General features: G+C 69.4%; 51 protein-coding genes and 2 tRNA genes (1 of these 53 running past the window's edge). 35 read left to right on the top strand and 18 right to left on the bottom strand.

Going from position 1 to position 55,847, the window contains the following annotated elements; all coding sequences use genetic code 11:
* Positions 1-234: the beginning of a Maf-like protein gene (locus tag WYO_RS27015; protein WP_007568742.1), read on the bottom strand. Its footprint begins 420 nt before the window's first position; only the first 234 of its 654 coding nucleotides appear in the window; its start codon is at positions 232-234; its stop codon lies off the left edge, out of view.
* A 391-nt stretch (positions 235-625) separates the two neighbouring features.
* Here WYO_RS27015 and WYO_RS27010 point away from each other — a divergent pair, with 391 nt between their 5' ends.
* From WYO_RS27010 to WYO_RS26960, 11 genes are all read left to right on the top strand, one after another.
* The gene (locus WYO_RS27010) at positions 626-835 is read left to right on the top strand and encodes a hypothetical protein (RefSeq protein WP_007568740.1); all 210 of its coding nucleotides are present in this window, start codon (positions 626-628) and stop codon (positions 833-835) included.
* A gap of 162 nt (positions 836-997) precedes the next feature.
* Positions 998-1,243 (top strand): hypothetical protein, encoded by a 246-nt coding sequence (locus tag WYO_RS27005; protein ID WP_007568738.1) that lies wholly within the window; start codon positions 998-1,000, stop codon positions 1,241-1,243.
* 77 nt (positions 1,244-1,320) lie between these two features.
* Positions 1,321-2,823 carry a phosphomannomutase/phosphoglucomutase gene (locus WYO_RS27000; protein ID WP_007568736.1) on the top strand — a complete coding sequence of 501 codons (1,503 nt, stop codon included), beginning with the start codon at positions 1,321-1,323 and terminating at the stop codon, positions 2,821-2,823.
* Between the two features lie 248 nt (positions 2,824-3,071).
* Complete coding sequence (phaZ, locus tag WYO_RS26995; protein WP_039904440.1) at positions 3,072-4,280, top strand: polyhydroxyalkanoate depolymerase; 1,209 nt, start codon at positions 3,072-3,074, stop codon at positions 4,278-4,280.
* Between the two features lie 136 nt (positions 4,281-4,416).
* A complete protein-coding gene (locus WYO_RS26990) occupies positions 4,417-7,086 on the top strand; it encodes a TIGR02302 family protein (protein ID WP_007568732.1) in 2,670 nt (889 codons plus the stop codon).
* Positions 7,087-7,223: 137 nt separating this feature from the next.
* A complete protein-coding gene (locus WYO_RS26985) occupies positions 7,224-7,409 on the top strand; it encodes a twin transmembrane helix small protein (protein ID WP_007568730.1) in 186 nt (61 codons plus the stop codon).
* A gap of 177 nt (positions 7,410-7,586) precedes the next feature.
* On the top strand, positions 7,587-8,213 hold the full coding sequence (locus WYO_RS26980; protein WP_007568728.1) for an acyloxyacyl hydrolase: 627 nt from the start codon (positions 7,587-7,589) through the stop codon (positions 8,211-8,213).
* 92 nt (positions 8,214-8,305) lie between these two features.
* Positions 8,306-8,878, top strand: a complete 573-nt coding sequence (locus WYO_RS26975) for a cob(I)yrinic acid a,c-diamide adenosyltransferase (RefSeq protein ID WP_007568726.1) — start codon at positions 8,306-8,308, stop codon at positions 8,876-8,878.
* Positions 8,879-9,083: 205 nt separating this feature from the next.
* Positions 9,084-9,833, top strand: coding sequence for an electron transfer flavoprotein subunit beta/FixA family protein (locus WYO_RS26970; RefSeq protein ID WP_007568723.1), 750 nt, complete (start codon positions 9,084-9,086; stop codon positions 9,831-9,833).
* Between the two features lie 74 nt (positions 9,834-9,907).
* Positions 9,908-10,861, top strand: a complete 954-nt coding sequence (locus tag WYO_RS26965) for an FAD-binding protein (protein ID WP_007568720.1) — start codon at positions 9,908-9,910, stop codon at positions 10,859-10,861.
* A gap of 191 nt (positions 10,862-11,052) precedes the next feature.
* A complete protein-coding gene (locus tag WYO_RS26960; RefSeq protein ID WP_007568718.1) occupies positions 11,053-11,934 on the top strand; it encodes a 3-hydroxybutyryl-CoA dehydrogenase in 882 nt (293 codons plus the stop codon).
* Between the two features lie 57 nt (positions 11,935-11,991).
* Here WYO_RS26960 and WYO_RS26955 read toward each other — a convergent pair whose 3' ends face one another.
* The 4 genes from WYO_RS26955 to upp all read right to left on the bottom strand — a co-directional run bounded on the left by WYO_RS26955 (position 11,992) and on the right by upp (position 15,558).
* On the bottom strand, positions 11,992-12,297 hold the full coding sequence (locus tag WYO_RS26955) for a hypothetical protein (protein ID WP_007568717.1): 306 nt from the start codon (positions 12,295-12,297) through the stop codon (positions 11,992-11,994).
* A gap of 98 nt (positions 12,298-12,395) precedes the next feature.
* On the bottom strand, positions 12,396-13,409 hold the full coding sequence (locus WYO_RS26950) for an NAD(P)H-quinone oxidoreductase (protein ID WP_007568715.1): 1,014 nt from the start codon (positions 13,407-13,409) through the stop codon (positions 12,396-12,398).
* Between the two features lie 108 nt (positions 13,410-13,517).
* Positions 13,518-14,759 carry an ABC transporter substrate-binding protein gene (locus WYO_RS26945; RefSeq protein WP_007568713.1) on the bottom strand — a complete coding sequence of 414 codons (1,242 nt, stop codon included), beginning with the start codon at positions 14,757-14,759 and terminating at the stop codon, positions 13,518-13,520.
* A gap of 163 nt (positions 14,760-14,922) precedes the next feature.
* Positions 14,923-15,558 (bottom strand): uracil phosphoribosyltransferase, encoded by a 636-nt coding sequence (upp, locus tag WYO_RS26940; RefSeq protein WP_007568711.1) that lies wholly within the window; start codon positions 15,556-15,558, stop codon positions 14,923-14,925.
* A gap of 453 nt (positions 15,559-16,011) precedes the next feature.
* Between upp and WYO_RS26935 the strand changes: the two genes are divergently transcribed.
* Positions 16,012-17,703, top strand: coding sequence for a methyl-accepting chemotaxis protein (locus tag WYO_RS26935; RefSeq protein ID WP_007568709.1), 1,692 nt, complete (start codon positions 16,012-16,014; stop codon positions 17,701-17,703).
* Positions 17,704-17,756: 53 nt separating this feature from the next.
* Here WYO_RS26935 and WYO_RS26930 read toward each other — a convergent pair whose 3' ends face one another.
* Both WYO_RS26930 and WYO_RS26925 read right to left on the bottom strand, forming a co-directional pair.
* Complete coding sequence (locus WYO_RS26930) at positions 17,757-18,218, bottom strand: DUF2852 domain-containing protein (RefSeq protein WP_007568707.1); 462 nt, start codon at positions 18,216-18,218, stop codon at positions 17,757-17,759.
* A 166-nt stretch (positions 18,219-18,384) separates the two neighbouring features.
* Positions 18,385-19,035, bottom strand: coding sequence for a TetR/AcrR family transcriptional regulator (locus WYO_RS26925; protein ID WP_007568705.1), 651 nt, complete (start codon positions 19,033-19,035; stop codon positions 18,385-18,387).
* Positions 19,036-19,306: 271 nt separating this feature from the next.
* On the opposite strand from WYO_RS26925, the gene WYO_RS26920 reads away from it, so the two are divergent.
* The 3 genes from WYO_RS26920 to WYO_RS26910 all read left to right on the top strand — a co-directional run bounded on the left by WYO_RS26920 (position 19,307) and on the right by WYO_RS26910 (position 21,582).
* Positions 19,307-19,603, top strand: coding sequence for a hypothetical protein (locus tag WYO_RS26920; protein ID WP_007568703.1), 297 nt, complete (start codon positions 19,307-19,309; stop codon positions 19,601-19,603).
* 122 nt (positions 19,604-19,725) lie between these two features.
* Positions 19,726-20,118 carry a thioredoxin family protein gene (locus WYO_RS26915; protein ID WP_007568701.1) on the top strand — a complete coding sequence of 131 codons (393 nt, stop codon included), beginning with the start codon at positions 19,726-19,728 and terminating at the stop codon, positions 20,116-20,118.
* A 288-nt stretch (positions 20,119-20,406) separates the two neighbouring features.
* The gene (locus tag WYO_RS26910) at positions 20,407-21,582 is read left to right on the top strand and encodes a glycosyltransferase family 2 protein (RefSeq protein ID WP_007568698.1); all 1,176 of its coding nucleotides are present in this window, start codon (positions 20,407-20,409) and stop codon (positions 21,580-21,582) included.
* Between the two features lie 84 nt (positions 21,583-21,666).
* Here the strand turns inward: WYO_RS26910 and WYO_RS26905 are convergent, their stop codons facing one another.
* From WYO_RS26905 to WYO_RS26895, 3 genes are all read right to left on the bottom strand, one after another.
* Positions 21,667-22,509, bottom strand: a complete 843-nt coding sequence (locus WYO_RS26905; RefSeq protein WP_244424325.1) for a helix-turn-helix domain-containing protein — start codon at positions 22,507-22,509, stop codon at positions 21,667-21,669.
* Positions 22,510-22,916: 407 nt separating this feature from the next.
* Positions 22,917-23,870, bottom strand: a complete 954-nt coding sequence (locus tag WYO_RS26900; protein ID WP_007568695.1) for a helix-turn-helix domain-containing protein — start codon at positions 23,868-23,870, stop codon at positions 22,917-22,919.
* A 536-nt stretch (positions 23,871-24,406) separates the two neighbouring features.
* Positions 24,407-25,183 carry a zinc-ribbon domain-containing protein gene (locus tag WYO_RS26895; RefSeq protein ID WP_007568693.1) on the bottom strand — a complete coding sequence of 259 codons (777 nt, stop codon included), beginning with the start codon at positions 25,181-25,183 and terminating at the stop codon, positions 24,407-24,409.
* A gap of 198 nt (positions 25,184-25,381) precedes the next feature.
* On the opposite strand from WYO_RS26895, the gene ftsE reads away from it, so the two are divergent.
* The 3 genes from ftsE (at position 25,382) to WYO_RS26880 (ending at position 28,132) form a co-directional block, all read left to right on the top strand.
* Entirely contained in the window at positions 25,382-26,074 is a 693-nt protein-coding gene (ftsE, locus tag WYO_RS26890; protein ID WP_007568691.1) for a cell division ATP-binding protein FtsE, read from the top strand.
* Positions 26,071-27,039 carry an ABC transporter permease gene (locus WYO_RS26885; RefSeq protein ID WP_007568689.1) on the top strand — a complete coding sequence of 323 codons (969 nt, stop codon included), beginning with the start codon at positions 26,071-26,073 and terminating at the stop codon, positions 27,037-27,039. Before ftsE ends, WYO_RS26885 begins: the two co-directional genes overlap by 4 nt.
* 316 nt (positions 27,040-27,355) lie before the next feature.
* Positions 27,356-28,132, top strand: a complete 777-nt coding sequence (locus WYO_RS26880) for a YdcF family protein (RefSeq protein ID WP_007568687.1) — start codon at positions 27,356-27,358, stop codon at positions 28,130-28,132.
* A gap of 82 nt (positions 28,133-28,214) precedes the next feature.
* On the opposite strand, the gene WYO_RS26875 is transcribed toward WYO_RS26880, so the two are convergent.
* The 3 genes from WYO_RS26875 to WYO_RS26865 form a co-directional block, all read right to left on the bottom strand.
* Positions 28,215-28,544, bottom strand: coding sequence for a hypothetical protein (locus WYO_RS26875; protein WP_007568685.1), 330 nt, complete (start codon positions 28,542-28,544; stop codon positions 28,215-28,217).
* The gene (gene ptsN, locus WYO_RS26870; protein WP_007568683.1) at positions 28,544-29,011 is read right to left on the bottom strand and encodes a PTS IIA-like nitrogen regulatory protein PtsN; all 468 of its coding nucleotides are present in this window, start codon (positions 29,009-29,011) and stop codon (positions 28,544-28,546) included. The genes WYO_RS26875 and ptsN overlap by 1 nt, the downstream gene beginning before the upstream one ends.
* Before the next feature lie 134 nt (positions 29,012-29,145).
* Complete coding sequence (locus WYO_RS26865; RefSeq protein WP_007568681.1) at positions 29,146-29,742, bottom strand: HPF/RaiA family ribosome-associated protein; 597 nt, start codon at positions 29,740-29,742, stop codon at positions 29,146-29,148.
* A 158-nt stretch (positions 29,743-29,900) separates the two neighbouring features.
* Here WYO_RS26865 and WYO_RS26860 point away from each other — a divergent pair, with 158 nt between their 5' ends.
* The 3 genes from WYO_RS26860 to WYO_RS31840 all read left to right on the top strand — a co-directional run bounded on the left by WYO_RS26860 (position 29,901) and on the right by WYO_RS31840 (position 33,973).
* Positions 29,901-31,481: a glucan biosynthesis protein D gene (locus tag WYO_RS26860; protein ID WP_007568679.1), complete on the top strand. Its 1,581-nt coding sequence runs from the start codon at positions 29,901-29,903 to the stop codon at positions 31,479-31,481.
* A gap of 62 nt (positions 31,482-31,543) precedes the next feature.
* Complete coding sequence (gene mdoH, locus WYO_RS26855) at positions 31,544-33,685, top strand: glucans biosynthesis glucosyltransferase MdoH (RefSeq protein ID WP_085985825.1); 2,142 nt, start codon at positions 31,544-31,546, stop codon at positions 33,683-33,685.
* Between the two features lie 129 nt (positions 33,686-33,814).
* Positions 33,815-33,973: a hypothetical protein gene (locus tag WYO_RS31840; RefSeq protein WP_007568675.1), complete on the top strand. Its 159-nt coding sequence runs from the start codon at positions 33,815-33,817 to the stop codon at positions 33,971-33,973.
* Positions 33,974-34,046: 73 nt separating this feature from the next.
* On the opposite strand, the gene WYO_RS26850 is transcribed toward WYO_RS31840, so the two are convergent.
* Complete coding sequence (locus tag WYO_RS26850; protein ID WP_007568673.1) at positions 34,047-34,247, bottom strand: hypothetical protein; 201 nt, start codon at positions 34,245-34,247, stop codon at positions 34,047-34,049.
* A gap of 384 nt (positions 34,248-34,631) precedes the next feature.
* On the opposite strand from WYO_RS26850, the gene WYO_RS26845 reads away from it, so the two are divergent.
* The gene (locus WYO_RS26845; RefSeq protein WP_007568671.1) at positions 34,632-34,868 is read left to right on the top strand and encodes a hypothetical protein; all 237 of its coding nucleotides are present in this window, start codon (positions 34,632-34,634) and stop codon (positions 34,866-34,868) included.
* Positions 34,869-34,943: 75 nt separating this feature from the next.
* Positions 34,944-37,262 carry a Tex family protein gene (locus WYO_RS26840; protein WP_007568669.1) on the top strand — a complete coding sequence of 773 codons (2,319 nt, stop codon included), beginning with the start codon at positions 34,944-34,946 and terminating at the stop codon, positions 37,260-37,262.
* Positions 37,263-37,329: 67 nt separating this feature from the next.
* Here the strand turns inward: WYO_RS26840 and WYO_RS26835 are convergent, their stop codons facing one another.
* The 3 genes from WYO_RS26835 to WYO_RS26825 form a co-directional block, all read right to left on the bottom strand.
* The gene (locus WYO_RS26835; protein WP_007568667.1) at positions 37,330-38,520 is read right to left on the bottom strand and encodes a flagellin; all 1,191 of its coding nucleotides are present in this window, start codon (positions 38,518-38,520) and stop codon (positions 37,330-37,332) included.
* Positions 38,521-39,231: 711 nt separating this feature from the next.
* The gene (locus tag WYO_RS26830; protein ID WP_244424323.1) at positions 39,232-41,319 is read right to left on the bottom strand and encodes a tetratricopeptide repeat protein; all 2,088 of its coding nucleotides are present in this window, start codon (positions 41,317-41,319) and stop codon (positions 39,232-39,234) included.
* Between the two features lie 309 nt (positions 41,320-41,628).
* Positions 41,629-41,718, bottom strand: a tRNA-Ser gene (locus tag WYO_RS26825).
* Between the two features lie 168 nt (positions 41,719-41,886).
* Here WYO_RS26825 and WYO_RS26820 point away from each other — a divergent pair.
* The 12 genes from WYO_RS26820 to WYO_RS26765 all read left to right on the top strand — a co-directional run bounded on the left by WYO_RS26820 (position 41,887) and on the right by WYO_RS26765 (position 54,571).
* Positions 41,887-41,960 (top strand) — tRNA-Gln (locus WYO_RS26820).
* Positions 41,961-42,428: 468 nt separating this feature from the next.
* The gene (locus tag WYO_RS26815) at positions 42,429-42,758 is read left to right on the top strand and encodes a hypothetical protein (RefSeq protein ID WP_128755106.1); all 330 of its coding nucleotides are present in this window, start codon (positions 42,429-42,431) and stop codon (positions 42,756-42,758) included.
* Positions 42,759-42,792: 34 nt separating this feature from the next.
* Positions 42,793-43,974 (top strand): serine protease, encoded by a 1,182-nt coding sequence (locus WYO_RS26810; RefSeq protein ID WP_007568662.1) that lies wholly within the window; start codon positions 42,793-42,795, stop codon positions 43,972-43,974.
* A 100-nt stretch (positions 43,975-44,074) separates the two neighbouring features.
* Positions 44,075-44,440, top strand: a complete 366-nt coding sequence (locus tag WYO_RS26805; protein ID WP_007568661.1) for a hypothetical protein — start codon at positions 44,075-44,077, stop codon at positions 44,438-44,440.
* 39 nt (positions 44,441-44,479) lie between these two features.
* Complete coding sequence (locus tag WYO_RS26800; RefSeq protein WP_007568660.1) at positions 44,480-45,862, top strand: PepSY domain-containing protein; 1,383 nt, start codon at positions 44,480-44,482, stop codon at positions 45,860-45,862.
* A 46-nt stretch (positions 45,863-45,908) separates the two neighbouring features.
* On the top strand, positions 45,909-46,277 hold the full coding sequence (locus tag WYO_RS26795; protein WP_007568659.1) for a DUF2946 family protein: 369 nt from the start codon (positions 45,909-45,911) through the stop codon (positions 46,275-46,277).
* A 66-nt stretch (positions 46,278-46,343) separates the two neighbouring features.
* Positions 46,344-48,656, top strand: a complete 2,313-nt coding sequence (locus WYO_RS26790) for a TonB-dependent receptor (RefSeq protein ID WP_007568658.1) — start codon at positions 46,344-46,346, stop codon at positions 48,654-48,656.
* A 118-nt stretch (positions 48,657-48,774) separates the two neighbouring features.
* Complete coding sequence (locus tag WYO_RS26785) at positions 48,775-49,752, top strand: ABC transporter substrate-binding protein (protein ID WP_007568657.1); 978 nt, start codon at positions 48,775-48,777, stop codon at positions 49,750-49,752.
* Positions 49,749-51,782, top strand: a complete 2,034-nt coding sequence (locus WYO_RS26780) for an ATP-binding protein (protein WP_007568655.1) — start codon at positions 49,749-49,751, stop codon at positions 51,780-51,782. Before WYO_RS26785 ends, WYO_RS26780 begins: the two co-directional genes overlap by 4 nt.
* On the top strand, positions 51,779-52,177 hold the full coding sequence (locus tag WYO_RS26775; protein ID WP_007568653.1) for a response regulator: 399 nt from the start codon (positions 51,779-51,781) through the stop codon (positions 52,175-52,177). The genes WYO_RS26780 and WYO_RS26775 overlap by 4 nt, the downstream gene beginning before the upstream one ends.
* On the top strand, positions 52,174-53,439 hold the full coding sequence (locus WYO_RS26770; RefSeq protein ID WP_007568651.1) for an adenylate/guanylate cyclase domain-containing protein: 1,266 nt from the start codon (positions 52,174-52,176) through the stop codon (positions 53,437-53,439). Before WYO_RS26775 ends, WYO_RS26770 begins: the two co-directional genes overlap by 4 nt.
* A gap of 145 nt (positions 53,440-53,584) precedes the next feature.
* Positions 53,585-54,571, top strand: coding sequence for an ABC transporter substrate-binding protein (locus WYO_RS26765; protein WP_007568649.1), 987 nt, complete (start codon positions 53,585-53,587; stop codon positions 54,569-54,571).
* Between the two features lie 240 nt (positions 54,572-54,811).
* Here the strand turns inward: WYO_RS26765 and WYO_RS26760 are convergent, their stop codons facing one another.
* Positions 54,812-55,498 carry a response regulator transcription factor gene (locus tag WYO_RS26760; protein ID WP_007568646.1) on the bottom strand — a complete coding sequence of 229 codons (687 nt, stop codon included), beginning with the start codon at positions 55,496-55,498 and terminating at the stop codon, positions 54,812-54,814.
* Positions 55,499-55,847: the final 349 nt, after the last annotated feature.

Genomic DNA, 55,847 nt, shown 5'->3' with positions numbered 1-55,847 from the left:
CTGATGGTGCAGTGCGGCCTCGGCGGCGGCGAGCTTGGTGCGCGCGAGGCGACGGGCCAGCTCCCGCGGCGGCTCGGCCTTGCGCGGCGTCTCGTCGATATCGGCCGGCAGAAGCGAATCCGGCTCGATGCCGATCTGCTGCAGCAGCGCCAGACGGCGGGGCGAGCCGGAGGCCAGCACGAACCGGGTGGTCGGCCCCTGCGTCGCCCCGATCGCTTCAGGTGTCGCGTCCATGATGTTCCGCTCGCACGTTAGGCGGAGAGCGATACCGGTCGGCCGGGCCCGCGCCGCAGCGCGGATGATCGCGCGAAGGGGCGGCGCATCCCTCTTCCGTCGGGACCGTCTCGATCTCCCCCGCCTGATAAGGGATGGGGTCGGGCTTGTGAACCGGACGGATCGGCGCCCGGCATGACTCGCGATGACCGGACTTTATCATGTTGAATAGCACCAAGATAAGGGTTCATCGCAACCACCGCTGTCGAAAACTTCCGGTGCAGCATCACATCTATCCGCCGAAGGCTTTGTTTGTCCGGCTCAAGAATATGGCAAGGTTTCGCCGCGGTTCGTAACCGGACATTAACCAAACCGGCGGGAGTGTACCGGCACCGAAACGGGGTCGAAACCGATGCTCAACGCTGATCCGCTCGTGGCACGCCCGAAGCTCGTGAGCGCTGCGCTGCTCGCGCAGGCGCTCGACGGCCTGAGGCCGCAGGTCCGGTCGTCGGCAGAGATGTGGCGCGCGCTGACGGATCACTACGTCGTCGACCTGGACGATGTCGCGGCTCTCCTCCCGGCGATCGAGCCGGAGACGCAATGGCTTCCGACCCGGGATTGAGCCCGGCGAAATCATTTTCTTCTGTGCTATCCGCCGCGGCTGGCACGCCGCATGCACGCGGACGTCGGAACAGGCGAGGAAACACCCAGGCAACGACAACGCGGCGGCTCGGACGCCAGAGCACCCCGCGGACCTTTCGATCCATCGAAGCCGAGGTCCGTCATGTCCGACTTGCTGTCCGTTGCCCTGGTCTGTGCCGGCACCCTGCTGGCGCAGGATTGCTCCCGCGACACCGCCCTCGACATCATCGTCTCGCCCGCGCACTCGCCGATGGAGTGCCTGATGCACGCCCAGATTCTGGCGGCCCAGGCGGGCCTGCCCGGCGGCGGCGACCGCTACCTCAAGATCGCCTGCGAGCCTCGCCGGACCGAGGCCGCGCCGGTCCCGTCGCTGCGCCGCGCCTCGTGAGGCGGGCAGAGCTTCCCCCGGGACGGATGTTTCGCTAGGGCCAGGGCGGATCTGAGGTCGTAGCGGAGCAAGACGCGATGTTTCCCAAGCCTGAAGCGGACCTGGTGCCGAACACCTTCGCGTTCGAGCAGCTGCCGCTGGTCAAGCCGACGGGCTTCCGCGAATACGATGCCCGCTGGCTGTTCCCGCAGGACATCAACCTGATGGGCGTCCAGGCGCTCGGCCTCGGCATCGGCACACTCGTGCACGAGATGGGCGTGCGCCCCGACATCGTCACGGGCCACGATTTCCGCAGCTACTCCTCCTCGATCAAGCTGGCGCTGATCGCCGGCATGCAGGCGGCGGGGCTGCGGGTAAAGGATATCGGCCTGGCGCTGTCGCCGATGGCGTATTTCGGCCAGTTCGCCCTGGACTGCCCGTGCGTGGCCATGGTCACGGCCTCGCACAACGACAACGGCTGGACCGGCGTGAAGATGGGCGCCAACCGCCCGATGACCTTCGGGCCCGAGGAGATGACCCGGCTCAAGGAGATCGTGCTCGGCGGGACCTACCAGTACCGCGACGGCGGCGCCTACGAGTTCGTCGAAGGCTTCGCCGAGACCTACCTGAAGGACCTGAAGTCCCGGGCAAAGCCGCTGACCCGCAAGCTGAAGGTCGTGGCCGCCTGCGGCAACGGCACGGCCGGCGCCTTCGCGCCGCGCCTGCTGGAGGCCCTCGGCGTCGAGGTCGTGCCGCTGGACGTCGGCCCCGATTACACCTTCCCGCGCTACAATCCGAACCCGGAAGACATGGAGATGCTCCACGCCATCGCGCACGCGGTGAAGGAGCACGGCGCCGATGTCGGCCTCGGCTTCGACGGCGACGGCGACCGCTGCGGCGTGGTGGACAACGAGGGCGAGGAGATCTTCGCCGACAAGATCGGCGTGATGCTGGCGCGCGACCTCGGCAAGCTCCATCCGGGCTCCACCTTCGTGGTCGATGTGAAGTCCACCGGGCTCTACCACACCGACCCGGAGCTGCAGGCCCAGGCGATCAAGACCGATTACTGGAAGACCGGCCACAGCTACATCAAGCGGCGGGTGAACGAGCTCGGCGCGCTGGCGGGCTTCGAGAAGTCCGGGCACTTCTTCTTCAACGAGCCGATCGGGCGCGGCTACGACGACGGCCTGCTCACCGCCATCGCGGTGCTGGAGATGCTCGACCGCAACCCCGGCCGGTCCATGGCCGACCTCTACCGGGCCCTGCCGAAGACCTGGGGCTCGCCGACCATGTCGCCCCATTGCGCCGACGACGTGAAGTACGGCGTGGTCGAGACCGTGACCGAGCGGTTCAAGGCCATGAAGGCCGCGGATGAGCCGATCGCCGGCTCGAAGATCGTCGATCTCGTCACCGTGAACGGCGTGCGCATCACCACCGAGGACGGGACCTGGGGCCTGGTGCGCGCCTCGTCCAACAAGCCCGAGCTGGTCGTGGTGATCGAGAGCCCAGCCTCGGAGGCGCGCCTGCACGCGATGTTCAAGGCGGTCGACGCGGTCCTGCGCGAGAATACCGAGGTCGGCGCTTACAACCAGACGATCTGAGCCGGCTCGCTTCCGAAACCAGACCCGCGTGCCGGCCTCGCCGCGCGCGGGGCGCCAATTTAGAATTGGTGCATCAAAGCCACGGCCTTCGCTTTCCGATCGGCCTGCAACCTTTGGACAGTTGCGGCCTCAGGGCGGCGGGCAGATGCTCCCCGGCCATGCTGATGCAGTCCCCATCCCGGCATCCGCCCGAGATTGTCGTCCCGATCGCCCGCGTGTCGGGCCGGGCGCCCGCGAGTGCCCGCCCGATGCTGTACGATGCGTTCGACCTCCAGACCGACCTCGCCGCCCAGACCCGGGCCTGGGGTCGGATGCTGAATGACGCCTGGTCGCCCTGGATCCGCTGGAGTGAGCCCGCCCGGTGGATGTCGGCCAATGCCCGCATGATGATGCGCGCCGGACTGACCTTCGCGCGGCCCGCCTACGGGATCGAAGCGGTCAATGTCGGCAACCGAAGCGTGCCGGTCCGCGAGGAGGCCGTCGAGGTCACGCCGTTCGGCACCCTGCTCCACTTCAAGAAGGACATCCACACCGAGCAGCCCAAGGTGCTGATGGTCGCGCCGCTGTCGGGCCATTTCGCCACGCTGCTGCGCGCCACCGTGCGCACGATGCTGCCCGACCACGACGTCTACATCACCGACTGGCACAACGCCCGGGACGTCCCGGTCTCGGCGGGCCGGTTCGGCTTCAACGAGTACGTCGCCCACCTGGTCCAGTTCCTCCAGACCATGGGCGAGGGCTCGCACGTGGTCGCCGTCTGCCAGCCGGCCGTGCAGGCGCTGGTCGCCGCCGCCGTCATGGCACAGGCGAAGGATGCGGCGGCTCCGCGCAGCATGACCCTGATGGCCGGGCCGGTGGATTGCCGGATCAACCCGACCGGCGTGAACGAGCTCGCGACCTCGAAGCCGATCGAATGGTTCGAGAAGAACCTGATCGCCACGGTGCCGGCGCGCCACAAGGGTGCCGGCCGCCGGGTCTATCCGGGCTTCGTGCAGGTCTCGGCGTTCATGTCGATGAACACGAAGCGCCACGTCCAGGGCCATACCGACCTGTTCTGGCACATGGCCAACGGTGAGGATTCCAAGGCCGAGGCGATCGAGACGTTCTACGACGAGTATTTCGCCGTCCTCGATCTCGCGGCCGAGTTCTACCTGGAAACGGTCAAGACGGTGTTCCAGGACTACACCCTCGCCAAGAACGAGCTCCGCTACCGCGGCGCGCCGATCGACCTCGGAGCGATCCGCCGCACGGCGCTGATGACCGTCGAGGGCGAGCGCGACGACATCTGCGCCCCCGGCCAGACCATGGCGGCCCACGACCTCTGCACTGGGCTCGCGCCGTACATGCGGACCCACCACCTCCAGGCCGGCGTCGGCCATTACGGCGTCTTCGCCGGCAAGCGCTGGGAGACGCAGATCTACCCGCAGGTGCGCAACTTCATCCAGGCGCATAACTGATTGGCGGCTCCGGCCCCGGTCGCGCCGATTTGACCCGCCGACCGGCGCGGCCCACCATGCTAGCCTCTGGTCGTCGGAGCCCGGATTCCCCCGGTTGCCGGCGGCCTATCCATTGGCATGAGGCGGAACGGTCGGCGTGATCGACAGGGACGGCTTCGGCAACGACACCGGCGCGACCGGCACCGACACGGGACAGGCGGCCGCAGCGCGGCTGGACCGGCTCGTGGCCCAGGCAAGGGCGGCGTCCCTGTGGGAACAGGCCTGGCCGGTGCTCTGGCGCGGTCTCGGCGTCCTGCTGCTGTTCCTGGCGCTGTCCTGGGCCGGGCTGTGGCTCGATCTCGCCCCGTTCTGGCGCCAGATCGGGTTGGCCGTCCTGGCGATCCTGCTGGTCGTCGCGCTCCTGCCCCTCATCCATCTCGCCCGGCCGGACCGCCGGGTCGCCCTGGCCCGGCTCGACCGGGAGGCGGCCGCGCGCGATCCGGCGCTCCGTCACGGGCCGGCATCGGCGGCGCAGGATTCGCTGGCGGTCGGCGCCGCGGATCCGGGCAGCCGGACCCTCTGGGCGCTGCACCAGCGGCGGGCCGCCCAGGCGGTGGCGGCCCTCAAGGTCGGGCTGCCGCGCCCCGGCATGACCCGGCGCGACCCTTACGCCCTGCGCGCCGGGATCGTCGTCGCTGCGGTCGCGAGCCTGTTCGTGGCCGGCCCCGAATGGCGCGAGCGGATCGGAGCCGCGTTCGACTGGCACGAAGCGATCGCGCCCGGGCCGAATTTCCGGGTGGACGGCTGGATCGATCCGCCGCTCTACACGCGGCTGCCGCCGCTTCTGATCGCCATGGATGGCAGCGACCAGCACCTGCGGGCGCCGGTCAACGCGCAGCTGATCGTGCGCATCGCCGGCCAGGGCAGAGCGGCAGCCAACACGACCCTGACGCCGAGTGCCGGGCTCACGCCGATCCCCGGGCAGGAGGAGCGGCCGGACTTGCGCGAGGAGCGCTACCGGATCGTCGGCGGCGCCGAATTGGTGATCGTCACGCCGGCCGGGCGCCAGAAGCTGACCGTCGAGGCGATCCCGGACCGGCCGCCCGAGGTGACGGCCGTCGGCGGTCCCGAGGTGAACGGCCGCGGCACCTTCAACCTCACGTATCGGGCCAAGGACGATTACGGCATCAGCTCCGCCGAGGGGTTGATCGAGCCCCTGAAAGCCGGCCGTTCGCTGGCGCCGATCCCGCGGATCAACCTGGCGCTGCCGGCCGACGCCTCCGGCGAGACCGACACCAAGACCCTGGTCGACCTCACCGACAGCCCGTGGTCGGGCGCGCGGGTGCGCTACCAGATCGTCGTCAAGGACGAGGCCGGCCAGGAGGGGCGCACGAAGGACACCGAGATCACGCTGCCGGCCCGTCCGTTCCGGGATCCCCTGGCACGCGCGCTCGCGGAGGATCGCCGCCGCCTCGTCACAGCGCCCGATTCCGACCGGCTCTGGGTCCAGGGCGCCCTCGATGCGCTCCTCGTCGCGCCCGACATGTTCACGCAGCAGCCGCCGGTGTTCCTCGGTCTCAGGACCGCCACGGAGCGCCTGCGCAAGGCCAAGACCGATGCCGACCTGATCGATGTCGCCGACCTTCTCTGGGAGATGGCGCTCAAGATCGAGGACGGGGACCTGTCGGATGCCGAGAAGCAGCTGCGGCAGGCGCAGGACCGGTTGAAGGAGGCGATCGAGCGCAACGCCCCCGACGACGAGATCAAGCGGTTGACCCAGGACCTCAAGCAGGCGCTGGACAAGTTCCTGTCGCAGATGGCCGAGAAGCAGAAAAGCCAGCCGCGCGATCCGGGCGAGAAGGGCCAGACCAACCAGTCATCGAAGACGGTCACGCCCGAGGATCTCGACAAGATGATCCAGGACATGGCCGAGGCGATGAAGCGCGGCGACACCGCCGAGGCGCAGCGCCTGATGGAGCAGCTGCGCAACATCCTGGAGAACCTGCAGACCGCGGAGAAGGGCGGCAAATCCGATCAGGCCAGCCGCGAGATGCAGAAGCAGATGCGCGACCTCGACGCGATGACGCGCGAGCAGCAGGGCCTGCGCGACGAGACATACAAGGATGGGCAGGAGCCCCGCGGCAGCCAGCGTCCGTCCAATCGCGGCCAGCAGCAACAGGGCCAGCAGGGCAACCGCGGGCAGCAGGGCCGTCCGCAGCAAGGCCAGGGCAAGCAAGGTCAGGGACAACAGGGCCAAGGACAACAAGGCCAAGGACAGCAAGGACAGGGGCAGCAGGGCCAGGGCCAACAGGGCCAAGGCCAGCAGGGCGATGTCGGCGACCGCCAGCAGGCGCTCCGCCAGCGCCTGGAGGATCTCGAGCAGCGCATGAAGGAGAACGGCATGCGCGGCGAGCAGGGGCTCTCCGACGCCGAGGACGCCATGCGCGAGGCCGAGAACGCGCTCAAACAGGGCGATGCCGACGAGGCGGTCGATGCCCAGGGCCGCGCGCTGGAAGGGCTCAAGAAGGGCGCCGAGGGCATGGCGCAGCAGATGCAGGAGATGGCCGAGGGCCAGGGCGAAGGCCAGCAGGATGGTGGCCAGCAACCGGGGCAGCAGGGTCAGGCCGGCACCCGCGACGACGACCCGCTCGGCCGTCCGACCAAGGGCCGCGACATGAGCGACGGTCGCGTCCGGGTCCCGACCGCGGACGAATCCGCCGTCCAGCGCGCCCGGCGCATCATGGAGGAGCTGCGGCGCAAGCTCGGCGACCCCACCCGGCCGCGGGAGGAACTCGACTATTTCGAGCGCCTGCTCCGGCGCAATTGAGGTCGCGCCCTATCTCCCTCGAACGCCCGCGGGCGCCGACCCGGATTTCCCTCGGCAGCCCGCGTTGAACGCCTCTCGTCTCGCCAAGCGGCGGCGCCCCGGTTCCCGGCGCCCGCCGGGTTCGGATCCCGCCTCCCATGTCGTCCAATCTGCTCGTTCTCGTCGCCTGCGCGGCGGTCGCCGTGGTCCTGGTGTTCGGCCTCGCCAACATGATGCGGGGCGGCAACGCCAACCTCTCCCAGAAGCTCATGCGGCTGCGGGTGCTGCTGCAATTCGTGGCGATCCTGATCATCATGGGCGTCGTCTGGTGGCGCTCGGCCTGAGGGTCGCGCCCCGCGGCGATAAGTCGGCAACCATCGCGCGCGAGAATGCGCCGGTGTGACCGTGCCGCCGCACCGCCCGCCTTTTGCGGGGGAGCGGGATGAATTGGCCGGTGGCTGGAGCGAGGCCCGTGCTACGGTCGGTTGAGCCAGACCGACTTGCCTAACCGGCCGAGCCCCATGATTGCCGCCTTCCGTCTCTGCACCGCCAGCCTCATCATCGGTGCGGCGATCCTGCCGGCCTTCGCGGCCGATGCGCCTCTGCGGCCGGTGGCCTACGCGGCACCGGCCCAGCCGCTCAGCATCGTCTCGGAGGTGCGCATCGGCGGTTCCGTGCAGGATCCCGGCAGCGCCGAGGGCAAGCTCCCGGGCTTCAGCAAGGCCAACGTCAACGGCGAGATCCTGTTCGCCAAGCCGCAGGTCAGCGCCGATCCGTTCTGGCAGGCCTTCGTGCCGCGCCCGACGGTGGGCGGCAGCTACAACACCGGCGGCCGGACCAGCTACGCCTATCTCGGCGCCACCTGGACCGTCGACCTGTTCCCTGAGACCTTCGGCCGGCGCGTATTCCTCGACGGCTTCTTCGGCGGCGTCGCCCATAACGGCTATACCGGGCCCAAGGCGCAGACGCCCTACGGCTTCAACACTCTGGGTTGCTCGCCGATGTTCCGCGAGGCGGCGGCACTCGGCTACCGCCTGACCGAGCATTGGAGCGTCATGGCGACCGTTGAGCACATGTCGAATGCCGGGCTCTGCGCGAACAACCGCGGCCTGACCAATTTTGGCGGCAAGATCGGCTACACGTTCTAAGATCGCGGCCGATTGCGCCGCCAGCGGAAGGGCTCTACGCCCTACCGTTCACGGCCCCGCCGGCGTGGCGGCCGTTTCGAGGCGCAGCTCCCGTGGTCAAGCTCAACCGGATCTACACACGCACCGGCGACAAGGGCACCACCGCGTTGGCGGATGGGCAGCGCCGGTCGAAGGCCGACCTGCGGGTCGACACCTACGGCACGGTCGACGAGACCAATGCCTGCATCGGCATGGTCCGCCTGCATACGGAGGGCGCCCTCGACCGGATGCTCGGGGCGATCCAGAACGACCTGTTCGATCTCGGCGCCGACCTCGCCACCCCGCCGAGCCCGGAGCCCCTGCCCTACGAGCCGCTGCGCATCGTCGCCAGCCAGGTCGAGCGGCTGGAGCGCGACATCGACGCCCTGAACGCGACGATCCCGCCGCTGAAATCCTTCGTCCTGCCCGGTGGGTCCCCGGCCTCCGCGGCGCTCCACCTCGCCCGGACCGTCTGCCGGCGCGCCGAGCGCCTGGCGGTCAGCCTCGCCGACCGGGAGGACGAGATCGTCTCGCCGGAAGCGATCCAGTACCTGAACCGCCTCTCCGACTTCCTGTTCGTGGCGAGCCGGACCGCGAATGCCGACGGGGCCGACGACGTGCTGTGGGTGCCGGGCGCCAATCGCTGACCCGAATCGCCGCCCGGTGCGGCGATGAAGACTGCGTGAGCCCGACGAAGCCTTTCCCGGGACGCTCGACGACGCCGCGTTGACAAGGCGGAAATGTGGCCGTTACGGTCCGCCCGCTTTGCGTGCCTGCCCAGCCTGAGCGCCGAACGCGCGAGGGACCGGCGGGTCCGACGACAAGAATCCCCGGGGAAGGATCGAGACCGCCATGAAGGTGCTGGTGCCCGTCAAGCGGGTGGTGGACTACAACGTCAAGATCCGCGTGAAAGCCGATGGCTCCGGGGTCGAGCTCGCCAACGTCAAGATGTCGATGAACCCCTTCGACGAGATCGCCGTCGAGGAGGCGATCCGCTTGAAGGAGAAGGGCACCGTCACCGAGATCGTGGCTGTCTCGATCGGCCCGCAGCAGGCGCAGGAAACCCTGCGCACCGCGCTCGCCATGGGCGCCGACCGGGCGATCCTCGTCAAGACCGACGTGACTTGCGAGCCCCTGGCCGTGGCCAAGCTCCTGAAGGCCGTGGTCGAGAAGGAAACGCCCCAGCTCGTGATCCTGGGCAAGCAGGCGATCGACGACGATTCCAACCAGACCGGCCAGATGCTGGGCGCGTTGCTCGGCTGGCCGCAGGGCACCTTCGCGTACAAGATCGAGCCGGGCGACGGCAGCATCGACGTGACCCGCGAGGTCGATGGCGGGCTCCAGACCCTGAGCCTCAAGCTGCCGGCGATCGTCACAACCGATCTGCGCCTGAACGAGCCGCGCTACGCCTCCCTGCCGAACATCATGAAGGCGAAGAAGAAGCCGCTCGAGGAGCTGAGCCCCGAGGGTCTCGGCGTCGACGTGACCCCGCGGCTCAAGGTGCTCAAGACCGCTGAGCCGCCGGGACGTTCCGCGGGCGTCAAGGTCGGGTCGGCGGCCGAACTCGTGCAGAAGCTCAAGGTCGAAGCCGGCGTCATCTGATTCTTTCCTGAGCTGGGCCGCGTTCCCGTCGAGACGGTCGAGCGCGGCCAGCCGCAACCGAGGTTCACGCGCACATGACGACTCTCCTCTTCGTCGAGCACGGCAACGGCCAGATCAAGGACGGCACGCTGAAGGCGCTGACCGCCGCCAAGGCTATCGGCGCGCCGGTCCACGCCCTCGTGCTGGGCAGCGGCTTGAAGCCGGTGGCCGAGGCGGCAGCCAAGCTCGACGGCGTCGAGAAGGTCCTGAACGCCGAGGACGCGGCCTACGACCACGACCTCGCCGAGCCCGTGGCGGCGCTGATCGCGTCGATCGCCGAGCCCTACGACATCATCATCGCCTCGGCCTCGACCACGGGCAAGAACGTCCTGCCGCGTGTGGCCGCCCTGCTCGACGTCGCGCAGGTCTCGGACATCATCAAGGTCGTCGCGCCCGATACGTTCGAGCGGCCGATCTACGCGGGCAATGCCATCCAGACCGTCCAGATCCCCGCCGGCAAGACCGTGATCACGGTCCGCACCGCGGCGTTCAAGGCGGCCGAAGAGGGCGGTGCGGCCGCTCCCATCGAAGCCGTCTCGGCTGCGGCGCCGGAAGCCGGCGGCTCGACCTTCAAGGGCGAGGAGATCGCCAAGTCCGACCGGCCGGAGCTGGCCTCGGCCCGGATCATCGTCTCGGGCGGCCGTTCGCTCGGTTCCTCGGAGAAATTCCACGCCCTGATCGAGCCGCTGGCGGACGTCCTGGGCGCGGCGGTCGGCGCCTCGCGGGCCGCGGTCGATGCCGGCTACGCGCCGAATGACTGGCAGGTCGGCCAGACCGGCAAGGTCGTGGCGCCCGACCTCTACGTGGCGGTCGGCATCTCCGGGGCGATCCAGCACCTCGCCGGGATGAAGGATTCGAAAGTCATCGTCGCCATCAACAAGGACGAGGATGCACCGATCTTCCAGGTCGCGGATTACGGCCTGGTCGGAGACCTATTCCAGGTTGTGCCAGATCTGCAGTCGGAGATCGGGAAGGCGAAGGGCCAGTAACGACAAGGCTGGCCTGGCCGGGTTCACCGGGCCAGCATTGTCGCCGCAGGCGTTTCCGCGGGTTCCTTCTGCGAACAAGAATGGTCTAGAAGTCTGGGACGGCCCGTCTCCGCACGGGCCGCGGCGTTGGCGCAGTCGACCCCCTCTGGGCAGTCGCGCAGCAACGTCCGTATGGGGGCACAGGTCGACAGATGGACATGGAGATCAAGCGGGTCGGCATCATCGGCGCGGGCCAGATGGGGAGCGGCATCGCGCAGGTCTGCGCCACCGCGGGTCTCGATGTGCTGCTGAACGACCGGGACCCGAACCGGCTCGAGAACGGCCTGGCCGCGGTCGATGGCGGCCTGTCGCGGCTCGTTTCGAAGGGCACCATCGACGAGACCGAGAGCCGGGCGATCCGGGCGCGGATCAAGCCGGCTCACAGCTTCGCCGATCTCGGCCCGGCCGACCTCGTGATCGAGGCCGCAACCGAGAACGAGGCGACCAAGCGCGAGATCTTCTCCAGCCTCTGCGCCTCGCTGCGGCCCGACGCGATCGTGGCGACCAACACGTCGTCGATCTCGATCACCCGGCTCGCCGCGGCGACCGACCGGCCGGAGCGGTTCATCGGCATTCACTTCATGAATCCGGTGCCGGTGATGCAGCTCGTCGAGCTGATCCGCGGCATCGCCACCGAGGATTCGACCTACGAATCGGCCAAGGCGTTCATCGCCAAGCTCGGCAAGATCTCGACGATGTCGGAGGATTTCCCGGCCTTCATCGTCAACCGCATCCTGCTGCCGATGATCAACGAGGCGATCTACACGCTCTACGAGGGCGTCGGATCGGTCGAGTCGATCGACACCGCCATGAAGCTCGGCGCGAACCACCCGATGGGCCCGCTCCAGCTCGCCGACTTCATCGGCCTGGATACCTGCCTGTCGGTGATGCAGGTGCTCTACGAGGGGCTCGCCGATTCGAAGTACCGGCCCTGCCCGCTTCTCGTGAAATATGTCGAGGCCGGCTGGCTCGGCCGGAAGGCCAAGCGCGGCTTCTACGATTATCGCGGGCCGACGCCGATCCCGACGCGCTGAGGCGCCGGCATCGATCGTCAGGCGGGACGGCGCCGGGCGCCGCCTCTCATCACATTCTCACTTCGCGGTGCCGCCATTCGCGTTCGGCTGGGCCGGCTGCGGATAGGACGGGTTGCCGCCCGGGACCGCGCTGCTGTTCGACGGCGTCGCGCCGCCGGACTGGCCGTTGACCGAGCCGGTCACTTCGCGCCGCGACGCGTCCTGGCTCTGGCTGGCGTAATCCTTCGGCGAGTTGGCGCCGTTCCAGGTCAGCAAGCCCACGGTCGCGATCGCCAGGAGGACGAGACTGGCGACCAGGACCCACAGCACGGGCTTGCCGCGCTCACCCTGCCGGCTTTCCTGCTGATTGAGTTTCTCGGCCATATCCAGTTCCTCCCGCTCGACCGCGGCGCGCGCGACACGATTTCGTTACCGGCCGCCAACGCGGCGCCGTCGAAGCGGGTTCCTGCCGATCGCGCCGGTCAACGACCGGTGGTGAGCAGGATCTTGCCGAGATGGGCGCTCGACTCCATCAATGCGTGGGCCTTCTCGGCCTGCTCCAGCGGGAACGTGGCGTGGGTGACCGACCGGATCCGTCCGGCCTCGAGCTCCGGCCAGACATCCCTGCGCAGCCCGTCTGCGATCGCGGCCTTGTCGGCCTTCGGGCGGGGCCGCAGGGTCGAGCCTGTGAAGGTCAGGCGGTTGCGCATGATCGGGGTGATGTTCAGGCCGTCGACCTTGTACCCGCCCATCAGGGCGATCATCACCAGCCGGCCGTCGGGGGCCAGGGACTTGAGATTGCGGGCGAGGTAGCTCGCGCCGATCATGTCGAGGATCACGTCGACGCCGCGCCCGTCGGTGAGGCGCTTGATCTCCTCGGCGAAATCCGCCTGCTTGTAGTCGATCGCCGCATCGGCCCCGAGCTCCTCGCAGAACCGGCACTTCTCGGCCGACCCTGCCGTGGCGAAGACCCGGGCGCCGACATGCTTGGCGATCTGGATCGCGGTGGCGCCGATGCCGCTCGACCCGCCATGGACCAGGAAGCTCTCGCCCCTGGCGAGCCGGCCGCGCTGCACGACGTTGGAATAGACCGTGAAGAAGGTCTCCGGCAGACCGGCCGCGTCGACCAGCGACAGGGCCTTCGGGCGCGGCAGGCAATGGGACGCCTCGGCGACGGCGAATTCGGCGTAGCCGCCGCTGATCACCAAGGCGCAGACCTCCTCGCCGACCGTAAGAGTGTCGACGCCCTCGCCGAGCGCAGCGACGCGGCCGGCGACTTCGAGGCCCGGGATCTCGGTGGCGCCGGGCGGCGGCGGGTACAGGCCGGCGCGCTGCATCACGTCCGGGCGGTTCACGCCGGCGGCGACCACCTCGATCAGCACCTGGCCCGGCCCGGGGCTCGGCAGCGGCGCCGTCTCGACGGCGATCACCTCCGGCCCGCCCGGTCCCGTGAAATGGATCCGGCGCATGGTCTCGGGCAGGGCAGTGCTGGCCATCGAAGCATCCTCAACGCGTGCGAATTCCGGGCCGGGCCCGGAGGCGCGGTCCGGCTGTACTTGCGGCAATGGGGGCGCTTGGCAAGCACGCGCCCCCTTGGCGTGAGCCTAGCGCGCTGCGGCCTTGACGGATGGGGGCAGCACGATCTTGCCCTGGGCGAGGCTCGTCGGCCAGATCGCGACCTGCTTGCCGTCCTGCCACTGCGCCATCAGGCCGGTGACGAAGCCCGGCCCGTACTTGATCGAGTGGGTGAACGGATCGTCCTTGCCGTAGAACTGTGTGCGGCCCACCGTGCCGACCCAGTCGGTCTTCTCCAGGGCGTCGACTAGCTTGTCGGCCTCGGTGCTACCGGCGCGCTTCACCGCGTCGGCGGTGTAGTAGACCTGATCGTAGGCCATGTAGCCGGCATAGGACGGATCGCTGCCGAAGCGCTTCTTGAACGCCTCGCTGAAAGCGAGCGACTTGTCGGTGATCGCGGCGCCCGGCACCGCGATGCTCTGGAAGATGACGCCCTGGGTCGCCCCATTGGTGTTGGCCCAGAAGGTCGAGGAAGTCGCCTGCGAGTTCATGCCGGTCATGGCCAGCGGCACCTGCTGGTTGCGCCATTGCACGGTGGGCTGCACGCCGACATGCGAGATGCCGGTGACGATCAGGTCGGGCTTGCCCGCCTCGATCTTCTTGTAGATCGGGGTGAAGTCGCCCGTATCCGGCGAGAACCGGATGTGGTCGACGACCTTCACGCCGATCTCGGGCAGGCATTTCTCGTAACCGGCATCCAGCGGGCGGGTCCAGGCGGCGTCCTCGCTCATGATCGCCGCCGTCTTCACCTTCATCAGGTCGAGCAGCATGTCCTTGGTCGAGTCGCAGATCGACTGCGCCAACGCCGCGGAGGTGAGGTATCCGTGGAAGGTGTACTTGTTGCGGGCGTAATCCTTATGGACCGCGAGGCTGATCTCGTTGGAGGCCGCGCCCGGTGTGATCATCGGGGTCTTGAGGCGGGCCGACCACGGCATCAGGGCCAGCACGACCTCGGAGATGTAGCTGGCGATGACGACGTGGACCTTGTCCTCCGAGACCGCGCGCTGGAACGCCCGGACGGCGTCGGAGGCCGAGCTCTTGTCGTCGTAGGAGACCACCTGGACCTGGCGGCCGTCGATGCCGCCCTTGGCGTTGATCTCGTCGGCGGCGAGCTGGACCGCCTGCGGGATCGAGGCACCAACCACCGACTGCGCCTCGGCGATCACCCCGATCCGGATCGGGTCGGCCGCCCGCGCCTCACCCGCCGCCAAGAGTCCGGCCGCCGCCAGCAGGGCCAGAGCCCGGCTCGTCACGCTGCGATCCATCGCCATGCTGTTTCCTCCTCCGGGCCGTGCGGCTTGTGGCGTCGCATCGGGGGCCGGACGATTTTTGTAGCATTCGTCGAGGTGAATACAATGTGCATCCGGCCGGAACGAGTAACACCGCCCGGAACGGCGATCGTCCTCTGCGGCCGACCGCGCCGGGAGCGCGGACCTACCGGGTGCCGTACATCCGGTCGCCGGCATCCCCGAGTCCGGGCACGATGTAGCCGTGGTCGTTCAGGTGGCTGTCGATGGCGGCCGTCCAGACCGGGACATCCGGATGCGCGGCCTGGAACTTGGCGAGCCCTTCCGGGGCCGCCAGCAGACAGACGAAGCGCAGGTCCGAGGCGCCCCGGGCCTTCAGCAGGTTGAGGGCCGCGATGGCGGAATTCGCGGTGGCGAGCATCGGATCGAGCACCAGCACGGTCCGGTCGGCGAGATCGGACGGCGCCTTGAAGTAGTACTCAACCGCCTCGAGCGTCTCCGGGTCGCGGTACAGCCCGATATGGGCGACCCGCGCCGAGGGGACGAGCGACAGCATCCCGTCGAGAAAACCGATCCCGGCCCGCAGGATCGGGGCGAAGACCAGTTTCTTGCCCTGGATCTGCCGCCCCTCCATCGGCTGGATCGGCGTCTCGATGGTGACGGGCTCCAGCGGCAGGTCCCGCGTGACCTCGTAGGCCAGCAACATGCCGATTTCATTCAGCAGCTGGCGAAAACCCTTCGTCGACCGGTCCTTGTCCCGGAGATAGGTGAGCTTGTGCTGCACCAGAGGGTGATCGACCACCGTGACCCGACCCGTCGGCATCGCACATCCCTCCATTCCGCCGGGGCAGGAATGCCGGAGCGTGCACCGAGGTGCAACGTCGAGCGGCGCGAATATGCATATTCGGGCCGCGACGATGCGACGGGTCCGACCGGTTCGGGCCTAGTGCGCAGGTCGTGCGATTGCGAGTTAGTACTACTTTACGGCGAGCACCCGCCGCGGCACGTCAAAAATATTTTCTTCTTCGTCTCAGCAAGTCCAATCGAATTTGATTGGGCGAAGCGTGAGGATATTTCGAACCCGAGAAACACAATTTTTGGACACGACCCTCAATGCCATAGAAGGCAAGAAAATAACCATTCACATCTAATATTAGCAGAGCAGATAAATTTCCCGTCAGGCCGCGGATTAAACAGGACTCGCCTCCGCCAAGGTCTTTCCAAAGAGAACCACGGGCTGCTAGCTGGCGCCGTCCCCGTGAACTCGGTCACAGCTATGCGCCTCACCGTTTCCCTCAAAACGACACTTGCCGCGATCTTTGGGCTGTTTGCACTGATGGCGGTGGGACAGGGAAGCTTATCGATCATCGAGCTGGCCGATATCCGGCAGTCGATGACGGACGTCGCGGGCAACTGGCTGCCGTCCGTGACCCGGATCAACGAGGTCGAGGTCGCCACCTCGGAGGTGCGTATCAAGCAGTTTCGCCTGATGACGCTCTCCAACAATCCCGAGCACCTGCGCGCCGGCGAGGCTCAGCTTGCGGCAACGCTCGCGCAGCTCAGCGAGCGTCGGAAGGCTTACGAGGCTCTGATCTCGGGCGCCGACGAGCGGAGCCTGTACGATGCATTCGCGGAACTCTGGAGCCGCTACGAGCGGGTCGATGGCGAGATGCGCCGCATGATCGCCTCCGGGAAGCAGGCGGAGGCGCTGGCCCTGCTCAGCGGCGCCGACACGGTCAAGATCTACGACGACGCCCGGGCCACGCTCTCCCGCCTGGTCGCCCTGAACGAGCGGAACGCGACCCGAGAAGTCGGCGAGGCCGTCGCGCGGGCCAAGACGGCCTCCGCGGCCGCGTGGGTCAACGTGGTCCTCTCGGTCGTCGCGGCGCTCGGGGCTGCGACCTTCTCCCTGCTGCGCATCTCACGTCCGATCCAAGGGATGACGGACGTCATGTCCCGGCTTGCCGGCGGCGATACCGGCGTGGCGGTGCCCGCGCGCGAGCGGCGCGACGAGATCGGCGCGATGGCTGCCGCCGTGGAGGTGTTCAAGGACAACCTGATCCGCACCCGCGCGCTCGAAGCGGAGGCGGCCCAGTCGCGGGTCGCCGCGGAGCAGCAGCGCAAGGCGGCCCTGCGTCAGATGGCCGAGAACTTCGAGAAGGCGGTAGGCGGGATCATCGGGCGGGTCTCGTCATCGGCCACCGAACTCCAGGCGACCGCGAGTGCGATGTCGACGATGGCGGGGCGGACGTCGGCCCAGTCCGACGCCGTGGCCTCGGCGGCGGAGGAGGCGGCGAGCAACGTCAACACCGTGGCGGCCGCCGCCGAGGAGCTGGGCTCGTCGGTCCAGGAGATCGGGCGGCAGATGGACAGCTCGGCCAAGCTCGCTCAGGGCGCCGCCGACGAGGCCGGGCAGACCAGCGCGCTGGTACATGAGCTGAGCAGCGCCGTGGCCCGGATCGGCGATGTCGTCGGGCTGATCTCCTCGATCGCCGGGCAGACCAATCTGCTGGCCCTCAACGCGACGATCGAGGCGGCCCGGGCCGGCGATGCGGGCCGGGGCTTCGCCGTGGTCGCTTCCGAGGTGAAGGCGCTCGCCGAGCAGACCGCCAAGGCGACGGAAGAGATCGCCGGGCAGATCGCCCGGGTCCAGGCGTCCACCGGCCAGGCCGTGACGGCGATCGGCACGATCACGACCCGCATTCAGGAAATCAGCACCGTAGCGACCTCGATCGCCGCGGCGGTGGAGGAGCAGGGCGCGGCGACCCAGGAGATCGTCCGCAACGTCGCCCAGGCGGCAGCGGGCACCGGTGAGGTCACCAGCAACATCGCGGGCGTCGCCGATGCCGCCGAGGGGACGGGACGATCGGCAGCGCAGGTGCTCGACGCCGCCTCGGAACTGTCGCGCCAGTCCGAGCATCTCACGGCGGAAGTCTCCCGCTTCCTCGACACGGTGCGGGCGGCGTAACGCATCCCGGGCGGGCCCCGGCTTGTCGGCCGGGTCCCGCCCGAAAGGGGCGATCAGGCGGTGAAGGAACCGCCCTCGCTCCGGCGCTTGGCCATGAAGGCGTCGAACTGCTCGCGGTCCTTGGCCCGTCGCAGCTCCTCGACGAAATCCGTGAAGGCACGGCTCTCATCTTCCAGCGCCTTGCGCTGGGCCTCTAGCCGGTCGAGCTCGGCGCGGCGATAGGCGTCGAAGGCCGCATTGCCGGTGCCACCGCGATTGGCGGCCTCGAAGGCACGGGCGAAGCGGGAGGCCGAACGGCCACCGCCCTCGAAGCCGGCGACACCCCGGCGCGCGGCATCTCGCATTTCGGCGAAGGCCGGGTAACCCGCGAACTTCCAGGCGATGAGTGCGAGGCCGACCGGCCACCAGTAGATGAAGCCGACGACGATCGCGCCGATCTCGAGGGAACGACGGGGAAATGGGCCGGAGCGGCAGAGCTTGCCGGTCGCCCAGGGGGAGGAGGATTGCGTGGTCACGGCTTGGCTCCGCTGCTCATGTGAACGGAGTTAACATGCGGGTGCTCCGGCGGCCTTTCAAGGCCGGGCGGCCGTGTTCGCGAACGTCATCGCGACGCGTCGGCGGCATCTCTGCGAAACGTGACGGGGCCCGATACGGGCGGGGGTTCGGTCCCGGGTCCGGTCGTCAGACCGCGTTCCTGGGTCCGCCCGGCTGCGCGACGCCGTGGACCAGGGCCAGCACCCCGGCGCGCAGAAGCTCGTACTTGTCCGGAAAGCCCGGCCCCCGCGGCAGATGCCCGGCGGCCGAGAGGGTCGCGATGCCGTGCGCCAGCGCCCAGACTTCGAGCGCGATGAACCGGGGCGCGACGCCCCCGAACCCGTCCGCGAAGGTCGCCTGCAGCGCCTCGACCAGCAGGTCGAACGGCGATGGCCGACCGGGCGGCGCTTCAGTGTCGGACGGCTCGGCGGGCATGCCCCGGGTCTCGAAGATCGCCGCGTAATAGGCCGGCTCCTCTTCGGCGAAAGCCAGGTAGGCCTCGCCCATGCGGGTGAAGCGTTCGAGGGGCGTGCCCCGGGAGGTCAATGCCCGGGCGAGCCGCGCCGCCAGTTCCGCGAAGCCCCGCCCGGCCAGCTCCTCCAGCAGCGCCTCGCGTCCGCGAAAATGCCGGTACAGGGCAGCCGGCGTCACCCCGACAAGGCGGGCGGCGTCCACGAGCGCGAAGCCGCCGATCCCGCGTTCGGCGATGAACCGGCGCGCGGCCTCGATCAGGGCCTCTTTGAGGTTCCCGTGGTGATAGCTCCGCCGGTCGCCCGGTCCGTCTCGCCAGGGTCGCAACTTCTCATGTCCTCTGCCCGCGCGCAGGCATTACGGTCGAGCACGTCGTTTGTTTCGGTCACGATCGGGGGCCGACTGCTTGACCCGAAGGAGAGCCTCTCACAAAACTCCCACCGCCCTGTTCAGCGCAGGACGACACGCTCCGCAACGGGCGATTTGCAAGGTCCCTTGAAAGGCGCAACACGATCGGATCGCGCTCGGTCGAATCGCATCGCGTCCCCGTGGGACGGGCATAGCAGAGCGACCTTCGCCAGAGGGATGACCATTCGGCATGGCTTTCGTAAGTCTGAAAGCGTGGCGCGCGCGCTCGGCCGAGCGCGCGGAGATCGCGGCGCGGCTGAAACGGGACCTGATTGGCGCTCTGGGCCTGACCGAGGCGGATGCGCTGGCGGTCAACGAGATCGCCTGCGCTGATCCCGGCTGCCCCGACATGGAGACCATCGTGCTGGTGATGCGGGCCGGAGCGCCGACGCGTGCCCTGCGGATCCGGCGGCCGATGGATGCGGTGGATGCGCAGGACATCGCCGACCTGGTCGAGCAGGACCGATCGGGCGAGGCCTCTCGATGATGTGACGGGCCGGGCTCGCGGAAGGCGCGCGACCGCGGAAGCGTTCCTGCCGCTTTCGTGTAACGACGGTCGGGTGGATGCCGAAGGACGATAACAGTCGGTGCCGCCGGAGGAATCCCATAATGACGTGCCGTCGCGGCGTCCTTGCCCTGGCCTGCCTGGCTCTCACCGCCTGCCTAACGCCGGCCAAGGCCGGTGAGGCGACGCCGTTCTCGGCCGCGGCCTTCGAGGCGGCGCAGAAGGGGGGCAAGCCGATCCTGGTCGCAGTGAGCGCGCCCTGGTGCCCCATCTGCAAGACGCAGAAGCCGATCCTGGCCAAGCTCGCCGCCGAGCCGCGCTTCAAGGAGTTGCAGATCTTCGACATCGACTTCGACAGCCAGAAGGATCTGCTGCGCCGGTTCAACGCCCGGATGCAGAGCACGCTCATCGTCTTCAAGGGCACGGCGGAGACCGGCCGGTCGGTGGGCGAGACCCAGCCGGAATGGATCGAGGGTTTGCTGGAGAAGGCGCTCTGAACGTCCGCCGGGCCCGGACATCTCGCCTGCGCCCATCCTGGTGTGACGGAGCGAGACAGGGCCCCCGGTTCCGCGATCCGCCGGATCTTCCTTCGCGGTCCGGCAATCGGCGAGGTGAGGAAACCGCGATGACACCCGAGCTTCGCCTGCGCCCTAGGGATGGACCCAGACTGGAGACGTCTGCCTGCAAGCGCCAAAACCTTCCGGTTTCGTTCAGGCGGCATGCGGCATAGGCGAAGCGCCCCCGCGCGGACCCGTCCGCGAGGGGCCAGACGGAGACCGTAGACGGTGACGCCCACCACCCAGCCAGCCGAGTCCGTGCCCAGCGCGATCATCGCGATCCCGGTGCGCAACGAGATCGAGCGGATCGAGGCCTGTCTTCGCGCCGTCGACGCGCAGGTCGGGCTGGCCCCGGGCAGCCTCGGGCTGGTGCTGTTCCTGAACAATTGCACGGACGGGACCGACGCCCTGGTGGCGCGGCTGGTGCCGACCCTGTCGATCCCGATCCGGGTGGAGAGCGAGGATTTTTCCGGCGCGCATGCCGGCTGGGCGCGGCGCCGGGCCATGGATTCCGCGGCGGCCTGGCTCGGGGATGCGGGGAATGCGGGGATCATCCTGTCCACCGATGCCGACAGCCGCGTGCCGCCGAACTGGGTGGCCCGGAACCGCGCCGCCATCGAGGCCGGGGCCGACGCGGTCGCCGGCCGGGTGGAGCTCGACGCCGCGGAAGCCGCCTTGCTGCCGCCGTCGCTGCCGGCTCGCGGGCGCCTCGAGGATATCTACGACGCCTTGATTACCGAGGCCGAAGCCCGGATCGATCCGGACCCGCACGATCCCTGGCCCTGCCATCGGACCGCGATCGGCGCGACGCTGGCGGTGACCCGCGCCGCCTATCGCGCGGTCGGCGGCATGCCAGAAATCCCGCTCGGCGAGGACGGCGCCTTCATCGCCCGGCTGATCGAGCAGGGTTTACGGGTCCGGCACGCGACCGATGTCTGCGTGACGATCTCGGCCCGGCTTACCGGTCGCGCCCCGGGCGGCGTCGCCGACACGATCCGGTCTCGCTGCGAGGAGCCGGACGCCCTCTGCGACGCCCGGATGGAGACGTTCCCCCGGGTCGTGCGCCGCCATCTCTGGCGTCGGCAGTTCCGGCGCCTGCACGGCGCGGGACGGTTGCGCACGGACCGGGCCTGGGCGCGTGCCCTCGGGATCCCGCCCATCGAGGCGGATCGGATCGCTGCGCTGCCGCTCGGGCAGGCCATCGCGGAGGCCGAGCGAGCCAGCCCGCGCCTGGCGTACCGTCCGATCGGTCCGCGTCAGCTGCCGGGTCAGATCCGGGTCGCCCGGGTCGGGGTCGCAGCGATCCGGCTCGCCCAGCGCGTCGCCGGCTCGGCCAGGGATGCGGCGGGTGCCGCAACGGCTTCCGGGAATCCGGTCACCGATCCGCGCGGCGGGCGGATCTGATCGGAGCGCGCGACAGGTCGCCTGGACCGGGACCGATCCAGAGACCCGGCACTCGCGGATTGCGGGCTGCGCAGAGCCGCTCCGCTACGCGCGCAGAGGCAGGCGCCGTGTATCCTCGGACCGGTAGCCGCCGTTCTGGACGGCACCCCAGCCGCGCCCCTGGGCGGCGAGGTCGCGCGGCGAGAAGCCGAAGCGCTGGCGGAATGCGCGGCTGAACGCGGCCGGGTCGGTGAAGCCGCAGCTGGCCATGATCGACGTGATCCGGGCGCCGCCGCTTCCCATCATCACGATCCGGTCATGCGCGCGGTCGAGCCGCGCGTCACGGATCGTGGCGGCGATCCCCTGCCCGCCGGAAAACGCAGCGTAGAGGCGGCTGCGCGAGATCTGCAGGGCGGCGGCCAGGGCATTCGGGCCGAAATCGGGCTCGTGCAGACGGCGCTGGATATGGGCGAGCGCCAGCGAGCGCACCGCCTCCGTCGAGAGTTCGCCCTCCGCGGACCCGGCCTGTCCATGAATGACGCCGCGGAGCAGGTGCAGCACGCCTTCGACGGCAATCCCGGTCTCCGCCTCCGACATGGTGGATACGGACGACGCCAGCGCGCCGAGATAGGCCTTCAGCAGCCCCTTCAGCGGCGTGTCGCCGAGCTTGCGCCCGACCACGTCCTGCGGGTTGCCGACCTGCTCCAGGAAGGCGGTACGCGGCACCATCAGCCGGATCTCATCGTAGCCGTCGCGGCTGCCGGCGGCGCCGGGCTGGCCCATGGCGCGGAACGTGAGATCGCCGGGCCGCAGGAGAGCGCCGTTATTGCCCTGCTCGACATAGCCCCGCCCCGCGGCGATCAGCATGATCGAGATCTCCTCGCTCCCGTCGCGGCGGATGTGGCGCGCCGTGCGCTCGACATCGATCGGGCCGCTGACGGTGCGCATGATCGTTCCGTGGGCGGAGACCGCCATCATACGGCTGGCCGAGAAGGGCATGACCGAGTCGAAGGGCGCGATGTCCGCGGCCGGCAAAACAGTATCACACCAGTACTCGAACGCTTTGCTTGGATCTACGTCGTCCGTACTCTGGAACAGGACCGGGACTTTATCTTTGACACGCACCGTGCCCTCGCTTCGCAACGCTCGAGCCGGCCGAAACTCTTGCCGGCATACGCTTGAGTCGCATCGGCGTTTCAGATTCGGCAGCTTCGCGCAATCGGTTAAAGCTCCGATCCGCCAGGTCTGCCGCGCTGGCGCCGGCCTCCGCACGGTCATGCGGCAGCCTTCCGGCCGGCGCGGTGCCGGGCCGCACGCGGGATCGGCCGCGCTCGGTCGATCCCGCGCCCGCCCGGTCACTCACCCTGGGCGAGCAGGTCGCGGGGCGAGCAACCGAAGCGCTGGCGGAATGCGCGGCTGAAGGCGGCCGGATCGGTGAAGCCGCAGCTGGCCATGATCGATGCGATGCGGGCGCCCGCCTTGCGCATCATCACGATCCGGTCATGGGCACGGTCAAGCCGCGCGTCGCGGATCGTGGCGGCGATCCCCTCTCCGCCGGCGAAGGCCGCGTAGAGGCGGCTGCGCGAGATCCGCAAATCCGCCGCCAGGGCGTCCGGACCGAATTCGGGATCGTGCAGCCGATGCTCGATCCGCGCCAGCGCCAGGGAGCGGAGCGCGTTGGCCGAGAGCTCGCCGTCGGCCCGCGCGTTCTGGCTGGTGATGACGCCGCGCAGCAGGTGCAGCGCGCCCTCGACGGCGATGCCGGTCTCGGCGTCCGACATCTTGGTGACCGACCCGGCGAAGGCCTTGAGATAGGCGGCGAAGAGTTCGTTGAGCGGGCCGGCGGCGAATTTGCGGGCGGCGAAATCGTCGACATTGCCGACATGCGCCAGGAAGGTGGCCCGGGGCACCGTGAGCCGGATCTCCTCGAAATCGGTCAGGCCCGCCGCGGAGCCGGGCCGGCCCCAGGTCTGGAAGCTGATATCGCCGGGGCCCAGCAGCGACCCGTTATTGACCTGCTCGAGATAGCCGTTGCCGCGGACGATCAGCATGATGCCGACCTCGTCGCGCCCATCCTGGCGCATGTGGCTCGGCCTGCGCTCCAGGATGTAGGGGCTGCTGTTCGTGTGGAAGATCGCCCCATGGCTGGAGGAGGCAACCAGGCGGGACGCCGCGAACGGCTTCTCCGAATCAGGCTGTGCCAGGTCCGTGCCGGTAATGACCGTACTGCGCCAGTAATCGAACGCCCGCTTCGGCTCGACGGATTCTGTCGTTCCGAAAAAGACCGGGACCGTTGTCTTGGCGCTCACGGCAGATTGGCCCTACAACCTTGAATTCGAGCACGCGGGGCTGCCTGCCGAGGCCGCAGCACACCTAGAGTTTCAGATCCGACATCGATAAGCAATAGCGATGCGCAGGTCTCTCAAAAGACCCGAAGCGTCGTGAACAACGCCTTTTCAGAGCCTGTGCATGGGTTTTAGCCGACTTATCAGGGCAAAAGGATGGCAACGTTGCTCGACATTTAGGCTCCGAGCAAGTGCCTGCCAGCTTTCTCAGCCGAACATGCGGGAAATTTGATCCCGACCAACGAAACATTGCGGGTTTAACTAAATAAATTCCGCTTTATATTTGTATTGACGGAATTGGTTTGAGGGTAACGCGCTCTGAAACCTGACCACCTAATATCCTGACAAGGTGATCGGACCTCCGGCCGGGTGGGCCGGGCCGTCGACCGCCCCAGCGCGGAGAGAACGGGCGACCGGATCAGCCGACATCTGGGAAGCCTGTGGCCGCACGACCACGATCTGCGATGGAGCAGGACGGGCGCGGCCCCTCGCGCCTCCGCTCAGTCGCTGCCCGTGCCTGCCCGCGGCACATCGCGCACCGGTTGGGCGTCGGCGAAGCGCAGCACCACGGCGCGTCCGGCGGCGGGCGGGCTCACCAGGCTGCCGCGGAACCGGGCCGTCTCGGCCGCGCCGAGCACCGCCCGGGGCGCGGCGACCGGGAAGGTCCGCAAGGCCCGGCCGGCGGCGTCGCGGATCTCGACACTCAGGGTCGAGACCGGAACGTCGGTCCGGGCAACGCCGACGAGGTCGCCCTCGATCACCAGTTCCGCCGGTCGGCCATCCTCCGCGGGGTTGCTGAACGCCACGACGTCGCGGATCTCGATACCCCGGACATTCACCGGCAACCCGACCCGGGCGAACAAGGCGGCGCTCTGAGGCACCGTCCGGACCACGCTGGTGCGCGCCAGGCAGATCAGGGGCAGCGCGGCGAGCAGCGTCAGCCCGACGGCGAGCGACGGCGACAGGCCGGGAATGCCGCGCCAGCCCGTCGCGCGCGGCGGAGGCGGCGGTACCCGGCGGCGGGCGGGCGACGGGTCAGACGTCTCGGAGGCGGCCCGGACCGTGGCCGCGGCCTCCTGCCAGGCGGCATCGGCGACCGGGTCGGGCTCAGCCCCCTCCCGCTCGGCCAGCTCGGCCTCGTGGCCCGCCAGGACGTCGGCCGGGCTGATGAACCAGGTCTCGCGGCAGGCGGCGCAGCGGACCGAGCGGCCCTCCATCCCGACCTTGCCGGACTCGATGCGGTACTCGCTCGCGCAGCTCGGGCAGACGATCAGCATACGCGCGCCATTCGTTCCATCAGGGGCCGTTTCCGATCGGACAGACCGGAGCCCGACGGCAAAATCAGTTGAGAAACCGTGCCCGAACAGGGTTAAGCGTCGGTGAAACTGCGCTGGCCTTGAAAACGCCCGCCCATCCGGCGATTGGCGAGCGATGGATCGGCGAGACCCGGCACGGCTTTGAACGTACAGGCGAGCATGAAGAGCCTGCTGCCCGGCGCGGAACGGCCGGTTGTGCAGTTCGAGAATGTCGGCATGCGCTACGGCCTCGGGCCGGAGGTGCTGTCGGATGTGAGCTTCCGGATCGCGCCGCGCTCGTTCCAATTCCTCACCGGTCCCTCCGGTGCCGGCAAGACGACGCTGCTGCGCCTGATCCTGCTGTCGGTGCGCCCGACCCGCGGCCTCGTGTCGATCTTCGGCGAGGAGGTCAGCGGCATCTCGGCCAAGGCGCTCACCGGCCTGCGGCGGCGCATGGGCGTGGTGTTCCAGGATTTCCGCTTGCTCGACCACCTCACCACCTACGAGAACGTGGCGCTGCCGCTGCGCGTCCAGGGCCGGTCCGAGACCAGCTACCGGGCCGAGGTGGTCGAGCTGCTGCGCTGGGTCGGCCTCGGCGAGCGCATGCACGCGCTGCCGCCGCTCCTGTCAGGCGGCGAGAAGCAGCGCGCCGCCATCGCGAGGGCGCTGATCGCCCGGCCGGATCTGCTGCTCGCCGACGAGCCGACCGGCAACGTCGATCCCGGGCTGGGCCGCCGGCTGCTGCGGCTGTTCCTGGAACTCAACAAGCTCGGGACCTCGGTGATTATCGCGACCCACGATTTCGGCATCATGGACGCCGTCGACGCCCGCCGCATGGTGCTGGGCGAAGGCCGGCTGCGGATCGAGGAATGAGCGCACCGGCCACCACCCGGAGCCAGGCCGAATCCCCGTCCGGCCCTGCGGATCCGAGCCTGCCGACCAACCTGCGCCGCAACGCCGCCCTGGTCCCGACCGATACCGCGGCCGGCCGGTCGCTCGCGGCGGTCATCGCGATCCTGACCTTTCTGGCCGGCCTGTGCGCGGGCGCCGCCGAGATCGTCGCCACCAATGCCGGGCAATGGCAGGGCGACGTCGCCCAGGAGGTGACGATCCAGGTGCGGCCCGGCCCCGGTCGGGACGTCGATGCCGACGTCGCCCGGGCCGAGACCATCGCCAAATCCGAGCCCGGGATCGCCGAGGCGCGGGTCTTCTCCAAGGCGGAAGCCGAGCGGCTTCTGGAGCCCTGGCTCGGCAGCGGCCTCGATTTGTCGGACCTGCCGGTGCCGCGCCTGATCGCCCTCAAGCTCGCCGACAGCCGGAGCGCGGATCTCAAGCGCCTGCGAACCCGCCTCACCGAGGCCCTGCCCGGCGTGGCGAGCCTCGACGACCACGCGCTCTGGCTCCAGCGGCTCTCCACCGCGGCCAACGCCTTCGTGGGGATCGGCGTCGGGATGGTGATCCTGGTGCTGGTCGCCACCGGCCTCGCCGTGACCTTCGCCACCCGCGGCGCCATGGCGGGGAACCGCGAGGTGGTGGAGGTGCTCCACTTCGTCGGTGCCGACGACGACTACATCGCCCGCGCCTTTCAGCGCCGGTTCTTCGGGCTCGGCCTGCGCGGGGGCGCGATCGGCGCCGGGCTGGCGATCCTGGCCTTCGCGGTCGCCGGGCTGCTGGCGCGCGCGGCCCGCTCGGGCCCGGCCGGCCAGGAGGTCGAGGCCCTGTTCGGCGCCTTCCAGGTCGGGTTGCGCGGCTATGTCAGCGTGATCCTGATCGGGGTGATCGCTTCGCTGGTCACGGGCGTGGTCTCACGGATCACCGTCCGCCGGTTCCTGTCCTGATCGCGGGGGCCGCACGGCCGCGACGCCCCGGCGCGTGCGGCCGAACGGAACCTTGCCTCACCGCCCGCAGCGCGCACAGGCCCTCCCGCCCCGGCGGGCTTCGTCGGTCACACATTGGCCCGGCGGGCCGTGACACGCGCCGTCTCCCGCACGCGCATGGGAGCCCGGCTAACGACATGGGCGCGCAGGGGAAACAGGGGGTCGCGCCGAAACGTTAACGGTTGAGAAAGGTTATCGCGGCGGTGTGGAGGGGGCCGATCGTGCTGCCTCCGGGCCGCCGCAATCGACGCCGATCCTCCGGAGGATGACCACGCGGATGCAACGCGCACCGGCACCCGACCCGACCGACGCCCTCGGCTGGGCTTGGCACGAGTGGGCGCATCCGCACCGCGCGCCCGCGGCGGACCGGTCCCGCGGCCATTTCGCTCTGTGGGCCTGCGGCCTCGGCGCCGGCCTCGCTGCCCTGGCGCTGTTTGCGGGCTTCCTGGTCTTCGTCTCCACGCTGGCGCGCCATGAGCGCAGCCCGGCCGACCGGGCCGACGGAATCGTGGCCCTCACCGGCGGGGCGCAGCGGATTGGTGACGCAATCGACCTCCTGGCCGGGGGCTACGGCCGGCGCCTGCTCATCACCGGCGTCAACGAGCGCACCAGCCGCGACGAGATCGCCCGGCTCAACCCGACCCAGCGCGCCCTGATCGATTGCTGCGTCGATCTCGACTACCGGGCGCGCAACACGATCGGCAACGCCATCGAGACCCGCCGCTGGATGCGGGCGCACCGCTTCAACACCGTCGCGGTGGTCACCTCGAACTACCACATGCCGCGCACCCTGATCGAGCTCGACCACGCCCTCCAGGACAGCGACCGCATCCTGCCGCATCCGGTCGTCACCGAGGGGCTCGACGCCGACCGCTGGTGGCAGAGCCCGCCCGCGGCCAAGCTCCTGGCATCCGAATACGTGAAGTTCCTGGCGAGCTGGGTGCGCACCCGCTTCGAGGACGACCCGGAGCGCTCCCGGGCGGCGATCCTGATCGGCCGAGGCAAGCCGGTGAAGATGGTGGCCGAGCCGCTGATGCTGCGAGGCATCGATTGAGCTTCTGGCCGCGGCCTTCCGCCCTGAGGATGAACACGTGAATGGGAGAGCCGCCACGCGCGGTTCGGCGGTCGGTCCCGCCTCAATGCCCGCCGCAGCGCGCCTTGATGGCCGCGGAAAACTCCCGGTCGGATCCCTGTACCTGGGCGATCCGCTGCGCGCGTTCCGAGCCCGAGAGGCATCGGCCGTAGACGCTCGCGACCCGGCGCATCGTGTCGACGTGGCGGCGCCAGACGCGGCAGTTCTTGGCGTCGTCGCCGTCCGCCTGCTCCAGCTGTTCCAGGGCCTGGCGCTGCATCGATTGGGCCACCAGGACATCGCGCCCGCAGGTCGCCTCGCTCTGCGCCCGCGCGATTCCGGACAGACTCACGAGGATCGTGAGGCTCGCGGCGAGACGAAACACCGTCGACATCAGGCGGCCTGGGGCGCCGTGGAGCGGGTCAGAAGCGCGTAGAGGGCACCGGCATCGCGGGCGGCCCGGATATGGGTGAGCATGCCGGGCTCGCGCAGGACGCGGGCGACCTGGGCCAGCGCCTTCAAGTGGTCGGCCCCCGCGCCCTCGGGCGCCAGCAGCAGGAAGGCGATGTCCACCGGCTGACCGTCCAGGGCCTCGAAATCGATCGGCCGGTCGAACCGCGCGAACAGGCCGAACAGGCGGTCGAGACCCGGCAGCTTGCCGTGCGGGATGGCGACGCCCTCCCCGATCCCGGTCGAGCCCAGCCGCTCGCGCTGGAGCAGCGTGTCGAAGACCGGCCGCTCGTCGAGCGCCGGCAGCCGGCGCACCGCCTGCGCGGCGAGTTCCTGAAGCACCTGCTTCTTGGCGCGCGCGCGCAGGGACTGCACGACCGATTCGGGGTCGAGGAATTCCAAAATTGGCATCGATCGACCGTTGCCCCGTCGCCCGTCCGCGTCGGAGCGGGCCTCGTCGCAGGGGCGTCCTGTCCGGCGCCCCTGACTATCAATGGGCCGGAGAACGGGCCGGTTCCGGCTCCGTTCCTCCCGGTCCACACGCGTCAGTCGACGGCGCCCGGCGGGTCCACCCAGCCGATCGCACCGTCGCTGCGCCGGTATACGACGTTGACGCGCCCGGTGCCAGCGTGGACGAACACAACCACTGGGGATCCCGTCATATCGAGGGCGGTCACCGCCTCGCCGATGGTCCGGCGCTGCAGGGTCTTGGTGCTCTCGGCGACGATCGGCGGGTGGGCGTCGCCGTCCTCGGGCTCGTCCTCGTCCACCTCGTCCGGCGGGGCGAACACCGCGTAGGCCGCCTCGATGGCCGCGGCCTCGCTCGGACCGCTGGCGTGCTGCTTCAACCGATGCTTGTAGCGACGCAGGCGCGTCTCCAATTTGTCGGCGGTCTGCTCGAAGCTCGACCGCGCGTCGTGGGACACGCCCACCGCCTCGATGGTCAGGCCCGACGCGAGATGCAGCACGCAACCCGTCCGGTACGCGGTTCCGTCGCGCCTCAGCGTGACGTGGCCGGTGCAGGAATCGTTCATGTGCGAGTCGAGGTATTTGTCGAGCGTTCCCGATATCCGCTCGTCGATACGGCCGCGCAGACTCTCTCCGAGATCCACGCCGTGGCCCGTGACCCGCAACGATCCCATGCTGCCTCCCCCGTGCGATTCAGTCCCCGGAATTAGAGAGCCGGCTTGCGCTAAGTCAACGGAGGCACGCCCGTTCCGTCCGGAGCGTCGCTTAACCCTGGGTTCAGCCGGTCTCCCGGTATACAGGCACCGTTCCGCCCTCTGAGACGCAGGCCCGCATGACCACCGCCGCCGGATCCGCCGCCGTTCCCACCCGCCGCGCCGTCCTGGCCGGAGCCGTGGGCACCGCCGCGGGTTTCCTGCCGGCGATCCCGCGCGCGGCCGAGCCGGATCGCGGCACCAACCCGGCGACCACGCTGCCCGGCGCCGGAGCACCGTTCGAGGCCAACACCCTGGCCGACATCGCCCGCGCCCGCGCCGCCGCGCCCTACGCGGCGCCCCGGACCGACGACGTGCCGGCGGTGCTGAAGGGCCTGTCTCGGGACGCCTACGAGGCGATCCACCCGGTGCCCGGCCGCGCCGTCTGGGCCGGGCGCGATTTCGGCTACGAGATCGAGCCGCTCCTGCGCGGCTCGATCTTCGACACGCCGGTCTCGCTGTTCACCGTCGAGAACGGGCGGGTCCAGCCTCTGGCCTACGACAAGGACAGCCTGATCGCCGCCAACATCGCGCTGCCGGAGCTGACCGCCGACACCGCCTTCTCGGGCTTCCGCCTGCGGGCGCGCTTCGGCGACGGCGGGGACGTGTCGAACTTCGCGCTGTTCCAGGGCGCATCGTTCTTCCGCCTGGTCGCCGAGGGCCAGGATTTCGGCATCAACGCCCGGGCGCTGGCCCTGCGGCCGGCCGATTCCCGCGGCGAGGAATTCCCGCTGTTCCGGGCCCTGTTCATCGAGGCGCCCGCCCCCGGGCAGCCGATCGTCGTCCACGCACTGGTCGAATCCGAATCGGCGACGGCCGCGTTCAAGCTCACGCTGACGCCGGGCCGGGAGGCTTCCGTCGCCGGCATCGACGGCACCGTGTTCGCCCGGGCCGAGCTCGACCATATCGGGCTCGGCGGCATGCAGGGCAGCTACCTGTTCGGGCCGCTCGACCGCCAGAAGGTCGACGACCTGCGCGCCGCCGCCTTCTCGGTAGAGGGGCTGGCGATCCGCAACGGCTACGGCGAGCCGATCTGGCGCCCGGTCCACAACCCGGAAGCGCTGCAGGTCTCGGCCTTCCTGGACCGGGGTCCGAAGGGCTTCGGCCTGATGCAGCGCGCCCGCGCCTACGACGATTTCGAGGATGACCGCCGGCACTGGGAGCAGCGCCCGTCCCTCTGGATCGAGCCGCAGGACGATTGGAGCGAGGGCGCGGTGACGCTCCTCGAGATCCCGAGCGATTCCGAGCTGAACGAGAACGTGTTCGCCTATTGGCGCCCGAAGGCGAAGCTCGCCAAGGGCGGCGAGATGCGCTTCCTCTGCCGCCAGCACTGGTCCAAGGGCTGGCCCGATCCGCTGCCCCCCGAGCTCGCCCGGGTGAAGGACAGCCGCTGCGGCCGTGGCAGCACCGGCACCCGCCGCCTGTTCGCGGTCGATTTCCAGGGCGACGGGCTGGCCCGGCCCGAGGAGGTCGAGGTCGCGCTCAGCGCCTCGGCCGGGACGATCACCCGGCAGGACCGGTTCCACTACCCCGAGCGCCGGACCCTGCGGGTGCTGTTCGAGCTCGATCCCGGCAGCGAGCGGGCGAGCGAGCTGCGCCTCGGGCTCCGGCGCGGCCAGGACCGCGCCAGCGAGACTTGGCTGTTCCGCTGGACGCCGTAACTCCTATCCGCCCATCACCCCGAGGATCACACCCGACCGTGCGCCTGGACGAGACCACCACCCTGCCGCCGCCCGCATCCCGCCCGGATGCCGGCGCCGCGCGTCCCGACACGAAAGCCGCGATGCCGCCCGAGGCGCCCCTGGCGATGCCGGTGCAGGATCTCTCGACCTGGGATCGCGCGGCCGCCCACCGGCCGGCGCGCAAGGCGAGAAGCCCCTGGGCGGCCCGGCTGTTCGTGTTCGGCGGTGCCCTGGCGCTCACCGGCTACGGCGGCTGGCAGATGGTCGAGACCGTGTCGGTCTCCGGCAGCCCGACCGCCCTCCAGCTCGTCCTGGTGGTGCTGTTCTGCCTGACCTTCTCGTGGATCGCGCTGGCCTTCACCAGCGGCCTGCTCGGCTTCGCGCTGCTGCTGCGCCGGAAGCGGCCGGACCCGGTCCCGACCGCGCTCCACAGCCGCACCGCCGTGCTGATGCCGGTCTACAACGAGGCTACGGCCCGGACCTTCGCGGGCGTCGAGGCCATGCGCGAGGCCGTGGAGGCCACCGGGCTCGGCGACCATTTCGACTGGTTCGTCCTCTCCGATTCGACGCAGCCCGATGCCTGGATCGCCGAGGAGCGCGCCTTCCTCGACCTGCGCCGCCGCCTCGGCCCCGGCGCCCGGCTCTACTACCGGCACCGGCCCAAGAACCATCACCGCAAGGCCGGCAATATCGGCGACTTCGTCACCCGCTGGGGCGGCCATTACGACCACATGCTGGTGCTCGACGCCGACAGCCTGATGAGCGGCCCGGCGATCGTGGCGCTCGCGGCCGCCATGGAGGCCGACCCGGATGCCGGCATCATCCAGACCCTGCCGCTGATCATCAACCGCAACACCCTGTTCGCCCGCCTCCAGCAATTCGCCGCCCGGATCTACGGGCCGGTGATCGCCGCCGGGCTGTCGGCCTGGTCGGGGCGCGACGGCAATTACTGGGGCCACAACGCCATCATCCGCACCCGCGCCTTCGCGCAATCCTGCGGCCTGCCGGACCTGCCCGGGAAGCCGCCCTTCGGCGGCCACATCCTGTCCCACGATTTCGTCGAGGCGGCCCTGATCCGCCGGGCGGGCTGGGCGGTCTACATGCTGCACCGCCTGCCGGGCTCCTACGAGGAGAGCCCGCCCTCTCTGATCGACGTCGCGGTGCGCGACCGGCGCTGGGCGCAGGGCAACCTCCAGCACGCACGGGTGATCGGCGCCGCCGGCCTGCACCCGGCGACCCGCCAGCACTTCGCCACCGGCATCGCCGGCTACCTCGCCTCCCCGCTCTGGCTGTGCCAGCTTGTGGTCGGTATCCTTCTGGTCCTGCAGACCGCCACCGAGCGGCCGGATTATTTCGGCGGTGCCGGGTTCTCGCCGGTCTTCCCGCGGTTCGACCCGGTCCGCGCGCTCCAGCTGTTCGGCCTGACCATGGCGGTGCTGCTGGCCCCGAAGGTCCTGGGCCTGATCCTGGCCCTGCTGGACGGCCCGGTGCGCCGGGCCTGCGGCGGCGCCGGCCGGCTGGTCCTGTCGAGCCTGGTCGAGATCCTGCTCTCGGCCCTGGTCGCCCCGGTGGCGATGGTGATCCAGTCCGGCTCGGTGATGGGCATCCTGCTCGGGCGCGACACCGGCTGGAATCCGCAGCGGCGCGACGACGGCTCGATCCCGATGCGCGACATCGTCGCCCGCCATCGCTGGCACACCGCGCTCGGCCTGGTGGCCGGGATCGCGGCCTTCGCGCTCGCGACCTCGCTGTTCCTCTGGATGAGCCCCACGATCCTGGGCCTGGTGCTGGCGATCCCGATCTCCTGGGCGAGCGGCCAGCTCGGCCTCGGCCTCGCCCTCAAGCGCCGCCTGCTGCTCGCCACCCCCGAGGAGGCGACCCCGCCGGAAATCGCCCTCCGGGCCGGTGCCCTCGCGGCCCGCAACGCCGCCCAGGGCCTCGACGATGCCGACGCCCTCGAGGCGCTCCACGCCGACCCGGCCCTGGCCGAGGCCCATGCCCGCATGCTGCCGGTCGGCCTGTCGCGCCCCCGGGGCGCCATCGATCCGGACCAGACCCTGGCGACCGCCAAGATCTGCGAGGCCGAGACCGTGGCCGAAGCCCGGGCCTGGCTCTCGCCCAAGGAACGCATGGCGCTGCTGCACGACCGCGCGCTCCTCGACCGGCTGGTGCGGCTGAACTAGCGCCCGCTGTCGAGGGGATGCCGGTTCGGCGGCGTGTCGTGTCGGTTCAAGCGCTCGAACCCGGGCCGCCACCGACAGGAGTGATTAACCATCGGGCCCTAGTTTCGGCTGGCCCGAAGGGAGCTCCCTATGACCCTGCTGCTCGCGTTCCTGCTTCTGCCCCTCGCCATCGCCATCGTGCTGGCCCGCGGCGAGCCGGTGCGCACCATCAGCTGCCTCGGCGCCATGGGCGTCGGCTGCTTCATCGCCTGCTGGAGCGTGATGGGATTGCTGCGGCACCGGGCCTGACCGCTCCAGGCGCCTCCGTCTGCACGGGATAACGCCGGCGGCCTTTTGCGAGAGGCCTTGAGGTCGTTTCCTCCTAGAGAAAGCCGCCGGCGCGCGGGATACCCGCGAGATTGCGCCCGGCCCGGGCGACCAGCTGCGCGAAGGCCATCGCGGCCGCCGTCGCCTGCGCCTGAGAGGGGAAGCCGCGCCGGGACTCGACCACCGTCTCCTCGCTCTCGTTCACGAGGACCCAGGACCAGTGCGACCGGTTGCTAGCGCGGATCTCGCAGCGCACGGGCTTCTCGCCATCCAGGACGTGTTGCCGAGAATCGAGCACGCACCGGTGACAGGGCGATGACGTCCGCGCGGCGCGGGGTTCAGGCGCCGCCGATGCCGGTCCACACCCTCGCCATTCGAAGGTCCGATTGCGTACCGACACCGGAAGGTTTCGCCGCGCACCTTGACCGTAGATGCCCGAATCGGTTCGATCCCGGCGCGATGGAGCGCGGGCGCGTTGCAACGCTTTGCAGCCCCGGCGCGTCTCGGCCCGCGCGTCGCTCCAGGTCAAGCAACCCGGCGGCGATCGGTCCGACCGGATCTCTCGTCCATCACGAGCTGCGACTGTTCAGCGGATACCTGTGCGGCATCGCTTGCTGAGGCGACGAATCGGACCCAATTCATGGCGAATGGCAGCGAATCCTCGGCCGAACGGTCGCGCCTGACGCTCCAGAACCTCGCTCGGACGCTCGGCTGCTCGACCGAGGATTTTTTTGGCGAGACGACGCCCGACCGCCTGGCAGACGCCGAGGAATTGCTGCGTCTGTGGCTCGCCCTCGAAAACTCTTCGGAGAGACGGCGCGTCCTGGACTTCGCCCGCTCCGTCAAATCCGCCGACGAGCCGGAGCGCGACGACTGACCGGCACCGCCGGCACCTTGCATCCGGGCGTCCGGTGGCTATGGCAGGGCCCCGCCCCTCGCTGCCGGAGCCCGCATGACATCCGTGAACGCGCTGATCGCCGAGGAACTCGGGGTCGGAGAGGCGCAGGTCGCCGCCGCCGTGGCGCTGCTCGACGGCGGCGCCACCGTCCCGTTCGTCGCCCGCTACCGCAAGGAGAATACCGGTGGCCTCGACGACGCCCAGCTGCGCAAGCTGGACGAGCGTCTGGCCTATCTGCGCGACCTCAACGACCGGCGCGCCGCCATCGTCGAGAGCGTCCGCGCCCAGGGGAAGCTGACGCCGGACCTCGCCGCCGCCCTCGCCGCCGCCGACACCAAGGCGCGCCTCGAGGACCTCTACCTGCCCTACAAGCCCAAGCGCCGGTCGAAGGCGCAGACCGCCCGGGAGGCCGGGCTGGAGCCCCTGGCCCAGGCGCTGCTCGCCAAGCCCGAGGTCGCGCCCGAGCACGCCGCGGCGCCGTTCGTGTCCGAAGCGAAGGGGATCGCCGACCTTGAGGCCGCCCTGGAGGGCGCCAGGGCGATCCTGATCGAGCATCTCGCGGAGGATGCCGATCTGGTCGGCCGCCTGCGCGCGGATTTCTGGCGGATCGGCCAGCTCGCTTCGAAGATCCGCAAGGGTAAGGCGGCCGAGGGCGCGAAATTCTCGGATTACTTCGACTGGTCCGAGCGGCTGGAGCGCATGCCGTCGCATCGGATCCTCGCGATCCTGCGCGGGGAACGCGAAGGGATCCTCGATGTCGCCTTCACCGCCGAAGGCGAGGATTCGGAGCCGGGCCGGCCCGGACCGTTCGAGGCCGCGATCTGCAGCCGGCATCGCATCGCCACGCGGGGCCGGCCGGGCGATGCCTGGCTGATGGAGACCGTGCGCACCGCCTGGCGCACCAAGATCCGGACCGGGATCAAGCAGGATCTGCGCACCCGGCTGTTCGAGCGGGCCGAGGACGAGGCCGTGAAGGTCTTCGCCGGCAACCTGAAGGACCTGCTCCTCGCCGCCCCCGCGGGCGGCCGGGCGACTTTGGGGCTCGATCCCGGCTACCGCAACGGCGTGAAGGTCGCGGTGGCCGACCGGACCGGGCGAATCGTGGCGGTCGAGACCACCTATCCGCACGAGCCGCAGCGGCGCTGGAAGGAGGCGGTGGCGAGCCTCGGCCGGCTCTGCCGCCAGCACCAAGTCGAGCTGATCGCCATCGGCAACGGCACCGCCTCCCGGGAGACCGAGCGGCTGGCCGCCGAGGTCGTGGCCGCCAATCCCGACCTGACGCTCGCGAAGGTCACCGTCTCGGAGGCCGGCGCCTCGGTCTACTCGGCCTCGGAGATCGCGTCGCGGGAGCTGCCCGATCTCGACGTGTCCCATCGCGGCGCCGCCTCGATTGCCCGCCGGCTCCAGGATCCGCTCGCCGAGCTGGTGAAGATCGACCCGAAATCGATCGGCGTCGGGCAGTACCAGCACGACGTCAGCGAGACGAAGCTGTCGCGCCAGCTCTCGGCGGTGGTCGAGGACGCGGTGAACGCCGTGGGCGTCGACGTGAACACCGCCTCCCCTGCCCTGCTCGCGCAGGTCTCGGGCGTCGGCGCGTCGATGGCCGACCGGATCGTCGCCCACCGGGACGCGAACGGCCCGTTCCGGACACGGGCGGCGCTCAAGAAGGTGCAGGGTCTCGGTCCCAAGACTTTCGAGCTGGCCGCGGGCTTCCTGCGCATCCAGGGCGGCGACGATCCGCTCGACGCCTCCGGCGTCCATCCGGAAGCCTACCCGGTGGTGCGGCGGATCCTTCAGGCGACCAAGAGCGATATCCGGGTGCTGCTGGGCAATAGCGCGACCCTGAGTCAGCTCTCCCCCGAAGCCTTCACGGATACGCGCTTCGGCCTGCCGACCGTGCGCGACATCATCGGTGAGCTGGAGAAACCCGGCCGCGATCCGCGCCCGGCCTTCCAGACGGCGCGTTTCCAGGAGGGCGTCGAGACCATCGGCGACCTCCGCCCCGGCATGCAGCTCGAAGGCGTGGTCACCAACGTCGCGGCGTTCGGCGCCTTCGTGGATATCGGCGTCCACCAGGACGGCCTCGTCCACATCTCCGCCATGGCTCGCCGGCGCATCGCCTCGCCCGCCGAGGTGGTCCGGACCGGCGAGGTCATCCGGGTGCTCGTGCTCAGCGTCGATGTCCCGCGCAAGCGCATCGGCCTGTCGATGCGGCTCGACGACCCGATCGAGCCGGGCGCGCAGCCGCGGCGCTCCAGCGAGCCGGCGCCCGACCCGCGCCACGCGCGATCGAGGCCGGCTCCGGAAACCGGCGGGGGTGCCCTCGCCGAGGCCCTCCGGCGCGCGGGGGCGCCGTCGTCCCGGCGCAGCTGAGTCCCGGGGCCAAAAAGAAACGGCCGGGGCGAGGCCCCGGCCGTTCCGACGTCGATGCGGCTGACGCTTAGCGCAGCAGCTGCAGGATGCCCTGCTGGGCCTGGTTCGCCAGCGACAGGGCCGAGATGCCGAGCGACTGACGGGTGGACAGGGCCTGCGAGTTCGCAGCCTCCTGGTTGAGATCGGCCGCCGTCAGGTTCGACGAGCCGGTATCGAGCACGTTGATCAGGTTCTTGCTGAAGTCCTGACGGTTCTGCACCACCGACAGGTTCGAACCGAAGGTCGAAGCGTCGGTCCGCAGCTGGCTCGATGCGGTCGTGAGCTTGTTCAGGGTCGTGTTGATGTCGGCGTTGAGCAGGAAGTTGCCCTGCCCGACCGTCGACGTCTTCGTAGAGGTGCTGGTGATCGACGTCAGGCCGAGGCCGCTCGAGGTCTCGTCAGTCGCGGTGACCGTGAGGTTCGAGTTGCCCTTCGGATTGAAGTTGATCGTCAGGTTGTTGTTGTCGCCCTTGCCGTTGATCAGGTTCGTGCCGTTGAAGCTCGAATCGCCGGCGAGCTGATCGATCTGGGTCAGCAGGCTGTTGTACTGCGAGGCGAGCGTCGCGCGGGCCGTGACGCCCGACACGCTCAGGTCCGAGCTCTGACCGACTGCGGTGGTGGTGCCGTAGGTCGGGCCCGACGCGGCCGTACCGGCCGAGAAGCCCAAGATCGTCTGGTCGCCCGCGGATGCAAATTCCACGTCCGAGGACGCGTTCATCACGATCTTGGTGCCGTCCGTGCTCTTTGTGAAGCTGCCGGCGCCGACGACGGCGTTGAGCTTGGTCAGAGCTCCGTCGAGCGTGTCCGTCGTTGCCAGTGCGACGCTGGTGGCCGCACCGTTGACGAACAGGTTAACCGTGCTGGCGGATGCAGCACTGTAGGCGGTCGAGGCGGTGCCGGTGGTGGTGATCTGCGTGGACAGCGCCTGGTTGGCAACCGACTTGGCCTGATCGACCAGCTTCTGGATCGAGGTGATGCCCTGGTTGGCGGCCTGGATCGACTGGATCCCGTTCGAGATACCGTCGAGCAGGTTGCCGAGGTCGCCGGACCGCTGGCTGAGAGCTTGCGAGGTGAAGAAGCTCACCGGGTTGTCGAGCGCCGACGAGACCTTCAGGCCGGTGGAGAGCCGGTTCTGGGTGGTCGCGGTCAGCGAAGCCGTATCCTGCAGCGAGAGCAGGTTCTGGCGGGTGGCGGCGGTGAGGGTGACGCTGGAAGACATCGGAACGATCCTTTTGATCGAGAAGCCGTCTTATTGGCGGCTCCGGCGATGTATCACCCAAGGGCTTGCCGGGATATTGATTTGATAGCCGAAAAAAGGCGTTCGACAAACGTGGTTAACGAGTGTTTTCTGGGATCGCACAACAATCCGAGAATTGATGATCTTCCAGCTGCACCAGAAAAGCTGGCCCTATATTTCAAGAGCAGCAGAAACAACGCGTCGCTCGATAGGATCCACGGTCGCGGCCGCAACTTCTATTCGCGCACTCGATAGTGCGCAGATCAATGTGATCGGTCGGGATCGCCGCTCTCAGCGGGCCGGAGGTTCGGATCGCACGGTTCGACCACGGATCCGCGCCCGGTCATGAGCGAGCGTTCGCCGAGAGCCCGCGCCCGGTGGCGTTACCGCACGACACGACAGGGGCTCGCTCCGGACCCGAAGCGGCACCCCGCCAACGCGAGCGCCCTCCCTCCGGAGGTGCCCGCATCACCGAGCACCGGAAGCGTGCTTCTGCCGGCCACGCGTCCCTTTACGGCTCGCTCCTTCAAGCCTCTCGCCGACCCCGACGATGAGGACAGGAGGAACCGTATGCTGTGCCTGAGCCCGCACGGACCCGCAGCCCGGTCCTCGAATCGACGGCCTCGCCGCCGCCGAACCGGTATCCGGGTCGGAAGCGAGCGGCGGTTTCCGCACGTCGCGCCGAATCGCGCCTCAAACCTGCTCCTCGGAGAGCCACTGGCGCCACATCGCCCGGAACGCCGCATCGACATCGGCGGCGAGGCCGGCGTGGTCCATGAGCGGGCTGGCATGGAGACGCTCGCGCAAGCCCGCCCGGATTGTCCGCAGCCGATCGCGGTCGAGAGCCAGATCGCGGGCGATCGCCACGTAGGCGTCCTGGCTGTCGGCGACCAGCTCTGGCAAGCCGATCACCCTCAGTATCGATGACCCGACCCGGGCCGCCGCGTGATCTCCGCTGAGGGCGACAAAGGGTACCCCCATCGACAGGGTATCGAAGCTCGTTGTGCCGCCGTTATACGGGTACGGATCCAGGGCGATATCCACTCGGTGATAGAGCTCGTGGTAGCCGGAGCTGACGCGCGGCTGGAAGATCACCCGGTCGAGCGGCAGCCCAGCCGCGGTAAGACGGGTTTCTACCGCTTCGCGGACCTCGGGGGTCCCGATGTCGCCCACCACCATGAACAGCCGGGATTCCGGCACCGCGTCTAGGATGCTCGCCCAGGTCGTGAGGACGGCGTCGCAGACCTTGGTCAGGCGGTTGAAGCAGCCGAAGGTGATGTAGCCCACATCCTCGAAGGGCGCCCGCTCCCGCACCGGCGGCAGGTTGTCGACGCCGGCATAGGTGGCGCTCACCCGCGGCAGGCGCCACAGACGCTCGGCATGCAGGGGCTCGGCGAGGCCGAGCGGATCGGTGCTCGCGTCGGTCAGACGGTAATCGATCGCGGCCAGTCCGGTCGTGCCGGGATGCCCGATCCAGGTGACCTGGACGGGGGCGGGCTTGCGCGCGAACACCAGCAGCCGGTTGCCGGCACTGTGGCCCGACAGGTCGACGAGGATGTCGATCGCGTCGGCCTCGATCCGGTCGGCCGCCTCGTCGTCGTCGAGGTTCGCGAGATTGTGCCAGCCGTCGAACAGCGGCTTCAACCGCCGCGAGAACGCGTCCTCGCTCGCATGCGTCATGTAGGCCAGCACCGACATGCTGTCCCGGTCGATGGCGCGCAGATACGGCTCGAAGAAGCGAACCAGGGCGTGGTTGCACAGATCGCCCGAGACGAAGCCGACGCGCAGCTTGCGCTCCGGGTCGCGATCGTTGGCGAAGGGGCGGCGGCGCAGGAGCGGGTCCGCATAGCGGCGGCCGTAATCCAGGGCGTCGGCGGCATATTCCGCATGCGGAATGTCGGCGGCGTAGAGCTTGGCGAACAGGCGGTTGGAGGCGACGAACAGCTTGGACGGATCGAGGCCGAGGGCTCGGTCGAACGCCTCCACGGCCTCGCCCAGACGCCCGAGGGCCAGCAGGGCGCTGCCGCGGTTGCTGTGGGCGCCGGCATTGCCGGGCTCCAGCACGATCGCCCGCTCGGCGTGGCGCAGGGCCTCGCCGTACCGGAACCGGCGCTGATAGACCCCGGCGATGTTGGCATGCGCCATCGCGAGGTCGGGATCGAATTCGAGGGCCTTCTCCAGGGCGGAGATGGCGCCGTCGTGGTCACCGCGATTGGTCAGGACCGTGCTGAGGCCGCTGAAGAACAGGGGGTTCTTCGGCTCGCGGTAGAGCGCGATGCTGATCAGGTCATAGGCCAGTTCGGGCCGGTTGGTCCGGGCCGCGATGACGCCGGCGAGATAGGTGGCGTGCGCGTGGGTCTCGTCGAGGAGGAGGACGAGGTCGAGCAGCGCCTCCGCTGAGCGGTATTCACCCCGGTCGTAGCGCAGCTGCGCCGACGCGAAGGTGCTCTCCAGGAAGGCCGCGTTGAGCGGCTGCGCCTCGGGGCCGAAGCTCTGCGCCTTGTAGCGCTCCAGGATCGCGCGCGCGTCCGGCTGACGGTCCACGGCGAGCAGCGCGGTGGCCAGGGCCAGCCAGTAGTTCGGCCGTTCGGGCGCGCCCCGCAGCGCCGTGACGAAATGGGTCACGGCCTTCTCGGGAGCGTGGCGCGCCGCGATCTGGCCCAGCTCGTAATGCGCCTCGGGATGGTTGGGCTCGGTGCCGAGCACCCGCCGCAGGGTCGATTCGGCCCGGTCGAATCGTCCGCAGGCCCGATGGTCCCGTGCCTTGGCCAAGCTGCGCATCGCAGCCCCACCGGACGCGGCGCCGCTTGCCCGCCCGCCATATTGATCGAGCATTCCGCGCCCTCCCGTCGCGCGGAGATTGCGATCCCAGCGTTAAGGACGGGTAAATTCGCGGGACATTTGGGTTATCAGCGGTATCGTCGGCGCTCGGACACCCGGCCGATCGACACTGCATCGTAACATTGGAGCGCCGGAGACGTGTTCCGAAGCGCGAATGCTGGACGCGGCTTCAACGGCTACGACCGGCCCATGGCGGCTGCCTTGTCTTCCACAGAGGTCGCGGCCGCCCGCCCGCGATGTGTTCTGATTTGGCGGAAGGGGTGGGATTCGAACCCACGGTGGAGTTGCCCCCACGGCGGTTTTCAAGACCGCTGCCTTAAACCACTCGGCCACCCTTCCCGGCCGCAGAAGCGGCGTCCCGGTTATGGACGCCCCGGGCGCCGCGTCAACCGCAGAACGCACGGTTGACCTGCCGCGGCATTCCGCATATCTCACCGCCCACGCCCGGAGCCGCCAAGCCGGCACGGGCGCTGTCCGGTTGCGTGGGTTATGGATCGACCGGCCTGTTGGGGGATAGTTTAACGGTAGAACGGTGGACTCTGACTCCTCTAGTCCTGGTTCGAATCCAGGTCCCCCAGCCACCTCACGTCACTTACATCGCTAGCGAGACCGCCGGACGCAGCTGAGCGTCGGGCGCAGGATGCGTGAGCGCCGCGCTTGGCATTGTGCTGCCGCCTCACGCCGGCGCTGCATCACCGAATCGTTCGGATCGCGTTTCGGCAGCGCGGCGGCGCCCGTCACCCGTCCAGGTAATGAATCTCGGGCCGCGTTCGGCGTGCTGCCGCACCATTGCGGCCCCCTACGGTTGGCCAGATGGCCGCGTGTTCAGCATCCCGTCGCGATATCACTCAGCATTGATTACGCACCGGCGCGCGAATCAATTATTCTGTCGGCAACCTTAAATACGTAGCCCTCAACGAAGCCACTTCGCAAGACCGGACGTCGAGATAAGCTTTCACCGGATCCTGATTCGATTCTGATCTGATGAGGGCAAGCTTATGACGGGGCGTTTCCTGGTTGCCGCCTGTGCGGCCAGCGCGGTTGCATGGATGGGTCTCGCGCCCGTGCCGGCCCAGGCGCAGAGCGCCGGTGCCGTGTTCGGGGGCCTGGCCGGCGGCGTGCTGGGGGGCGTCATCGCGGGCTCGATCGCCGCGCAGGCAGCGCGGGAGCGCCCGGTGGTCATCTACCGTGCGCCCACGCGCACCGTCCGGGTCATCCACGAGGTGCGGCGTGCGCCGCACCGGCGGGTCGCGCGGGCGCGTCACCGTCCGATGCAGCCGGCGGCGGGACCGTCGGGGGCGCAGGTGGTGAATGCCTCGGCCGATCCGTTCGCGCCGTCGCAGGGCAGCGCCACCACGGCGGTGAGCCAGAAGCGCTGAGCCGCTTCCCCCTGACGCAGACCGGATCGCCCCCATGTCCCGATCGAAGCTTGCCTGGTCTGCCCTGTTGACGGCGAGCCTCGCGGCGACACCCGCCGCGGCCTCGCCGGCCCCGCCGAACCTGACGGTCGACAAGACCTTCGGGAAAGTCGCCGGCTGGTCGATCGGCTACAGCGAGAGCCTCGGCGGCTGCCTCGCCGCGGCGAGCTACGGGGACGGCACGACCCTGTGGTTCGGCTTCGGCGGTGCCCGCGGCTCGTCCTATCTGGCGCTCACGAACCCCAAATGGCGGTCGCTGGAGGTCGGCGGGCAATACGAGCTGCAGATGCTCGCCGGCCGCGAGAAATGGCGCGGCACCTTCACGGGCTTCGAGCGCGGGGAGGCCCGCGGCCTGTTCCAGTCGGGCCTCAAGGAACGGTTCGTCGCCGATCTGTCCGCTTCGGGCACGATCAGCGTGATCTTCCAGGGGCGGCAGATCGCGGTCCTGTCGCTCGTGGGATCGACCGAGGCGTTCGACGCCGTGATGGGCTGCCAGAAGGACGTGATCTCCGCCGCCGCGAAGGAGGCGCCCGGCCTTCCCAAGTCGCGCAAGCTCGAGGCCGGCATGGTCAGCACCGGCACCGGTTTCTACGTGTCGGAGCGCGGGCATCTGCTCACCAACAATCACGTGGTCGAATCCTGCTCGGAATTCTCCGTCCGGCAGCCCGGCCGCCCCTCGATCCCGGCGCGGCTCGTGGCCAAGGACGCGACCAACGATCTCGCGGTGCTGGCCACCGATACCCCGCAGAAGGTCGTCCCGCCCCTGTCGGTCCGGGCGCGGCTCGGCGAGAACGTCTATGTCTACGGCTACCCGCAGAGCGATGTCCTGGCCTCGACCGGCAACTTCACCATCGGCAATGTCACCGCCACCGCGGGCTCGGGCGACGACACCCGCAAGATTCAGATCTCGGCGCCGGTCCACCAGGGCAACAGCGGCGGCCCGGCCCTGGACCAGTACGGGAACATCGTCGGCGTGGTCCAGTCGAAGCAGGTCGCCTTCGCGTCCGGGGACGTTCCGCAGAACGTCAACTTCGCCATCAAGTCGACGATCGCCCTGAACTTCCTGGAGGCGAACGGCGTCGAGGCGCCGATCAATGTCCGCACCACCGACCCGATGGACGGTGCGGGCATTGCCGAGAAGGCCCGGGATTTCACGGTCCAGATCATCTGCCACTGATCGCGGGGCCGGTCGCGCCTGTCTTCGGCGACGCGATCGACACGTGAATGCGCCTGCGCCCCGTTGACGGTGGACGGCGGCGACGCCTAACAAAAGACCCATGCGCCGGTGCCTGCCCCAGACGGTTCAAGGCCGCGCGATCATCGGGATGGTCGCGCTCTACGCGCTGCTGCTCCAGGCCTTCCTCGGCTTCGCCACACCGGCCCACGCCTTCGGATCACCCGGCGCGGTTCTGTGCGCCGAGCACGCGTCCGGCGCGCCGGAGGATGGGCCGGCCCCGCTCCACGCCCATCCGTGCTGTACCCTGGTGCAGGTGACCGGCGTGGCGCTGCCGGCATCGGAGCCGGTTGCCGTCGCCTGGCCGTTCGCACCGTCCCTGCGCCTCGTCTGGCGCGCGGAGGCGGCGCATCCGAAGACCGGGCCGCCGCTCACCGCCACCAGCGCCCGAGGTCCGCCGGCCGCCTGACGATCCCGTCTTCCGATCGTTCAGGCCCGGACCAATCCCATGTCGATTCTTCTGCACGGCAGCGCCCCCGCCTTCGGGGCCGTCGCCGCTCTGCGTGCCTCCCGCGAGGCGGTCTATCGCGCCGTGTGGCGCTGGCACTTCTATGCCGGGCTGCTGTGCCTGCCGTTCCTGATCACCCTTTCGGCGACCGGCGCGCTCTACCTGTTCAAGGATGAGATCAACGGCAGCCTGTTCGCCTACCGGACCCGCGTGGCGATTCAGGCGACGGCGCCGCTCGGGCCGGACCGGCTGATCTTCAACGCCCTGCAGGCCGAGCCGGACGGGGTGCCGCTCTCCTACACGGACCCGGCCGCACCCGACGCCTCGGCCCTGGTCACCCTCTCGGAAGGCGGCCGCAAGCGTCTCGTCTACCTGGACCCCTATACCGGATCGGTGCTCGACCGCGTCGACCGCGACGGCGAGTTCATGATGGTCGTGCGCGGCCTGCACAGCCTCAGCTATGTCGGCACCTTCGCGAACGCGGTGATCGAGGTGGTGGCGGGCTTCGCCATCATTCTGGTAATCACGGGCGTGTATCTGTGGTGGCCGCGGGGCCAGGTGGGCGGCGTCGTGAGCCTGCGCGGCAGCCCCCGTCGCCGGGTCTGGTGGCGCGACCTGCACGCCGTGACCGGGTTCGTCGCCGGCGGCGGATTGCTCTTCCTGGCGATCACCGGCCTGCCCTGGTCGATCTGGTGGGGGCAGCAGCTGCGCAGCTGGTCGAATGCCGCGGGCCTCGGCCAGCCCGCGATCCTATGGGCCGGCCGGCCGGTCTCCACGGTGCCGATGCGCGCGCGTCTGCCGGATGCCGGCTGGACCCTGCAGGATGCGCCGGTGCCGCGCTCGCAGCCCTCCGGGCGGGCGGCGGAGCCCATCGGCATTGATCAGGCCGCCGCGATCCTGGCTCGGCTCGGCATGCCGCGGGGCTACGAGCTGGCGCTGCCGGTCGGCGCGGACGGCGTCTACGCCGCGGCGTCCTATCCCCACGACGTCGCCCAGCAGCGGATGATCTCCCTCGATCAATATACCGGGGCGCCCCTCGTCGACGTGCACTTCGCCGATCTCGGGCCGGTCGGTCGGGCGATCCAGTACGGGATCGGCATCCACAAGGGCGAGCATTGGGGCCGGGCCAACCAATTCGCCATGCTGGCCTTCTGCCTCGCTACGATCCTCCTCGCCGTCACCGCCGCCACGATGTGGTGGAAGCGCCGGCCGGCCGGCGGACTCGGCGTCCCGCCCTGGCCGCGGGATCGGCGCGTGGTCTTCACCGTCACCCTGGTGATCGCGGGCCTCGGTGCGCTGTTTCCCCTGACCGGCTTGGCGATCCTCGGCATGATCGGCCTCGACCTCGCCGTGCAGGCCGCACGCGGTCGCGGGGCGGCCTGATCCCCGGCCGGCGGGCTCGAAGCCCGTGTCGACCGACGTCGATCTTATGCGCAGGCGGTCGGGTCCCCTCGGGACCGGACTGATCCTGCTCGCCCTCTGGGTGCAGCTGCTCGCGCCGATGGCAACCCTCCGGATGGCGCTGGCGGCGCCCGACATGCCCGGCGCGATCCTGTGCGGTCACGCGCCCGGGGGTGACGCGATTGCCGCCTCCGCGGATTGGCCGGTGGCGCCCCACGACTGCGACGTCTGCCGGCTGTGCCGTGCCGGCATGGTCCCGCCGCCCCTTCCGGCGGTCCCGAGCGCGGCGCGCCTGCTGCGCTGGACCGCGCCGGCCTGGCCGATCCCCCCACCGTCGGATCCGAGGCCGGCGCCGCGCGTCGTCGGCCAGCCGCGCGCACCGCCCATCACCGCCTGATCACGGCTCCTCCCCGTGCGGCCGTCGCGCCGTCCGGCCCCTTGATTGATCAGACGAGAAATTGGGATGTCGATTCACCAGGCCGCCGCGCGGTTCGGAACATTGGCGCTGTTGGTGGCCGGCGGCACGCTGCCCGCCTCGGCGCAGCAGGCCGTCACGCTGGACGAGCTGTCCGTGGAGGGCGAAGCCGCGCCCGGCGCGGGCCGGACCGCCGTTGCCGTGCCGTTCGGCGTGGCCGCCCCCCAGGGCTCTGCGCCCTCGGTCATCGAGCACCCGGTCGGCCAGGTCGTCACCGGGATCGGGCGCGAGAACACCATCGCCAACCGGCCGGCGACCAGCATCGGCTCGGTGCTCGCGAACAGCCCCGGCGTCACCGTCCGCCAGGGCAATGGCGGCCGCGACGTGATCATCTCGATCCGCGGCAACAACGCCCGCTCCAGCGGCGTGATCAAGAATACGGTCGTTCTGGAGGACGGGTTCATCCTCACCCAGGCCGACGGGGCATCGCGCTTCGACCTCACCGACCCTCGGGCCTACAGCCGGATCGGCGTGTTCCGCGGCCCGCAATCGCCCCTGTTCGGCAACTACGCCACGGGCGGCGCCATCGCGTTCCGCACCCGCACCGGCCGTGAGATCGACGGCTACGAGATCGGGACCGACGCCGGGAGCTTCGGCTACCTCAGCAATTCCTTCACCGTGGGCAAGGCCAGCGGGCCGTTCGAGATCAGCCTGTTCACCAGCGACGTCCGGGCCAACGGCTACCAGGACCATTCGAGCTACGACACGCAGACCATCAACCTGCTGGCGAGCTACACGCCGACGCCGGACAACCGCTTCACCTTGAAGGTGATCAACAACAATCTCGACGCCAATATCGCGGCCCGCTCCTCGTTGGCGCAGTATCGGATCAACCCCTACCAGCGGGGCTGCGCCGCGGCCGCGAGCGCGGCGCCCGGCTGCACCACCTTCGCCCTGTCCGGCAACGGCGCGTTCGGTGCGACCGTGCCGGTGACCGCCGACGAGGGCGGGTTCGGACGCAAGGACCGGCGGACCATCGTGGCCGCACGCTGGGAGCACGATATCGACGCGTTCACGACCTGGCGGACGCAGCTCGGCTTCGACGAGCGGAACTTCGACCAGCCGTTCTACACGACCGCGAGCCAGGGCTCTTACCCGTCCTGGAACGTCCTGACCGACGTGACACGCCGCGGCGACCTGTTCGGCCTCCCGGCCGTGGGCTACGTCGCGCTCGCCTACAGCACGATCGACACCCACATCGCGACCTACAACCGCGCCCCCTATGGCGGGCCCCGGCTCGGGGCGCTGATCGGTGTCCAGGACGCGGTCCAGTCGAATCTCGGTGGCCGGGCCCGCCTCGAACTCGCCCTGTCCGATCAGTGGACCGGCGTGCTGGGCATCAGCGCCGAGGGGACATCCATCACCGGACGCAACCTGGCCTACAGCTACAGCGCCGGCGGCGCGAACCGGACGGTGGCGGATGCCGACCGGACCTTCCTCAACGTCGCCCCCGAACTCGCCCTGGTCTACCGGCCGGACGAGGCCTGGGCGTTCCGCGGCCGGGTCGCCACCGGCTACACCACCCCGGCGGCGAGCAACCTGTTCGTCACCCCGGCGGGGCTGCCGGGCAACAACACTCAGCTCCAGACCCAGGAGAATCTCGGCTTCGATCTCGGCGCGGACTGGAGCCCGACCGAGACCCTGCGGCTTAGCGTGACCGGCTTCTACGAGTTCTTCCGCAACGAGCTGGTCTCGCAATCGCCGGGCGCAGGGCTCCAGACCTACTTCTTCAACGCGCCGGCCTCCGAGCACCGGGGCCTCGAGGTCGGCGCGGACTGGGCCTTCGCGCCGGGCTGGCGCGGAACGCTGGCCTACACGTTCGATGATCAGATCTACACGCGCTACACGGAGCAGCTGAGCGCCGGCAGCCTGACCCGCCGGTTCGACCGGGCGGGCAACCAGATCCCGGGCGTCCCGGCCCATCAGCTCCTGGCGCGCGTGGGCTACGACGTGCCCACCGGGCCGCTCGCCGGTCTCGGAGCCTTCGTCGAGACCGTGGTGCAGGGCGATTTCTACATCGACAACGCCAACCTGCTGAAGGCGCCGGGCTACGCGATCGTCAATGCCAACGTGCACTACGCCACCGAGCTGACCGGCGGCTACGCGAAGCGGCTGAACCTCTATCTCGAAGTCCGCAACCTGCTCGACACGACCTACGCGGCCTCGGCCCAGAACCTCGCCAACTCGATCAGTGGCGCCACCGGCCTCCAGAACGGCGCCGGGGTGCTGGCGACCTCCACCGGCTCGGTGTTCGCGGGTGCGCCACGCAACATCGTCGGCGGGATGCGTCTGGCATTCTGATAACCGCGTCCACGGGTTCGCCGTGGTGCGGTGGCCGGGCCTGCACTAAGCTGCCCGTCCGAGCGGCGGGGGTATCGGGTTTGAGTCGCGATGACGGAAGAGCCGGCGCGGTGATCGGATGAGGCGGCGGACCATCATCGCCGGCTTGTCCTGGGCCGCGGCCGGCTGGCCGCTGGCTCCGTGGGCGCAGGAGCAGCCGCGCGTGGCCGCGCTCTGGCCGTTCGTGGACGGGGGCGCCGAGGGCCGCTCGCTCGCGCATACCTTCCGGTCGGCCCTGCGCGATCACGGACGGACGACGCTGCAGATCGATGATCGCTGGGGCGGGGCGGATGTCGAGCGCACGCGCGCGCTGGCGGCCGAGATCGTGCAGTCGAGCCCGCAGGTGATCTTCGCCTTCCTCAACGCGCAGCTCTCCGCATTGTCCGCCCTGACGAAGACGATCCCGATCGTCTTCGTCGGCGCCTCCGATCCGGTCACGTCCGGCTACGTCGCCAGCCTGCAGCGGCCCGGCGGAAACATCACCGGCTTCACCCTGTACGAGGCGTCGCTGGCGGGGAAATGGCTGGCCGCACTCCGGGAAGCGGCGCCGACGATCCGCCACGTCACGCTGCTGTCCAATCCGAACACGGAGGTCCGGCGCGGCGCCTTCTACTCGGAGGCGCTCACGACCACCGGGGCGGCCATCGGCATCGAAACCGAGGTGGTGTTGGTCACCACCGCCGACGCGATCGACCCGGTCGTCGCAGGCCTCGGCCGGCGGGGGGATGCCGGGCTGATCGTGGCGCCCGGCACCTTCAGCGAAGCCAACGGCGACCGCATCGTCGCCCTCACGGCCCAGCATCGCGTCCCAACGGTCTTCGCGATTCGGCGCTTCGCCCACCGGGGCGGCCTGATGTCGTATGGCCCCGACCCGGCCGACGCGGTGCGCCGCGCGGCATCCTACGTGGATCGCATCCTCCACGGCGAGAAACCCGCGACGCTCCCGGTCCAGGCGCCGACGAAGTTCGATTTCATCGTGAACCTCAAGACCGCGCGCACTCTGGGGCTGACGATCTCGTCGGCGCTGCTCGCCCAGGCGGACGAGATCGTCGAATGACGGCGCGGGATGCGGCTCCGTCGCAGGGCAGCACAGCCGCCGAGCGCTTCCGCCTGCCGCTCGCGGCAAAGTTCGCGGTCGCCTTCGTCGGGCTGGTGACCCTCGTCCTGCTGATCAACGGTGCCGTCGACCTGTTCCTGAATTACGGCGACGCCAAGCGGAACGCGATCGAGGTCCAGCGGGAGAAGGCGCACGCCGCGGCGGAGCGGGTCGAGGCCTTCATCTCCGAGATCGAGAGCCAGATCGGCTGGACCACCCGGGCCGAGTGGCGCCGGATCTCCCCCGAGCAGCAGCGCTACGACTTCATCCGGCTGTTGCGGCAGGCGCCCGCCATCACGGAGGTCGCCTATCTCGATCCGAGCGGCAAGGAGCAGCTGCGGGTCTCGCGGCTGGAGCCGGACGCGGTCGGCAGCGGCAAGGATTTCTCCGCGGCGTCGGCCTTCACCCAGGCGATCGCCGGAAAGGTCTGGTTCGGGCCGGTCTATTTCCGGCGGGGCTCCGAGCCGTACATGACCGTGTCGGTGGCCCATGCCGGACGCGACCCCGGCGTGACGATGGCCGAGGTCAACCTGAAGCTGATCTGGGACGTCGTCAGCAGCATTCACAACGGCTCGGGCGGCTACGCCTTCGTGGTCACCGCCACGGGCCGGTTGATCGCCCACCCGGATCTGAGCCTCGTCCTGCGCGACACCGACCTGTCGAGCCTGCCGGAAGTGGCGGCCGCCCTGTCCGCACGCGGCTCCGCGGGCAACGCGGACGCGGCGGATTACGAGATCGCCACCGCGTTGGACGGCGGTTCGGTGCTGGCGGCCCATGCCACCATCCCGCGCGTCGATTGGATCGTCTTCGTCCAGCTGCCGCTGGGCGAGGCCATGGCGCCGCTCTATGCCTCGGTCGTTCAGACCCTGTCGCTGATGGGGCTCGGGGTGATGCTCGCGACGGTGGCCGGGACCTTCCTGGCCCACCGCATGGTTGTGCCGATACGGCAGCTCGAGGACGGCGCGGAACGGTTCGGGTCCGGGGACCTCTCGGAGCGCATCGTGATCCGCACCGGCGACGAGATCGAGACCTTGGCCGACCGCTTCAACCTCATGGCGAGCCGGGTCCAGGAATCCTACGAGACCCTGGAGGCCAAGGTCGAGGAGCGGACCCGCGACCTCAACACCTCGCTCGAGGATCTCCACAAGGCCCAGAACCGGCTGATCCAGTCCGAGAAGCTCGCCTCCCTGGGACAGCTCACGGCGGGCATCGCGCACGAGATCAAGAACCCGCTGAACTTCGTGAACAACTTCGCGTCGCTATCGTCCGAGCTGGTCGACGAGCTGCAGGAGGTGTTGCAACCTGCAAACCTGGACGCGAAGACCCGCGCGGAGGTCGACGAGATCGCCGATCTGCTCAAGGGCAACCTCGGCAAGGTCGTGCAGCACGGCAAGCGCGCCGACTCGATCATCAAGAACATGCTGCTGCATTCCCGATCCGGATCCGGCGAGCACCGCCCCGTCGAGATCAACGCCCTGGTCGAGGAGAGCCTGAACCTGGCCTATCACGGTGCCCGGGCGGCGCAGCCGAGCTTCAACATCACCCTCGTGCGCGCTTACGATCCGGCGGCCGGCTCTGCCGATGTCTACCCGCAGGAGTTGACCCGCGTCCTCCTGAACCTGATGTCGAACGGGTTCTACGCCACCGAGAAGCGCAAGGCGGCCGGAGCCGAGCCGGGCTACGAGCCGACTCTGTCGGTGACCACCCGCGATCTCGGCGACAGGGTCGAGATCCGGGTCCGGGACAACGGCACCGGGATCCCGGACAGCGTGAAGGCCAAGATGTTCGACCCGTTCTTCACCACCAAGCCGGCCGGCGAGGGCACGGGCCTCGGCCTGTCGCTCAGCCACGACATCCTGGTGAAGCAGCATGGCGGGTCGATCGATGTCGCCACCGAGCCCGGGCACTTCACCGAATTCACGATCACGCTGCCCCGCGATGGCGCGACCCAGGCGCACCCCATCGTCGCCCCAGCCAAGAGCGAGCCATGAACGTCCTCATCCTCGTCGTGGACGATGAGCCCGACGTCACCGACCTGTTCCGGCAGCAATTCCGCCGCGAGCTCCGCGCCGGGCGGTTCGCGATGGAATTCGCGCATTCGGCCCCCGAGGCGCTGGCCTGCGTCAAAGCTTCGGACGGTGCGAGCCTCATCCTCATGTTCTCGGACATCAACATGCCGGGCATGACCGGGCTCGAACTCCTGCCGCTCGTGCGTGAAGCGCGCCCCGATGTCCCGGTGATCATGATCACGGCCTACGGCGATGCCGAGACCCGCCAGAAGGTCCTGGCCGGCGGCGCCGTGGACCTGATCACCAAGCCGATCGATTTCGACCTGTTGCGGACCGAGATCGAGAGCCGCCTCGCCTCCGTCGCGGGGCCGGCATGACCTCCGACCTGCCGCCCGCCAAGATCCTGGTCGTCGACGACGAGCCGGATCTCGAGGCGCTGATCACCCAGAAATTCCGGCGCCAGATCCGCGGCGGCCAGGTCACCTTCCTGTTCGCCCATGACGGTCACGAGGCCCTGGAGCTGCTCGGCGCAAACCGCGACGTCGATCTGGTCGTGTCGGACATCAACATGCCCGGCATGGACGGGCTGACGCTGCTCGCCAAGCTGCAGGAATCCGACGACAAGGTCTCGACCATCATCGTCTCGGCCTACGGCGACATGGCCAATATCCGCACCGCCATGAATCGCGGGGCTTTCGACTTCCTTACCAAGCCGATCGACTTCACCGATCTCGAGACGACAATCGAGCGGACGCTCCGGCACGTCGGGAGCCTGCGCGAGGGGCGCCGGCGGCAGATGATGGCCGAGCGCGCGCACGCTTCGCTGGCGCGGTACTTCTCGCCCAATCTCGCCGAGCGCCTGGCGGGGGACGCGTCGGGGCTGGAGCTCGGCGGCGTTCGGCGCGAGGTGGCCTCGCTGTTCACCGACATCGCCGGCTTCACCGGGCTCGTGGAGAGCCTGGACCCGGCCCAGCTCGCCGAGATCCTGAACGGCTACTTCGCCGAGATGACCGACCTCGTCTTCGCCCACGAGGGCACCGTCGCCAAGATCGTCGGCGACGCGCTCCACGTCCTGTTCGGGGCACCGGGCGACCAGCCGGACCACGCGGCCCGGGCGGTCGCCTGCGCGCTATCCCTCGATACGGCCTCGGAGGCGTTCCGGGCCCGCTGGCGGGATCGGGGGATCGAGATCGGCGCGACGCGGATCGGCGTCCATGCCGGTCCGGCCATCGTGGGGAATTTCGGCGGCGGCCGCTATTTCGACTACACGGCCTACGGCGACACCATCAACACCTCCGCCCGCCTGGAGAATGCCAACAAGGCCTTCGGCACTCGGATCTGCGTCAGCCAGAGCGTGGTGATCCGGGCGGAGCAGTTTCGCGGCCGGCCCGTCGGCGACCTCCTCCTGCGCGGGAAGCAGGGCGCGCTGCGCGCCTTCGAGCCGCTGACCGAGGAGGAATACGACGGCGAGACGCTGGGCCGCTACCTCGACGCCTTCGCCAAGCTGGAGGCCGGCGAGGCCGGGGCCATGCCGGCCTTCGCGGCGCTGGTCGGATTGCGGCCCGACGATGCGTTGTCGGCCTTCCATCTCAAGCGGCTGCTCAACGGAGCCTCCGGAACGCGCATCGAGGTGCGCTGAACACAATCGCACCCTCGACCCGCCGGCCGCGATGGCGGACACTCGAGGCCCCCTGCCCCATCCGTCGAGCGCCCTGCAGGATGCCCCGTCCTTCGACCAGCCGACAGCCCGACCGCCCATGCCCCCGCGCAGCGAGGGCAGCCGGATGAGACGCCGCGACGTCCTCGCGAGCCTCGGCGGCGCGGCCGCTTGGCCGGCAACCGGACATGCGCAGACCCCGGCGCGGCGCCGGCTCGGCATCCTCCTGGTCTACGGAGAGAGCCATCCCGACGTGCCGATCATCGTCGACACGCTCAAGGACAGCCTGGGGCGGCTCGGCTGGACTTGGGGCCAGAACCTGACGGTCGACCTGCGGCTGGGCGACGGCGATGCCGAGAAGATGCGCCGCCAAGCCAGCGAGCTGCTGGCGGCGAAACCGGACCTGATCTTCTCGCAGGGCGTCGTCGGCACGACCGCCGTCAAGCAGGCCACCACGACGACCCCGGTGGTGTTCATTCAGGTGCAGGATCCGGTCGGCGGCGGCTTCGTGACCAGCCTGGCGCGGCCGTCCGGCAACCTCACCGGGTTCAGCAACTTCGACTACACGTTCGTCGGCAAGTGGCTGCAGCTCCTGAAGGAACTCAGCCCGAGCGTGACGCGGGCGCGCGCCATCATCAACCCGGACTATCCGACGCGCTTTGCCGGTTACGCCGCCGAACTCGCACGGACCGGCCCGGGTCTTGGTATCCGGGCCGAGGCCAGCGGCGTGCACGACGCCGCCGAGATCGAGCGGGCGATCACCACCTTGGCCGCGGAGCCCCAAGCCGGCCTGATCGTGCTGCCGGATGCGATCACGGGCGTCTACAGCCGCCAGATCATCGATCTGACCGCCAAGCTCCGGCTGCCCGCAGTCTATGCCTATGCGGCACAGGTCCAGCTCGGCGGCCTCGCCGCCTACACCACCAGCGTGGCCCGGGACGTCCAGCAGGCGGCCGGCTATATCGACCGGATCCTGAGAGGGGCCGCGGTCGGCGACCTGCCCGTGCAGGCGAGCGAACGCTTTCTGACCGTTATCAACCTCAAGACCGCGGCGGCCCTGGGCTTGACGATCACGCCCTCGCTCCTGGCGAAGGCCGATGCGTTGATCGAGTAGGGCGCGCTGGAGCGCGAGCGCGGTTTCGCCGCGGCGCGCAGGGAAGATCGGCGCTCCCGCACGGATCGCGCCATCGGGCGACGCCACGGACCCACATGGTGCAGGCACCGTAAAACGCGGACCGGTGTCCGTGCGCGGTGTGCCTCAGACATCCCGTGGCTTCGGCTCCCGCTCCCCGTCGACAGCGGGGGACGGCCGGGCGAGGGATCTGCCGTCCCTCGGGGATCCGGTCGCGTTCGATCAGCTCACGAACGCGTATCCGAGGTAGCGGCGGACCTCGATCGGATCGAAGCTCAGCTTCTCACGGAGCTTCTTGCGAAGCTTGCTGATGTGGCTCTCCACGACGCTCTCGTCGACGTCGCTGGTGAAGGCACCGTAGACGGCGTTGAAGACCTGTTCCTTCGTCAGCCTGCGGCCGCGATTGCGGATCAGAAGTTCGAGGATCTGCCGCTCGCGTCGCGGCAGGGCGATCTTCTCCCCGTCGATATCGGGGTCGCGGCCGTCGAAATACACTCTCAGCCGCTCGGTCCGATCCGCCGCTTCCTTGGCCGTCGCATGCTGTGAGCGCTGTGAGCGCCGCCAGACCGATTCAGTCCGGGCCATGATCTCGCGCACGTGAACCGGCTTGCGGACGACGTCGTCGATGCCGGCCGTGAACAGGTCCAGGGTCTCGGTCAGGCTGCGCGTCTCGATCATGGCGATGATCGGCGCCCGGGACCGTTTGTGGATGAGGTCGGGGAGGCTGGATCGCTGCGCGCAATCACCGAGGAGGAAGCCCTGGACGGCGTCCAGATCCGGTTCCCGAGCCGTCTGCAGCCAGCCCTTGAAATCGGATGCCAGTAGTCCGACCGCGGATACGCCTTCTCTGCTGAAGCTCGCAACGTAACCGTCGGTCACCATCGACCGCTCATCCATGACGACATACACTACCTCGGCACTCCTCTACTACCCGATGCGGACCGAATGGCCTGACCACGCTGACGTGGTCGCTCCTTTACGCTCCGCTTCTGATCAAACCGCTAAGGCCAAAGATTAAAACTTGATGTGAAATTGATTTATGCTGCGTTTATGGCATTTTTCCGTCCGGTTAAGCGTCTTTATGATTCATGTTCCGGCAAAATCGCGTCCTAATGCATAGTTATTGAGTGTATTATTGGAACATTTTCTGTCGGTTTGATTTTTTTAACCTTCAAAATCCTGAGCTGTATAGATATTCGGACTTTGAATGAGATGGACCACGACCTGATCGGCGAAACATATTGGCATTGGGGGGGGG

This window comes from Methylobacterium sp. GXF4, assembly GCF_000272495.1.
Classification (GTDB): domain Bacteria; phylum Pseudomonadota; class Alphaproteobacteria; order Rhizobiales; family Beijerinckiaceae; genus Methylobacterium; species Methylobacterium brachiatum.
The sequence above is the reverse complement of the archived record's forward strand: the minus strand, read 5'-3'. Positions and strand labels throughout refer to the sequence as shown.

What these genes read in the sequence shown, in the direction of transcription:
- WYO_RS26785 (WP_007568657.1), top strand. Translation starts at nt 48,775, where the DNA reads ATGAGGCGGCGGACCATCATCGCCGGCTTGTCCTGGGCCGCGGCCGGC.
- WYO_RS26805 (WP_007568661.1), top strand. Translation starts at nt 44,075, where the DNA reads ATGCGCCGGTGCCTGCCCCAGACGGTTCAAGGCCGCGCGATCATCGGG.
- WYO_RS26865 (WP_007568681.1), bottom strand. Translation starts at nt 29,742, where the DNA reads ATGGGATCGTTGCGGGTCACGGGCCACGGCGTGGATCTCGGAGAGAGT.
- WYO_RS26875 (WP_007568685.1), bottom strand. Translation starts at nt 28,544, where the DNA reads ATGTCGACGGTGTTTCGTCTCGCCGCGAGCCTCACGATCCTCGTGAGT.
- WYO_RS26920 (WP_007568703.1), top strand. Translation starts at nt 19,307, where the DNA reads ATGGCTTTCGTAAGTCTGAAAGCGTGGCGCGCGCGCTCGGCCGAGCGC.
- WYO_RS26770 (WP_007568651.1), top strand. Translation starts at nt 52,174, where the DNA reads ATGACCTCCGACCTGCCGCCCGCCAAGATCCTGGTCGTCGACGACGAG.
- WYO_RS26895 (WP_007568693.1), bottom strand. Translation starts at nt 25,183, where the DNA reads ATGCTGATCGTCTGCCCGAGCTGCGCGAGCGAGTACCGCATCGAGTCC.
- phaZ (WP_039904440.1), top strand. Translation starts at nt 3,072, where the DNA reads ATGCTGTACGATGCGTTCGACCTCCAGACCGACCTCGCCGCCCAGACC.
- WYO_RS26965 (WP_007568720.1), top strand. Translation starts at nt 9,908, where the DNA reads ATGACGACTCTCCTCTTCGTCGAGCACGGCAACGGCCAGATCAAGGAC.
- WYO_RS27000 (WP_007568736.1), top strand. Translation starts at nt 1,321, where the DNA reads ATGTTTCCCAAGCCTGAAGCGGACCTGGTGCCGAACACCTTCGCGTTC.
- WYO_RS26915 (WP_007568701.1), top strand. Translation starts at nt 19,726, where the DNA reads ATGACGTGCCGTCGCGGCGTCCTTGCCCTGGCCTGCCTGGCTCTCACC.
- WYO_RS26905 (WP_244424325.1), bottom strand. Translation starts at nt 22,509, where the DNA reads ATGCGCACCGTCAGCGGCCCGATCGATGTCGAGCGCACGGCGCGCCAC.
- ftsE (WP_007568691.1), top strand. Translation starts at nt 25,382, where the DNA reads ATGAAGAGCCTGCTGCCCGGCGCGGAACGGCCGGTTGTGCAGTTCGAG.
- WYO_RS26795 (WP_007568659.1), top strand. Translation starts at nt 45,909, where the DNA reads ATGCGCAGGCGGTCGGGTCCCCTCGGGACCGGACTGATCCTGCTCGCC.
- WYO_RS26980 (WP_007568728.1), top strand. Translation starts at nt 7,587, where the DNA reads ATGATTGCCGCCTTCCGTCTCTGCACCGCCAGCCTCATCATCGGTGCG.
- WYO_RS26845 (WP_007568671.1), top strand. Translation starts at nt 34,632, where the DNA reads ATGGCGAATGGCAGCGAATCCTCGGCCGAACGGTCGCGCCTGACGCTC.
- WYO_RS26950 (WP_007568715.1), bottom strand. Translation starts at nt 13,409, where the DNA reads ATGGCCAGCACTGCCCTGCCCGAGACCATGCGCCGGATCCATTTCACG.
- WYO_RS26835 (WP_007568667.1), bottom strand. Translation starts at nt 38,520, where the DNA reads ATGTCTTCCAGCGTCACCCTCACCGCCGCCACCCGCCAGAACCTGCTC.
- WYO_RS26860 (WP_007568679.1), top strand. Translation starts at nt 29,901, where the DNA reads ATGACCACCGCCGCCGGATCCGCCGCCGTTCCCACCCGCCGCGCCGTC.
- WYO_RS26810 (WP_007568662.1), top strand. Translation starts at nt 42,793, where the DNA reads ATGTCCCGATCGAAGCTTGCCTGGTCTGCCCTGTTGACGGCGAGCCTC.
- upp (WP_007568711.1), bottom strand. Translation starts at nt 15,558, where the DNA reads ATGCCGACGGGTCGGGTCACGGTGGTCGATCACCCTCTGGTGCAGCAC.
- WYO_RS26800 (WP_007568660.1), top strand. Translation starts at nt 44,480, where the DNA reads ATGTCGATTCTTCTGCACGGCAGCGCCCCCGCCTTCGGGGCCGTCGCC.
- WYO_RS26885 (WP_007568689.1), top strand. Translation starts at nt 26,071, where the DNA reads ATGAGCGCACCGGCCACCACCCGGAGCCAGGCCGAATCCCCGTCCGGC.
- WYO_RS26880 (WP_007568687.1), top strand. Translation starts at nt 27,356, where the DNA reads ATGCAACGCGCACCGGCACCCGACCCGACCGACGCCCTCGGCTGGGCT.
- WYO_RS26790 (WP_007568658.1), top strand. Translation starts at nt 46,344, where the DNA reads ATGTCGATTCACCAGGCCGCCGCGCGGTTCGGAACATTGGCGCTGTTG.
- WYO_RS26765 (WP_007568649.1), top strand. Translation starts at nt 53,585, where the DNA reads ATGAGACGCCGCGACGTCCTCGCGAGCCTCGGCGGCGCGGCCGCTTGG.
- WYO_RS26780 (WP_007568655.1), top strand. Translation starts at nt 49,749, where the DNA reads ATGACGGCGCGGGATGCGGCTCCGTCGCAGGGCAGCACAGCCGCCGAG.
- WYO_RS27005 (WP_007568738.1), top strand. Translation starts at nt 998, where the DNA reads ATGTCCGACTTGCTGTCCGTTGCCCTGGTCTGTGCCGGCACCCTGCTG.
- WYO_RS26830 (WP_244424323.1), bottom strand. Translation starts at nt 41,319, where the DNA reads ATGCGCAGCTTGGCCAAGGCACGGGACCATCGGGCCTGCGGACGATTC.
- WYO_RS26970 (WP_007568723.1), top strand. Translation starts at nt 9,084, where the DNA reads ATGAAGGTGCTGGTGCCCGTCAAGCGGGTGGTGGACTACAACGTCAAG.
- WYO_RS27010 (WP_007568740.1), top strand. Translation starts at nt 626, where the DNA reads ATGCTCAACGCTGATCCGCTCGTGGCACGCCCGAAGCTCGTGAGCGCT.
- WYO_RS26935 (WP_007568709.1), top strand. Translation starts at nt 16,012, where the DNA reads ATGCGCCTCACCGTTTCCCTCAAAACGACACTTGCCGCGATCTTTGGG.
- WYO_RS26955 (WP_007568717.1), bottom strand. Translation starts at nt 12,297, where the DNA reads ATGGCCGAGAAACTCAATCAGCAGGAAAGCCGGCAGGGTGAGCGCGGC.
- ptsN (WP_007568683.1), bottom strand. Translation starts at nt 29,011, where the DNA reads ATGCCAATTTTGGAATTCCTCGACCCCGAATCGGTCGTGCAGTCCCTG.
- WYO_RS31840 (WP_007568675.1), top strand. Translation starts at nt 33,815, where the DNA reads ATGACCCTGCTGCTCGCGTTCCTGCTTCTGCCCCTCGCCATCGCCATC.
- WYO_RS26840 (WP_007568669.1), top strand. Translation starts at nt 34,944, where the DNA reads ATGACATCCGTGAACGCGCTGATCGCCGAGGAACTCGGGGTCGGAGAG.
- WYO_RS26960 (WP_007568718.1), top strand. Translation starts at nt 11,053, where the DNA reads ATGGACATGGAGATCAAGCGGGTCGGCATCATCGGCGCGGGCCAGATG.
- WYO_RS26775 (WP_007568653.1), top strand. Translation starts at nt 51,779, where the DNA reads ATGAACGTCCTCATCCTCGTCGTGGACGATGAGCCCGACGTCACCGAC.
- WYO_RS26945 (WP_007568713.1), bottom strand. Translation starts at nt 14,759, where the DNA reads ATGGCGATGGATCGCAGCGTGACGAGCCGGGCTCTGGCCCTGCTGGCG.
- WYO_RS26815 (WP_128755106.1), top strand. Translation starts at nt 42,429, where the DNA reads ATGGGTCTCGCGCCCGTGCCGGCCCAGGCGCAGAGCGCCGGTGCCGTG.
- WYO_RS26985 (WP_007568730.1), top strand. Translation starts at nt 7,224, where the DNA reads ATGTCGTCCAATCTGCTCGTTCTCGTCGCCTGCGCGGCGGTCGCCGTG.